Below are 57671 nucleotides of genomic sequence, written 5' to 3' on the forward strand. Positions count from 1 at the left end.
AATATTAAGGTTGTTTCCCACATTTTTAAAGTGGATTTTGTGGTATTACTGCAAGGCTTAAAATATCAATCAAATTTAAGTCTTTTAGGCTGCGAAAATATAACTGCCGTCTGCTACCCATTCAATGTTACTACCGTAAGGCACTAGGTTTAGATAAGTTTCTAGGATTTCATCTTTTGAATAATATAGTTCTATATGCGCAGCTTTAATAATTTGATGAATTTTACTAAAGATAGTAGAAGAGTTGATTACGTATATAAGGCGTGTTACTTACATTGTTATAGTAGATTCTCCTATTTTTTGACCGTTTTCTAAATAAGTAGAATAAAAAGCTTTGGCTAAAGAAATGTGATTAACACCGCAATGTTTGTAAAAATGCCTATCTTCATAACAGTACTGCTTCTATAAAATTTGCTAGTATTTCGCTTAGCGGAGTGAATTATTGCTCATCACACGTCTTTGAGTCATAGAGAGCAGGAGGAATAATAAAATATAATATTATAATGCCGGTGATTGGAATAAAAAGTAATTTGGTTTTGAGAGACAAATTATATACCTTATAGTTTTTATTTTATTCTAGCTGTTGCTAATGTCATTCCCGCGAAAGCGGGACTCCAGAAAATATAAAATATCATGCTTTCCTATTATTGACTGGATTTTTGTGATCAATGAAATGACATTGGACTATGTAATAATCGTTATAAAGGATTAAAAAAATAATGGAAAATTTAATAATATAATATAGCTTGCATGTATAAAAGTAATATCGATTACCTTAATTAAACATTAACAGATCAACTAATTGTTAATATAATTAAATATTATGATTGTTATAAATATTAAACTATTGTATAAAACGCACTTTGCTATCCTAACTTATAGCTTGTCAATAAAAATTGCGTGACATAATATTTTTCGTGTATTACCCTCTTTAATATTAAATATTAATATTTTAAGTTATAATTAATATTTCATTAACAGGGAATAGATATTATTGCAAGAAATTTATAAATTTTTCTAAATTAAGTTTAATTTGTGCTACAACTACTAATGTAAGTAGTATAGCTTTAGAAGCTCAGGCTGCTGACCGTCGTATAGAGAGAGGTACATCGTGTTACTGCTGCTAGTGTTTTACGTAGCATGTGGAAGTTGCCGTTAATACAGCAGTGATTGGAGCAATGTATAGCTCTATTTGTAATATTGTTCAAATGAAATAGTGATATTATATCACATAGAATGTTATCTAATGCTGCGGTTGTTGCAGGTGATAAAGATGCAAGAGTATTAGATAAAGATGTTTGGATTGCCAGTATTTACTGTACTAATAAGTAAGGAGCACAAAAAGGTTTTGCCGGTTATAAAGGTCATGCTTTAGGCGGTACTATAGGTTTTGATATTGGGTTTAATAACTACAAAGATTTAGTCGGTATTGCCTAAACTGGATTCAAAGTTTACATCTAGTAGGTAGCGGTTAAATACTAATATTGATAGCAATATCCAGAAAGAATTACTGAAAAACTCATGATCCAAGCTATGTTTGCTTACAATTAGAATATCGTGAAGATTAAAATCAACCGTTAGGTACTATTGCTAATAATTATAACTTAATTATAACTTAATTATAACTTTGAAACCTTATTAAATTATAATTATCTTATGAATGGTGGTATTATTCTTACTTCAAATCTCGGTGTAAGAGATACAGTAACTCTAAAGATAGTGCATACCAAGAAAGCAATATAGGTATTTAGCATTTAAGTATTGCTTCTAAAAAAGAGCATTTATGGAATAGTATTTTAGGAAGCAAAGTAACCTTGACTTCTTACAGAAAATAGCAGCATGGTTTAGTATGACGCCTGCACTTCAAGCATCTATGGAATTAACTATAAAAGTAAAAAACTTAATGCTAAAGTAAAATGGAAAGATAGAGAAGGTAATGAAACCATTGCATTACCAACGCAGTACAAAGTCAGTTATAATATCGGTGCTAACATTTTAATGTATTACTTGAATATAACTGCTAATTACAATCAAAGCCACAAAGGTCTTTTGTGAAGTTATAGATTATTATTCCATGCATGGCTTGGAAAACTTAGCTGTTACCCCGTGACTTGATCACATGGTCCAGTTTAAAATACTAAAATTATGTATTTTAAAGTTGTGTTTATGAATACCGTGGTCGAGCCACCGGTATACACAGTAAGCTTTTTCAGCTTCTAAAAGAATTACATAAGGGCCATACAATAATGCTTATTACTGGTCTCTTACTACTAAAACTGATATATCTGAATGGCGGACGATTTTAGAAGCATTAGGTCCAAGCATATAATCTTTTAATTGCAGTCTAACTGCAGAGATTATTATTAAATCCGCTTTAATTTCATTAGAGTGCTTAATTATTTCATCATAAACGGCACCGCTACCTATATAATAATCTGTTGCAATTTCATCGGGAATATACTGTTTGATAAGCTCTTTAATTTGGGCTTGATACTTTTCTTTTTTCTCTGTTCTCCAATTTTTAGGTAAATAATCTTCAAACAGTTTTGTACCGAATTCAGGAATTACATACATAAAATACAATTTTGCTTGAAACGAAGTAGCAAGCATTAAAGCCTTAGAAAGAATGCCTTTTATAGATTTTTTATCATTTAAATCTATAGGTATAAGTATATTTTTAAATCTGATATTTCCAGACATAAGATATTGTTAGTTTTTATTTCTTACTGCATCATGTTTTGGTAGAACAAAATTTTTAGTATCAGCAAAATAGTTAATGTCAAAGTTATTTAATAAGTAATTAGAAAGTTTAAAATTTGCTACGTTTCTATGAAAAGCTCCAATAAATTTATCTAAAATATCACGATTCGCATCATCTCTAGTGACTAGAATTGCCGATACTTTTATTGTAGTTTGATCATTGGCAATTGCTGGATATAAACCCTTGTGAAGTATAGTTTTATGAAAAGCTCTATTTTGTTTTACTAATTTTGCTATTTTATCATTTTCAATGGAAATGAAATCAACTTTACACTTATTAGCTATTAAATTTACTAAGGGGTTAGAGTGTCCAACCATCATGATTATAGCATCTATTTCCTTATTACAGAATTTATCAATAGAATCTTCATAATTAATTTGTAGCTCTTCAGGTGCTTTAGAAAATTTATATAAAGAACGTACAGCATCATAAGTAATATTACTACCGGAAAATGCTGGACCATTAGTTATTTTTTTTCCGTCAATATCAGCAAAAACTTTTATTTTATCCTCATCTTTTACAATAACCGTAAAAAATTCATCATGTAGATTAAGAACCTGACGTAAATTTTGCATTTTTTCTTGATCGTGATAATAACCTATACCCTCATATGCTTCTAATGCAATATTGGCCTGCACTAAGGCTAAATCAATTTTACCTTGTTGTAATAATTTTAAATTTTCTATACTGCCGTTTGTTGCAACAACTTCACATTTAATATGTTCATTATTTTTATTATCATTTGTAATAGTTTTGCATAAATCAAGTCCAATAGCATAATATCCTTTTAAAATAGAGCCGGTACCGATTTTAATGACTTTTGGAGCAGCATAAATATTACTATAAATAAGCAATATGCTAACAATAGTAGTATATAACCCTAATTTCAAACTATTCATAAACCTAATTCAGATTATTTGCGGTGTTTTGCTCTTCTTCATGTTCGCCAAGTTTTAGTTCCAATAAATTAATTGAACCGATATTTATACCTTTATCTGAAAACTCAATATTAAACTTAGCTTTATCCATATTGTTATATGCCCAATTCGTATCATTTTGATCTATATTTAAATCAGTGTCGGAAGCTTTATTAATTGCCTTAGCAATAATTGTTTTAATTATTTTTTTAGAAAAAATAATATTATTCGGTAATAATTTATCAACTATGGAATTATAATTTTCCAGCTCAAAATATAGTTTTCCTTCCGGTAATTTATTGGCAAAGAATTGTAAAGCACCGTTTACAGTAACTTTAGAATCATTATCACAAGTAAAAATCAATCTTTCTATATTAAAATTTTGTAAAATAGCTGAATTTTCTCTGTCTTCAGCAAATTTTAAAGAGATAGCAATATCTAAATTAGCATTTTTAAAATGCAAAATATCTTTTGTTGAATCATAATTCATATTTAAAGATAAGGATATATTTTCCTTACTTGCTAAATTTTGTTTTCTTATAAGAAATGCTAAATTATTAATTTTAAAAATTTCATAATTATCTTTAAATATTGATAATGCTTTATTATTTAACTGAATTGATTTGAATATCTCTTTTAAATTATCATCCTTTGATATTTTATATAAAGGTTTATTAAATTTTCCTATACTTTTTATGTCATCATCACTGCGTATATCATAGGTAAATGTTTTATCACCGTAATTAGCAACTTCTCTAATAAAAGGACCAAAATTAAGAGTGGCTCTTTTAGTACTAAAAGCTATATTTAGGACAATATTTTCGCTAGTAAATTCTTTAGAATTTACATGATCAATTAATTTTACTTTAGGATCCGTTACGGTAATTTTCCAATTAAAAGGATAACCTGAAAACTTAACCACATTATAATATATTTTAAGATTATCGGATTCAGAATTTTTAATTAAACTTACAACGTTATTTTTTATAGTATATGCAATTGCAAACCATATTATAGTAAAGGCTAAAAACACAAAAAGAAGTATTTTACGTATCACTGTTTTAATCCATTATAATTTTATATTACGAGTAGCAGAAGGAAGACGTACTTTTATGCCATCTAATTCTTCGGTTAAAATAATTTGACACCCTAACCTAGAAGTATCCGTAAGACCGAAGGCTAAGTCAAGCATATCTTCTTCTGCTTCCGTAGGTTTTTTAAATTTGTTGTAAAATTCTTCTTCTAAAATAACGTGACAAGTGGCACAAGCAAGTGATCCTTCACAAGCTCCCTCAAGGTCTATATCGTTACTATGGGCGATTTCTAAAATAGAAAGCCCTATGGGTGCTTCTACTGTTTTTTCTTCTCCATCATTTATAATAAATGTTACTTTTATTTTTCCTGACATTCTTCTTATTTTCCTTATCTAAATTTGCGATTATATATAATTATTTTATATATAACTGAGGCTATTGAATATGATTGATATTTTTACCTTTTAGCAAATCATTAATTATTATATTAAACTTTGTATCAATAGATTTTTGTATTTTGGATTTAAAATCTTTAATAGAATTATTAATTAAGATCGGATCTCTAGTACGTGCAGCTTCTTTTATGTTATCTAATAAAGAATTAATTATAGATATCTCACTTTCTGATAATAACGTTGTTAATTTTGCTATCGCACGTTCTATGTTAAAGATTAAAGACTCTGCATTAATTACTGCTTCTTGTAATAATCTTGTAGTATAATCTATTTTAGCATTTTTATAAGCTTTTTCTAGCATAATATCAATCTCCGTTTTATCAATACCGTGATTTGGTTTTACTTCTATAGTATGTGATGTATGACTGATTTTCTCATAAGCAGAAACGGATAATATACCGTCTGCGTCAATAGCAAAAGTAACTTCAACTCTAATATCACCTGCTTTCATTGGTGGTAATCCTTTTAACTCAAATCTTGCAAGGCTGCGACAATCTACTGCCATTTCACGTTCACCTTGCAATATATGAAATTGTATACCGGTTTGATTGTCGGCATAAGTTGTAAATTCTTTTACTACTGAAATAGGAATCGGAGTATTACGCATGATGATTTTTTCAACTATGCCGCCATATAATTCCATGCCCAGCGATAAAGGTACTACATCAATCAATAATGAATTTGTATGTGGTGTTATTAAATTTTCTGCTTGTAATGCAGCCCCCCATACAACTGCTTTGTCAGGATCGATATCTGAGAGAATATCTACTTTAAATGCTTTATATAATTCATTTTTTATTAAAGAAATGCGGGTTGCACCTCCTACTAAAATAACTCCATCTATATTTGGATTTCCTGCTTGTTCTAAACACTCTTTGGCTATATTGATAGTACGTTTTATTAAAGGTAAAATTAATAATTCTAATGTTTGCTTATTCAGTGATATGTTATCATTATTAAAATTATCTTCATATGTTAATGTTTCTTTTACTTTTTTTGTAAGTTGTAAAGTATCTATAGAATCAGGTAAATCAAATTTATTACAAAGATATTGTGTAATTACTACATCTATATCGTCACCACCAAGCATATTATCGCCATTTGTTGCTATAACTTGAAAAATACCTTCTTGTATATTAAGAATAGATACATCAAAAGTGCCACCGCCTAGGTCATATACTAAATAATAACCGTTTTGATTAGACTCCTCAGGCAGTTCTACTTCTAGAGGTAACTTGTGCGTCAATCCGCTGCTCGGATCCTCACGTACTGCTTTATACGTTGCGGTGCTGTGCTGCAGCATGTTTCCTACAAATTCCTCTCTATAAGGGAGCTTTCTAGTGAGTCTATTTTTATTTAAGCCGTAAGCATAGGCAGCAGCAGTAGGTTCGGCAATGAGTCTTAATACTTCAAGACCTGCTATTTTAGCAGCAAGTATTACTTCGCCTCTTGCTGCATCATTAAAATGTGCAGGTACCGTTATAACTGCTTTAGTTATATTAGTCTTTAATTGCTTCTCTGCTTGATTTTTTAGATAAATAAAAACTTCTGCTGCAATTTCAGGAATTCGCATCCTTTTATTGGCAAAATTTAGCTTAGGTTTATCACTATTTATATCTAGATAATCTTTAACTAACGAAAAAAGTATGGGCGTATTTAGAATTTCTTTTAATGTTTTCCCGAATAGTCTTTTAATAGAACGCAATCCGTTATTATTACCTATCGTAAAATTTCCGTCTGTAAATTCTATAGTAGTCGGAATTAATTCTTTATCATCGATAGTCTTAATAACTTTAACTTTTCTATTAGTTGAAACAGCTATTAATGAGTTAGTAGTACCAAAATCAATACCGACTGCTATTTGCCGTTCTTGTTTAAAATCAGCTTGCTCCGGTTCCTTAATTTCTATTATTTGCATGATTTTATTTTTTTTTGCAGCTTATTAAGCAATGTTCCAATATATTTAAGTTTGCTAGTTTTTATAGTCGCATCTGATAGATTTTGTTCTTCAAAAGCTTGTTTTAAAGAATCAATTTCGTGTTTTTCCATTAATTCATATTTAGCTTTTATTTTTTCTAGATCACTACATATAGTAGTATTTTCAATTATTTCCATTTCATCCCAAAATATGCTTAACTCTAGGCTAGAAAGTAGAGTGCGTGCCTTTTGGTCATTCAAGTTTATATTTTGCAAAAGCAGCATATATTCGGCACGTTTTAAGGCATCTTTAAGAGTAGAGTAAGCTTTATTTAATTCAGCCGCAATAATTAGATTTTGTTCCTTTTCTTGCAAAGTTTTTGCTTTATCAGGATGATATTTTACCTGCATAGCAAAATATTGCTTTTCTAGTATCTTAAGATCAATATTATAATCTTGCTGTAGCCCTAATAATTGAAAATAATTTTGCACTTTTACTTTTCTATAATTCTAAGTTATTTTAGGTTTTGTTGCATAGTTTTTAAAAAACGACCAATATCACTCCCGCATAGGCTGGAATCCAGAAAACCTATTATAAACAACTTGTTGTTTTAGGTTAATTTTGTTAATTAATGTGTAATTTTTATTAAGGTTATTTTTCTGGATTCCAACCTATGCGGGAGTGATATTAGTCCATGCAACGACGCCAATTTTCAAACTAAATAACTAAATGAGTATACACGAAAAATTTAAAAAATACAATTATGGAAATAGACTTATTACAGTATGAGAAGAAATATCAGGAGTATATTGTAGCCGGTATAGATGAAGCAGGTCGAGGACCGCTCGCAGGTCCGGTAGTAGCTAGTGCCGTTGTAATAGATAATACAAATATTATCACAGGTATTAAAGATTCTAAAAAGCTTTCTAAAAGGAAAAGAGAATTATTGTATGAGCAAATAACCAGTAATTATATTTGGTCAACCGCTATTATTTCCCATACCGAAATTGATGAGATTAATATATTAGAAGCAACTAAAAAAGCTTGTTCTATTGCTGCAGCAAATCTTACTATTAAACCGGAAATAGTTTTAGTTGATGGTAATATGCAGTTTAATGACAAGAGATTTGTTAGTATAATTAAGGGTGATAATTTATCGTTATCGATTGCAGCGGCTTCTATTGTTGCAAAAATTACTAGGGATCGTTTGATGTTAGATTTAAGCACTGAATTTCCACAATATTTATGGTACAAAAATTCCGGCTACGGTACTAAAGAACATATCCAAGCTATTAATACGCATGGCTTATCACCGTATCATAGGAAAAGCTTTAGGTATAGTTGTTTTATTTGAAAAATTGGTGTCGTTGTTTCTCACTTTTGATCCTCACCTAGGTCAAATTACACTGCGGTCAAAAGCTTCGTATTACCTTGCTCTTTTCCAAATTAAACTGTGTTTACTTCTGCTCTCTTGACATTAAATAAAAATATTAGCTCAATTCCAACGCTGCCTCTTCTAGATTTTTTAGCTGATCACGAAGTTTTGTGGCTTGTTCAAATTCAAGATTACTTGCAGCTTTAAGCATTGCTTTTTTTAATTTGTAAATATGAGCTTTTAGTTTAGCAGGGTTATCAAATAAAATATGAGCTTGTTTTTTATCAAGTTTACTATCGATTTTCTTAAGTGCTGTTAAAGCGTAAATAGTACGGTTGATAGTTTGTGGAATTATGCCGTGTTTTTCATTATATTCTTGTTGAATCTGTCGTCTACGCATCGTTTCACTAACAGCTTTATCAATAGATTTAGTTATTTTATCAGCATAAAGTATTACTCTGCCCTCGCTATTGCGTGCAGCTCTTCCAATCGTTTGTATTAACGATACTTCTGACCGTAAAAACCCTTCCTTGTCAGCATCAAGTATGGCTACTAAACCGCATTCAGGGATATCAAGTCCCTCACGAAGCAAATTAATACCTACTAAAATATTGATAGTACCTTGTCTTAAATCTCTTAATATTTCAAGACGTTCAAGTGTATGAACGTTAGAATGTAAATAAGAGCTTTTATATTTTAGTTCCTGTAAATAGGTAGTTAAATCTTCTGCCATTTTTTTTGTTAAGGTGGTGACTAAAACACGCAAACCTTTAGCAATAGTGGTTTGAATCTCGCTAATTAAATCCTCAACTTGGTTAGTAGCAGGCTTTATAATGCATTCAGGATCAAGCAGTCCCGTAGGTCTGATAATTAATTCTACTACAAGGCCGCCGGTTTCTTCTAACTCGAATGGTCCCGGAGTTGCAGATACAAAAATGGTTTGCGGTCTAAATTTTTCCCATTCTTCAAATTTTAAGGGTCTATTATCAAGAGCAGAAGGCAGACGAAACCCATGCTCTACCAATACTTTTTTTCTTGCTCGATCACCGTTGTACATCGCTCTAATTTGTGGTACGGATACATGGCTTTCATCAACAAATAATAACGCATCTTTCGGTAGATACTCAAACAAAGTCGGTGGTGGCTCACCGGCGTTACGTCCTGTAAGGAATCTCGAATAATTTTCAATGCCTTTACAGCTACCGGTTGTAGTTAACATTTCAAGATCATATTGAGTACGTTGATTTAGTCTTTGGGTTTCAAGTATTTTATTTTGTGACTTTAATAATTCTAAGCGTTTTTGTAACTCTACCTCAATCTCTGATATGGCTTTATTTACTGTTTCTTGCGGTATCACGAAATGTGAATTACCAAAGACCATAGCTTTATCGAGTTTAGCAAGTTTTGTGCCTGTTAGGGGATCAAATTCATGTATATATTCGAGTTCATTGCCAACAAACGATAAACGCCAAGCTTTATCGCTATAATGTGATGGAAAAATATCGATATTATCACCTTTAACCCGAAAACAGCCACGTTCAAACCCAATATCATTACGCTCATATTGCAGATTTACCAAATCACTTAGTAGTTTATCACGAGGGTAGCTTTTACCTGATTCTAAATTAACCGTCATTTGGTAATATAAATTAGGAGAGCCAAGCCCGTAAATACATGAAACGGAAGAAACTACTATAACGTCACGTCTTTCTAAGAGTGATCTTGTAGCGGAATGACGCATTAAATCAATCTGCTCGTTAATTGATGAGTCTTTTTCTATAAAAGTATCAGTGCGTGCTATATAAGCTTCGGGCTGATAATAATCATAATATGAGACAAAATACTCAATGGCATTTTTCGGGAACATCAATTTCATTTCTGAATAAATTTGAGCAGCTAAAGTTTTATTATGTGCCATAATAAGAGTAGGGCGATTCATTCTTGCAATAATATTCGCCATAGTAAAAGTCTTACCTGATCCCGTAATACCGAGCAACATTTGGGAACGTTTCTTGCTATTTAATCCTGCTATAATTTCATCTATTGCTTTTGGCTGATCTCCTGCCGGTTTATATTCTGAGATAATAGAAAAATTATTCATGCATTTTTACTTGCTTTAAAAACTATATTTTAAGATAATATATTAAAATCTAACAAAAAAATATAACATTGTGAATAAAACTATATTACATACGATCATTATTTATACTCTCGCTAGTTGTCCTTATTGTATCAAAGCTAAAGCGTTGCTTGATAAGAAAGAGGTAGTTTATGAGGAAATTGAAGTAAGTAATTTTACTCAGGAAGAGAAAGAAAAGTTAATTAAGAAAGCTGGTGGCAGCAGAACCGTCCCACAGATATTTATAAATAATATTCATATAGGTGGTAATGATGATTTACAGAAGCTTAATGAAGAAGGCAGGCTTGATAAGTTGTTAGAAGGACAGCCGAAGAAGACTCCACCTGCCGCCGCCAGTGTGTAGGAAGTAAAAGAGCTAGTGGGCGCTCTATATCATTTCCGCATAAGCATTGCTGTATAGATCGCAAAACGCGTTCGATGTCATAATGTGGTTTGACCACGGTATCCAAAAAATAAACTTACAATACTAATAATTTTAGTATTTTAAACTGAATCTAGCTCACAAGTCGTGGAGATGACAGGGGTGGACTCGATCTACACCACAATACCTTCCCGTGTGTAGGCGGGAATCCAGAAAAAATAAATAATAAAAAAGAAGTGGCCTCGTAGTTGGAAAATAAAATTAATAGAAAAACTCAATCCTGATTGGAAGATTTAGGTAAGTATTTTCTGGATGCTCGTCTACGCGTGCATGACAATCGGGTCACACCTGCTACATTCTGACTGAATGACAAAGCCATACAAATTCACACAAACCTCAATAGCAATGTTCAAAAACAACAATAATAAAAATTCATTCTATCTACTTCTTCCTTATTTATGGTCGAAGAATTTTGATATTAGGTTACGTATTGTTGTCTCTCTTATTTGTCTAGTCATAGCTAAAATAATCAATATTTTTGTTCCGATTGTTTATAAATATATAATAGACGGATTAAATAAAAACTTTGCTCTTTCGGTTATTATTGGGATTATTTTTTTATATGGTAGTGCTAAAATTCTTGTCCAAATTTTCAGTGAGCTGCGAAATATCATTTTTTCAAAAGTAGGGCATCAGGCGACTCGCTTAGTTGCTCTAAATGTTTTTAAACATAATGCATAATTTAAGTATACGTTTTCATGTTACCCGAAAAACAGGAGTCTTAAGTAGATCAATAGAGCGTGGCACTAAAGGTATTGAAGCGGTATTGCGGTATTCACTATTTAGTATTTTCCCGACAAGCGTAGAAATCGTACTTGTAAGTGGGATGTTATGGTATGTTTATGGTATATGGTTTGCCATGACTATTTTAATAACAATGATAGTTTATGGTGGTTATACTTTCCTAATTAGCATTTGGAGGATTTCCTTTGTAAGGGAAATGAATCAAAGCGACAACAATGCTAATAATAGGGTAATCGATAGTTTGTTGAATTTCGAAACCATTAAATATTTTGGTAATGAGGAATATGAGGCAGTGAAATTTCATGAGGCTTTACAAACTTATGAAAGATCATCCACTAAAACTACTAACAGTCTATCGATTTTAAATATCGGGCAGGATATTATTATATCCTTAGGGCTTGTTTCTTTAATGATACTTTCGGTAAATGCTATTAACCAAAATAAAATGACCGTCGGTGATTTAATAATGGTTAATACTTACCTATTTCAATTATCAATTCCACTTTCAATACTTGGGTTTGCTTATAGGGAAATTAAGAATGCTCTAGTTAGTATGGAAGATATGTTTAAGCTGCTTAATATACCGGCGGAAGTACAGGATGCGGTAAATGCTAAGGAGTTAATTATCTTAAAAGGTGAGGTTACTTTTGATAATGTTAGTTTCGCTTATAATCAGGAACGTCTGATTTTGCATAATATAAGCTTTACGATCGGACGTGGCAAAACCTTAGCAGTAGTTGGTAGTAGTGGGGCAGGTAAATCAACTATCTCACGCTTGCTTTTTAGATTTTACGATATTAGTAGCGGTAGTATTGCTATAGACGATCAAGATATAAGAGAAGTTACGCAACAATCGCTTCGTAAATGTATCGGAATTGTGCCGCAAGATATAGTATTGTTTAACGGTACGATATATTACAATATCGCATACGGTAATAATACAGTAAGTTTTGATGAAGTTATAGCAGCCTCAAAACATGCCCATATTCATGATTTTATTAGCATGCTGCCTGAAGGCTATGATACGCAGGTAGGCGAGAGAGGCTTAAAGCTTTCAGGCGGTGAGAAACAACGTATAGCGATAGCAAGAATAATCATAAAAATCCAGCAATATATGTTTTTGACGAAGCAACTAGCTCGCTTGATACTAAAACCGAAAAGCTAATTCAATTAAGCCTTAAAGAAGTCTTGACACACCATGCTACCCTGATCATTGCTCATAGATTATCGACTATTATTGATGCAGATGAAATTATTGTTTTAGATAGTGGCTATATAATAGAGCAAGGCAACCATAAAAGCTTGTTACAGCACAAAGGCTATTACGCAGAACTTTGGTATAAACAGCAGGAGGAAAATAATAGTTAATATATTTACCTTTATTAATTTTGTTATATAATGCTATTTTCAATAGTAATTAAAATAGAAAATAAATTATGATGCGACAAAATATTAGAAATAATGCTGATATAGAGACTACTACAGTAAACCAAAATTTGATTGCTGTTTCAGTAGTGGATACTATTATTTTTAGTTGATTCAGTAGTAATTCTTGCTATTTTTAGTCCAATCCTAAATGTGGGAATGATTATTGACTCTACAAGTACTGATTTACCAATAGCTAGAGTTAGTGGTATTAATTTACCTATGGCCGGTTTAGTTAGTTCAGAAACGACAAACACAAATTTAACAAATTACACCGATATTGGTGCTGTAATATTAGTTCATAAGATGCAGCTCTTAGCTTGGCATGTATGTTAGCTAATACTATGAGATCGAGAGCAGTTCCTAATTCTGCTTCTAATAATCAAAATAGAATAGATATTCTTATACGGGCTTTGTGGAAGCTACTATTATTAGAACTAAGAATTTTAATAAAGTAATAAGAATTAATGGTATAAACATTAGTAAAGAAGTGATTAGTAAAATAAGTCCAGGTCAAAAGTATTAGTTAAAGCTGATTCTCAAGGGAATATAACTGCTAAGTTTGAAATAGTATTATTAAAAGATTTTTTGCTTATTCATGCGTTCCTAAAACCATAGTGATTACGGTAATAAACAGACTAGAAGGATTCAGTATATTGATTGGTGATTCTAATCCTAGACTTATAGAGACTTGTTAGTTTAATCTAATATAAACAAATGTTGTTGCTTGGCTTGCCGATGCCATACCCACTAACTTAAGGCTCACTTGCGTGATGTATATCCGAGTCTTCATTGTGGAGCGGGCATTGTTACGTAGAGCGAAAAACGTGTTCAGCGTCATACCGTAGCTTGACCACGGTATCCAAAATAATAATTTACAGTACTAATAATTTTAGTATTTTAAACTGGATCTAGCTCACAAGCTGCGGGATGACAATCAGAAAATTGATGCACGCAACAACGCTGATCAAATTATGGGTTTGTTTATGGCATGCTTTTATTATTTTTTTGTTGAAAGTGGCTATTTTAGTATTGATCATTATAGCAAGTTCTAGGTAAGAAGTATCATAGTAAATAATTTATTTTGTATCGCTAGTTCATTAATAAAATACAAAGATTTAGGCATACATGAGAATTTATCAATATAAATTGGCAAATGCTGAATAGTTTCTAAATATTCTTGATAATCTTCTAGCTTAATTCTTTATTCTGTTTATAGCAGAGAATAAAACATGTATCTCAAGTTGATTTTCTTCAGACAAACATCGACGACATAACTATAGAGCAGTCAATAATAAATTCATTTACTTCCTTCATTTTCGTTTCAATAATATCCTGAAAACTGCCAAGAGGAAGACGTTTTTTTAAATTCTGTGGCCTAATAAAAGCTTCTTCTATTTTTATTGTGATAATATTTTTTAAACGTAATAGCGATTTCTTGAACTCAATTTATTATACAAATTTCTTCTCTTTTTAAACAATTTCAGACACATGGGTTTTAGCTTCAAAGATTCCAATAGTTCTTCATATTTTTACTAGATTAATATACTAGTTTATTTTAGTTAATGTATCAACCTATTCTTATTCTATGACTTCTCCTAGCTTATCTACTTTATTTTCAACTTCAGTACTACATAATACAGAGCTGTTTTACTGTTAATATCTTGTGCATTTACATCACATAAATATATTCTTACGTTGAAATATTATCTTCTTTAACTGCTGCATGTAAAGGCAGTAATTGCTTAAGCTTTTTTATTTTATTGCTTTATTTTCAAAAAATTTTCTTAAATCTTAATATAATAGGGCTATTTAAAATTAAATATGCATCTTATAAAAGAACTATTAATTAAAAAATTTATCAAAAGTTTGTTTAGCGATTTTATACCAAGAGTTTTCAGAAGTAGTAGCTTTATTACTAAAGCCACATATAATTAGATGGTCTTTAGCTCTCGTCATTGCAACGTAGAGTAGTCTTATATATTCCTGTAGATCTTTTAGTTTTTCAGCTTCTTTTAGTTCTTGCAAAAATTGTGGAGTATCAGCAGCATTCGCAGAAAAAAACATTTCCCCGTTATCATTCCAAATAAATTTATTGCTGCTTACCGGTAAAGAAGTAGAATCACATAATATAACAATAGGGGCTTCAAGCCCCTTAGAGCCGTGTACAGTCATTACTCTTATTTTATCCGAATGTTCCATATTACGTTTAATATAGATATTGTTATTTTCAAACCAAGCGACGAATCCTTGCAAAGAATTATCAATATCATTCGCATAATTACTACTTAATGTTAATAACTCATTTATCATGTCATCACTATCATCGCCGTTATGAACATTTAAGAGTTCACGCAAATTTAGACTATTAACTACTATAGTAAAAAAATTCTCGGCAGTTGAGGTTTTATAAATCTCAATGAAGGAATTTAATTTTTCGTATATATCAAGGTATAATGATAGAGTATCCCACAGGCTTTGATCTTTTTTATTTATAAGAAGTTCATATAATTGCTGCTCATTTATTCCAATAATCGGTGATTTTAGTAAGCAGGCAAGGTTTAAATCATCATCAGGTAATAACACAAATTTAGCCACGGACATTAAATCCATTATCGATAAATGATCTTTAAGATTAATTCTATCACTTATCTCAATCTTAAGCTTAGCTTTGCTAAGTTCTTTTATCAAATTATTACTAAATTCATCTCGCTTTCGTACTAGTATCATAAAATCTTTTTCAGATATACGCGATGAATTTGAAAAATTGGCTGAATCGTTTTTGTAATCACTATGACTAGGACACTGAACGTTTAGTATACACTCTGCTCCTTGGTTTACAAACTCCTTGCTATTTTCCAAGTTGATCTTCGTATAACCACTCTTCATTGCACAGATAGAGGGTAAGATTTCTTTGCTTTCTATTTTTTCTTTTATGAAATTTACAATTTGCTCTATAAGTAAATCGGCTGCAGATTTAGAATTTTTATAATCTTCAGGCAATGCCCAAAAAAGTTCTTCTTGTTTTTTGCTTGTCACTAAGGGCCAAACTGTTACTGTACCTTGATGTGTACGAAATGATGATATTAAAGGATTATCTGGAAAGAATAAATTAGGGTAATCAGATTTTATATTTTGCAAAACATAGTGAGTAAATTGTAAAATCTCTGTACATGATCTATATGAATATTCAAGGGTGATATTTTTGAATTTCTTATTAGCCTTTGTAAGGTTTGCTTTTAGTTGCTCATTTACTAAGCTGAAATTACGAAGATCGGCACCTTGAAAACTGAAGATGGATTGTTTATCGTCGCCTACTATAAAAATGCTATTATTTGGCTTATCCATGGCATTAAATTCTGTTATTAAAGTAGTAATAATATTCCACTGCGTGGGGGTTGTGTCTTGTGCTTCATCAACCAAAATATGATTTATTTTACTCTCCAGCTTATGCAGCAACCATTCGTGCGTAGCTTTATTATTTAGTAATTTTTCGGTGTAGTAAATTAAATCATCATAATCGAGTAAATTATTTTCTTCTTTATATGAATCGTATTTTTTTAAAATAATATAAGCAAGTTTAGTAAGTAAATTCGTGTGATATTCTAGTTCCTCTATGCGACGTAGCTCATCTAAGTGATAAATTTCAGAGGTAATTTTTTCTAGCTCTAATAATAATTTAGGATATTTTCTTATTAATTCTTTCGATAAAAGACTTTTACGTTTTTTCCCGTCTTTGGTAAAAAAAAATTCTTTTGGTTCTATTTCCAAATCATATTTTACAAATAAGTTTTTTACCTTATCGTAAATATTATTTAATTCTCCTAATGCTAATCTTTTATTTTGTATTTCTCCTGGAATAGTTTTATGAGTAAATAACTTTTTGAATTTAATTTTTTGCTCTATGATTTCGCTAAAAATATCTTGCAGAGTGATTTCATGAAAACGGTTAAGTAAAATTTTCATTAAGTCATTATGCTCATCGCTTAAGTAAATTTCATTTCTAATATTTAGGAAGATATCTTGTAGTTTAGTTTCTTCAAGAATCTTAAATTCCGGTGTGATACCTGCTTCTAAAGGACAAGTTTTAAGGATTTTTTGACAAAAAGCATGGATAGTATAGATATTTAAAGGCTCATTGCTATTTAGTATTTTATCGTATAAAGTTTTTGCGTTTTCTAGTTCTGGTTGCAACGGCTTATTGCCTAGCATTAAAAACAGTTCTTCTTCTAGTTTTTCTGCATTGCAAAGAGAAAGATATTTAAGTTTACTATTAATCCTTGCTTGCATTTCTACAGCAGCAGCATTAGTAAAAGTAAGGCATAAAATATTTGCAGGTTCTACGCCTTTGATCAATAAGCGTAAGAACCGATCGGTTAGGACCTTGGTTTTACCAGTACCTGCTGATGCCGATACCCAAACGGAATACTTGGGATCAGATGCTTCTTGTTGTAAGTCACTCATTATTTTTTTGCCATATTGTATGGATCCAATGTCATTCCTGCGTGGATCAATTTTTCCTCTGTCACCCCCCCCCACGTGACTTAATCACGGGGTCCAGCTTAAAATACTACTATTATTAGTATTCTAAATTATTTTTTGGATACCATATGCAAGCCATAGGGTGACACCAAAAAGCGTTTTTCAAAAGTTATGTATTTTATAATGACGCTTATAAATTACATAGATTACGATTAAGGAAATAGCAAGTCCAAACCAAGTTAGGGCGTATTCTAAATGGTCGTTTCTAATAGCTTTTACATGATTTATTGAAAGAGGTAATAAAATATCTAAATTGCTAATGTTTTTTCCTTCCTCGATAATATAAAAATTCTCTAGATTTAACCCTAAAGCTTTGGATGCAGCTTTTAAATCTAACGTTAGCCACACATTATTTTTTATATCGTTGGCAGGTAAGTAACTACGGGTTTTTTCGGAAGGCATAGTAACACCAATTATTTCATGTTTTTGATTATTGGCTGCTTGTGTAATAATATTTTTATTGCGATTACTAAACCAGCCTCGTGCTACTAAAATAATTTGTTCTTCTAGAGTTTTAAAGGGAGTAACTAAATAATAGCCGTCTTTTTCACTCGACATTGATCGCCTACCATATAAATATATGTCTTTATTAAGCAAAAATTGACCAGTAATTTTTACCTTACGATAAATAAAATTGCTACCAAGTTCTTCTAAATTAATTGCAGGTGAAGTGAGATTAGCTTGCATTGAGGCTAAAAATAATTTCTTTTCTTTTAAGCGACTAATCTGCCAAAATCCTAAAGAGATAAGTGTTATAAAGGTTATAAGTACAAAGAAATTTGTTAAATTAATTTTGTTAGTCATGGTTGTCCAATGTCACTCCCACGTTGATCAGTTTTTTTTGTTGTCATACCGTGGCTTGACCAAGGTATCTAGAAATACAATTTAAAATGCTAATTTTTTTAACTGGATACTGTGGTCAAACCACGGTATAATACTGAGTGCATTTTTTTTTTTGATTCACACAACAATGCCACCGTAGAAATGATATTAGTATCACAATTTAAGCCGGTGTTAAAATCTTATTTATAAAATCTTTATGTTTCTGTAGTTCTTCTTTTGTAGGTTTAATAACTATAGTAGTTTGTTGTGTTTTGTTATTTACTTGATGCGTTGCTAAATTATTTATTCTGATAGATCTATCAACTATCTTAAAAGTCGATTGTCTACCACCTGTTAGTGCTACATACACTTCTGCAAGTAATGCCGCATCTTTCAAAGCACTGTGAACTTGTCTACCAGAATTATCAACTTTAAATCTTTTACATAATGCATCAAGATTATATTTTGCTCCAGGAAACATGCTTCTAGCCATCACAAGAGTATCAATAGTATTTGCTAGTTCCAAGAGTTTAATTTCTGTTCTCTTTAATAATGATAATTCATGATTTAGAAATTTAATATCGAAAGGAGCATTATGAATAATAAGTTTACTATCTGAGATAAACTCTAAAAAATCATCGGCTATTGTATGAAATAAAGGTTTATCTTTCAAAAATTCATCGGAAAGGCCGTGAATTCTATAAGCCTCAAACGGCATGTCTCGCTCAGGATTAATATAAAAATGAAAATTCCTGCCTGTTAATACCTTATTTACCATCTCAATAGCACCAATCTCAACGATTCGGTGACCTTGTTGTGGGTCAAGTCCTGTAGTTTCGGTATCTAAAATTATTTCTCTTAAACTTGACATTCTAACTTTTTTATTAAATTACTTATTTGTTTTTCCAAGTCTAACATATCAACGCCGCTATTTATAGAAAAATCTGCTTTTGCTATTTTGCTCTCTTGTGGTAGTTGAATTTCTTTGATTTTATTATAAATTGCTATATCAAACGAAGATCTAGTCATCGCTCTTTGCATTCTTACTTCTTCAGAGCAATATATTGTTACGACAAAATCAAAATATTGATCAAATTTAGCTTCATAAAGTAGAGGTATTTCAGCAAAACCAAATTTGGAAGTAGCGTTTTCTTTTTTAAATAAAATTAGTTTATCTATTAGTAATGGGTAAATAAAATTTTGTAATTTCTCTCTAGATAGGTCATTATTATAGATTAAATTACTGATTTTTCTGATATTGAAATACTCAAGTTCAGGTAGTAATTTCAAGATTTGAGTTTGCACTCTCAAATCTTGATATAATTTTTTTATACATCGATCAGCACAAAAAGTTTTATATCCCTTCTCTGCTAGATAATCCAAAATAAACGTTTTTCCTGATGCATAGTTACCGGTAATACCTATTGCTAACATTTTGCTATAAAAATTTTATGTTCATTAGCGAGTTTTACAGTTAATTCTTGTTCAACTACAATCATTTCACCTGCTTTGATTGCTATACCGCAATAATTATACTTAGCAAGGTTTTGTATAGTGCCCGGCCCGATCGTCGGGATATCTAGCCTTGTATCCTGACCTAATTTGGGTATTTTTACTAACACTCCTTCATGATGATTTTTACGTAAATCTGCACATCTCGCTATTAAATTATCCGTCCCTTCGGCAGCTTCTATACCAAGTATATAGCCACTTTCAATTATAACCGATTGTGCAATGTCGAATGGACTTAAATGATTTAATATTTTTATTCCAAGCTCAATATCATTTTTATCTGAACTCTTAGGGTGAGTATCGGTTATAATATTGGAGTCACATTGTTGATTTTTATATATTTTGTTACTTGAAATTACTTTAAAACCGTAACTTTCAAAAAAATCTGCTACTGTTTTTAGCAAACTATCATCTCCTCGAATTTTTTGCCCAAGTATTTTGAAAAGTAATAAACCGCCTATTTTATCTACGGCTAAATTTTTAAAATTCGGTCTATTAACACCGCCTATAAAAATAATATTTTGTACTTCATTCTCCTTAAAATATTTTATAGCTTCCCCAACCATACCAATTTTAAAAACTTTGTATTCAAAATTTTTAATTTGGTTTATATCGGTTTCGCCTTGAATGGCTGTTATATAACATTTACCGCCTTGCGTAGTATAATTCTTGGCTATTAAGTAAGGTAATGAGCCTCTGCCTGCGATAATTCCAAGATTTGGTAGCATAATAAGTTTTTAATTTAGAAGTCTCAACATTTATTATAAGTGCATATTATAAGTGCATTTTAAATATAAATCTAGAATTCTTATTTAACCTTTACATTTTGATCAAATTAAGGTATAATACTAGGTGCTAATATAGCTATAGTAATAAACGTAATTTAGAATAGAGGTTGCGGACTCGGGGGCAGTACCCGACGCCTCCACCAATATTTAAGTGTTATATATGGTTTTTATGTTACTCCTGCGAAAGCAGGAATCCAGTCAACATGTAGACAATTGTTGATGTTTGTTTTATCACTATGTACCTATAGTAAGGTTACTTTTTCTGGATTCCCGCTTTCACACGGGAATGTAAAACGAGCGACCATAATAACAATTTTGGGGGCGAAATAGGATCGACGTGCTTAATAAAAAAATTGCTTTTACTCGGGATGATTCCACCGATGACTTTTGTCATATGGATCAAAACAAAGAAGCGCAAACGATAATGATCGTTATGTAGGTGCTCCAGCTTTAGCTGCAGCTTAAACCTACGCGGCTTGGGTTGAGGGTTTGCCGGGCAACAGAAAAACCCTCACGTATACTTGTTTAATTTGAAAAATGGGCAATAAAGTCTTTTGGGTAATCTCTTCACTCACGTACTAGTATGTACTCTGCGATTATCAGCCTCAAGACTGATTCCTCTTTTCCAAATTAAAATTTGTCTACCTATTTTTAGTTTAGGGTGTATTATTGTACTTTTCTCATATGAATACCGAATATAAAAAATTTGTAAATGAATATATGCTAGAATTTGTGAAAAAAATTCTAACAAAAATTCAGCATGAAAATTTATATTGGGATCAGTTAATATATATATCATATAGAACTGATAATCCTGCAGTAATTTTACCCTTAAAAGTTAAGCAAGCATATCCAAAACAAATAACAATAGTATTGCAATATCAGTTTGAAAATTTAATAGTAAATGATACTGGCTTTTCTTTAACTGTAAGTTTTTACGGTGTTAAAGAAATAATTTACGTACCTTTTGATGCACTTATCAGTTTTATTGATTCCAATAATAATTACAGCTTAACTTTTAATCAGTTGTTAAATGTACAAGAATATCATCAACATGAAAAGGAAATAAGGAATAATAAAAGTTGTAAGACTTCATTATCTCCAAATCCAAATGTTATAATGTTAGATAAGTTTCGTAATTCTTCTAAACCTAAACCTCATTAAAATATTGAACGAGAATATATCGAAAGTAGTTATATATACTGATGGTGCATGTGCAGGTAATCCTGGTCCCGGAGGATGGGGAGCTTTACTTCAATTTAATGATACCAGCAAAGAAATATTAGGGTATGAATTAGATACGACAAATAATCGTATGGAAATTACAGCAGCACTTGAAGCATTGAGGATTTTGAAAAAATCTTGTAATGTTGAGATTTATACTGATAGTAAATATTTACAACAAGGAATTACCACTTGGATTCATAATTGGGTAAAAAATAATTGGTGTAAAAGCAATAATGAAGCAGTTAAAAATGCTGATTTATGGCAAAAATTATACGCAGAATTGAGTAAACATACTATTATTTGGAAATGGGTAAAAGGTCATGCAAATAATAGCGGTAATATTGCTGCCGATAAGCTTGCAGCGCAAGGAAGACAAACTGCTATAGAAATTTTAAAATGTCGTGTATAGATAAGTTTTTTATTACTTTTTTTCACAAAAAAGTAGGAGAAGATGAGTTTTTGAATCAATATTATGAAAGCCGTAATATTGATTATTTAGGACGTCCAAGGAGATTTGTTATTTATAACAATGTAAATGAACCTACAAAAATTGCGCCAAGTTGGCATGTTTGGTTACATCATCTAGTAAATGAGATACCAAAAAATATTCAGCTTTTTCCATGGCAAGATAATACACATCTTGCCAAATTCACTTATAGAGAGGAATTTAAAGGAGACACGGAATGCAGCACCGCAGCGTACATAAACATACGTGAGGATGCGAGTACTGGATCGACGTATAAATTACCGCTAGAAGTAGAGTGTGCAAAGATGTCTAATAAAATAGCTAAAAAGCCGCCTAAAACATCATATCTTAAATATAATAGATGGCAACCGTAAATTAATAAAATATACAAAATAATGAAACAGAATGTTATTGAAACAATTATCGGCTTTGTAGTATTAATTATTGTCTTGCTATTTTTGATTTTTGCCTACAAAACAGGTTATTCTATCACTAGCTCAAAAGGTTATCAGGTAACTGCTAATTTTCAGAGTGCAGAGGGTATAGCAGTCGGAAGTGATGTAATGATTTCAGGTATAAAAATTGGTAGTATAAAGAAAATTACTTTAGACCCAAATAGCTTTTACGCAATAGTATATCTAAATATTAATGATGATGTTAAAATACCTAAAGATTCTAAAGCTCAAGTAGTAACCAGTGGGTTATTTGGAAGTAAGTATATTTCAATCGTACCCGGTAATGATGATGAAAATTTAGCGGCTAATGAAGAAATAAGATATACTCAATCAGCAATAAATATTGAATTATTAATTAATAAAATCGTTTCTTCATTTGGCAGTAAATGGTAAGAAACAAAAAATCATTAAATTCAGCCTAATCTATTTTAGATGCGGTTTTTTATTTTAAAATTTCTAATGTATGAATGATTCAAAAGTAGCATTAGGTGTGAAAAAAATCTTATTGTAAACTATTTGTCTATTTTTTAACATTCTAATGTTTAGTTTTAATAGTTACTACTAATTATTATTATTGTTCAGATATTACGGAATTTTATTTTCTTATGTAAAGTGAAATAATATCTATTATATCTTCTATGGTTATTGAAGCTATTAGATATATAATAGATATTATACTTTAGATTCTTTAAGATGAAAAAGTAGAAAGTTATTAGAGAGCATCAGTATAGTACCACGTTGACTTTACTTACTTAGTTTCAACTAAGACCTTAATAAGATATTTACCTACGATAATTCACTATGTTCCACCATACTTATATTAAAAGAAAGTTCTTAAAAATGTTACATATCCACTTAAAGTAATAATTTATTTCTTGGTTTAGGTAACTCTAAACCAAGCTTTAAATCAATTCTATCTTACTTAAAAATACAGTTTTAATATTAAGCTCATATGATGCCAAATTTTGCAAGATTCGCTTTTATACGTTTTCGTTCTTCACGTCTATCACACAATGGGGCTGAGTTTGCTATAATTTATTGCCATATTATCAATAAAATAGTTTAAAGAATCTCTAAATAATTTGCTTAATTTTTCATCATTTTCAAGTTCTTCATAATATGATAACGATTTTGCAGTTCTTAACTTAAAATATAATTTAATCATTTCAAGAGTAGAATAATCTATCACAGTTATTATATTTATTAATTGACATATTTTTACTATATTTAATTATAGCTATCGACAGTAGTGTAATATTTTTCTCTTCAATCTAACAATGAACAGTTGATATTACTTAATTTTCAATTAGTTTATTTATTTATCACATATTTATTGTGCAGCTAATAGAGCATGAGTAAATTTTTTGATCAAGTTGATAGCTTATAAGTACTTGGTTAAAACTTTAGATATATCAATTATTACAAAGGAACTTAAATATTTATACATGAAGCATAGTAATAAATATTTGTATAAATCAACTTTCAACCTAACTAAATTAATTTTTTAAATTATTTATTTATATTCATTTTCGTAGGTATATTATCTTGGTATAAAAGTTAATTTTATGTTTGGTGATGAAAGAGCCAGAGAAAGTGATGAGCTATAATTTAAAAATTTTTTAAAAAGTACACTAAATTTAAAAAATTTGCAATGAGCTTGCAGAATTAATTATTGTCTATACACATACTTATTCTGAAGACGGCGTTATCATATGATAAATTAATCTTTGCTAAGATAAGTGTTGTAAGGGTTACTTGGAGAGAGACACAGGATATAATAAGCCGAGATATGAGTCGTGGTATAGATCTATTTAAGAAAATATATGCAGTTTCAATCTATGTTGGTTTAACGTCGAGTGCCGGTGAAGAAGGTTGTTTCAATGTGAGATTTGTAACTCTAGAAGAAGCAGGAAAGCTAAAACATAGAAAATGATCAAATAAAATTAAGCGTTCATGATAAAGAACAAACTAATGATAATGCATTACTTAGCAGGTGCATTTCCTCCTAGTACCTTATTTATGAAATCCTATTAAATATAATTCAGATAACATTATGAATTGGTACTTATTAATAGGTAGAATTTGAAGAAATTAGCACAAGCCCTCTTAAAATAATAGGTAAATCAGATTAAGTTTTAAGTTTATCATAAAGATTTTGAATTATTGAAACAATCAATAAAAATTTCTGGACGTTTGTACGCTATTCTTAGTAAAGATATTGTGGGGGCGATGAAATATCCTCATCCCTTATCCCTGACATTCCAATCCTTATGAAGTGTATTAAATTGCACGGCGTTTTCTTATTTATCGTGTAAAGCGAAATTTCATATTGACTTTTAAAACAGTATAAATTTCTTTACTTTAATTTTTTATAAAGAAATTATACCGGGTTATGAAGAAAAACAGGGAAATTTAACTCAAAAACAAAATGAAGCTGTAGGGTTTGTATCTATCGGTACATTCCTTGGATATTTTGATTTTATGCTATATATACATATGGTAGTAATTCTTAATGAATTATTTTTTCTACCTCTAATCCCCAAAGTCCATCTTTTAAGACAATTGAGACCTTTTAGTGCTGTGATTTTTGGGGTGGATAGGCGAAAAATATAGGTCAAAGCAACTATAAGTAATTACTACAGCAATTATGGCATTTGAAGCTAGAAATAATAAATGGTCATTATTATTAATAATGTTATTCTTTTTATAATAAGGATCAATTATAGCATAACAACAAACTTCTTCTACTAATGCTTTAGCACTGTCAATGCCTAAATATAAAGCAAGAGTAAGAAATATATGAATGTTTCTATTGCTTTTTTTCTTTTTTTGCTTCGTTCTTAGAATATAAGGTTAAAATATTATGAAGCCGATCAAACAATTTAATCAATATTATTTTCTTGATCTTTTGAATAAAATGCAATGTTTATAACTTCTCTAATAGTTTATTCTTCACCATTGATAGAGAGCATTCTAACCATTTGACCAATTCATGGATTAAATATTTGTACAATAATTGCTTCAGTAAGTTCTGTATTCTCAATAGTATTGTGAAGTAGAACAGTATTTAGCATGTGAGAAGTAAAAAACTTAGGGACTTCGTCTTGTTACAAACTCCTCAAGCATAATCGTGACTCTGATTGGATGTGAATCGTAAAAGGATCGCCCGATTGACGCATTTGTAAGCCATGATATTTACAAGCGTAATAAATGCGTTTTTTTACTTCTTCTATATCCACAGTACTTATACTTTATACTTTAGTGTTGAAATATTCGAGTTTATCAAGCAATTTTTTAGCATAAACTTAAAGTTTAAACTTTTCTTTCCAAGGACTTATATTTTCCATAAAAGTTATTTTATTTATATTACAAATAGTTAATTAAAAGCAAAAGTTAAAAAATTTAACAAATAATTTTTATTTTAAATATATATATTAGTAACTTTTGACTGCATTGTATTTAAACAACTTCATGCTGTTTTGTTATTTATTGTCACTTCTTGTTCTTGCTGTAATTTATACTCTGCTGCTTTTTCTTCCATTATAGTTAAACAAGAAATAACAAGAAGTTAAAAAACTAGTAAGAATAATAGCAAATGTATTAATATTAACTTAAGATCTTCCCTTGCATTTTGAGCTTTTAAAAGCTTTTCCTCCTCTTCATCTACTATTAACGCAGAGGTTAAAATTTCTTTTTCTTTATTTTTCATGTTTTAACTCTTAAGAATTATTTTATGAATAAAGTTTAATTCTCATTTAAGAGAAGTAATACAAATAAGTCAATGACTATAATTGTTGATTGTAATAATTAAATTTATTTCATCTAAAAACATAATGATGTAAAGTTAAAAAGATCATTATTAAGATTTGCATTACCATTAACAACATTATGAATCAAGAAACAATAAAACTAATAATGTAGTTAAAGCTATTTACGATGCTTATAACGTTGAAATCACAGAAGAACAAGCCATGACAAGCAGTGAAGAATTTTATCACATTTTGCCAAAAGCTTATAGAAATAAAAACTAGATTAGAAAAGGAAAAAATAATAAAACAGTATCAATTGACTTTTTTGCGAAGTTATATATAAAATCGTACCTGCAATAGCAGCAGTGCTGTTTCAGGGCTTCAAAACCTCTTGTTACCATGGTGGTATCTACACCATTAAACAAGACCATCATCAACTTTTTTATGGTTGGGGTGATGGTAAGCATGTCCAGAGTTTAGAGTATTACTTTAAACTTAAAACCTATTGTGAACTGTTGGTAACGGTTTGTTTGAACTCTCTAACCACCAAGGGTTTATGCTCTTCGTTGGTTAAAACTTAACTCAATTAAGTAACTGATAATATGACCGCTCAATTGTCTCTTTTTAGAAAACATAAACAAGAAGAATCAAAGAAAAGCTTTAAAAAGAACATAAAGTAAAAAATAGCAGAACCTTTGACCAAAGAAACCATACAAAGAATAGATGAACGCTTAGCAGTATTAGAAAAAATGTATAAAGATTCTAAGAAATAAATGTTAATTTTTTACTAGAGTAATAAAACCACAATATCAATAGGTAGGCTAATCTTATAATCGCCTAAAGATCGAGAAAGTTTTACCAACAACTTTTTCAAGCCTGTTAGAAAATCCAAGGTCTAATCTCACAAGTAATAAATATGAAAGATGGTTTATATTAAATCGGTTTTTCATTTAGGAAATGTAGCTATTCAAACTATAATATAAATACTGGTGGGGAGCTTCGAACATTATGTGAACTGTTTGTCAGGAGTTCAGGTTAGCTTTGATTCAGACAGTGTTTTAATTCTTGTTATGCTTTAATTTAACACTAATGGTATGGCTTATTACCATATGGACATTTAATATAAAGCAAACTATTATTTGATTATAGGTTAAAAATACATTCATTCCTCTTTTGAATGGGATGAAGAAAAAATAAAATTAATAACTAGAATCATAATGTAAGTTTTGATGAATCCTAGAAAACTTTTCTTAATATAAAAAGAATAATTTTAGAAAAAATAGACCATAGTATTACTGAGCAAAGATATTTTTGTTTAGGAAAAGTTGACGATAATATTTTAGTCCGTTTTATGTTTCAAGATAACCATATAAGAATTTTTGCAGCGGGATACCTGCAAAAAGGTAAGAGGATTTATGAGCAAGAAAACAAAACATACTAACGGAGCAATAGGTACAGTAATAAAAGATTTTTTACCACATCCTAAAGAGTTATTATTAAAAGATGATTCAGTAAAAGTAACTATTTGGTTAAGCAAAGAAAGTATAGAATTTTTTAAAGGTTAGGCAGCTACTACCAACTTTTCTTATCAAAAAATGGTTAGGATTTTACTAGGTAAGTATACTAAGCATTATAAAGACAATAAAAGAGAATTTTACTGAGCTGGCGGAGAGAGAGGGATTCGAACCCTCGATACGGTATGAACCGTATAACGGTTTAGCAAACCGTCGCCTTCAGCCACTCGGCCATCTCTCCGGTTATGGCTTAACTTTATATCATCTAAATTATAAAATTTCTAGAATTATTTTAGGATTTTTATTACTGATTTAAATATTATTTATAATCATAGTTTAGTAGTTTTGAAGAAACTTTAGCCATAGGGAGCATAGTATTATAATACCAATGAATAGGTAATTCTTGCCAAGGTTCTAAATAATCAATAAAATATTCTATCACTTTAGGTTCTGTTGTATTTTCACAAATATTAACAAGTTGTGTGGTTATATGACAAATAGAATCCATATCGTCTTTATATTTATCTATCATATATTTTAAAATTTCAATTCGTTTTTCTAAATCGAGCGAGAGAATTTAAGATTAATAATTTTACTATTTAAAGTTTTGTCGCATTATATATTAAAAAGCCGAGTTATATTATAAGAATCAGTATTACTTGCATATTTATCCATCACATAGTTTATGGTTTTAGTTTGCTTTTCTAAATTATAAGAGAGAGCCTGAAAGCAATGATTGTGCAAAATCATCATTATCACTACAGATGCTAAATAATATTTCTGAAGATTCTGTGCTAAGATTATTAAATAATTTTTGATATTTCACTAAAAACCTATTCCAGATTATCGCTTTAATATTTATAAAACCCTTATAGTTTTTTGGTTGACATTTTCGATCTATATTCTTGTGACAGCACCAAAAAGTTGATTTTATCTAAATTTTGATGAAAATTTTTAGATCTTCAAAATGTGTAGCTATAAAAAGGATTGTAAACTGAGTAATAAAAGAATCTACCAAATAAAATTGGTGATATTTGATAAATCTGTTACTAGCGTGCTCTCTAGTTTTCTAATATCATTTACTATGTCACCTATATATTAAAATTCTTCTTCCGTATGATTTTAATATTTTAATCTTTCAAGGTAATAAACTTTACCTTTTACTATTTTATCTGTTATTGTATAGTTTTTAATTATAGGTTCTTCATAATTAGCAATAATATAAATTTCCGGATTAGATATATCTTTTAAATTATTTCTCAGCATATTTTTTACTATTTTTACCGTATTTTAATTTAGATAATCAAGTTCTAATATATGAGAATATTGGTAAGTAACAAACTCATACATTTTATAAAAGGAAGAATATAGCAAGGATATTCACCTTTTTAAATATCGCCTCCGATCAGAAGCAATCTTCTTATTTCTTATAACACTCTTCATTTTATCTATTATTAGTATTTTCTAAAGCAACCTTCCAGCTCTTTTATTCTTTCATTTAGATAGCTTTTTCAATTAAAATTCTAATTGCTTAAAAAACTAAAACTAATTTTCATATAATAATATTGAGTTAATTTAAAAGCTTGGTAAATCAGAAGTTATTAGAGAGCGTTATTTGTGAACATTGTCTAAAAAATGCTGTAGTTCTGATATATTACTTAATTTAAATGGATAATCGCTTTTGCGTAGCATATTTGTTAACACATTTCCTGCTCCTATTTCTACTATATGAGTGATTTCTAGCGTATTAAATAGTTCTAGAGTTTCACGCCATCTAACTCGTCCGCATATCTGAAGAATTAAATTTTGTTTAATTTCTAGGGGATTAGTAGTAGGTTTTGCGGTATAATTCTGAATTACCGGTATTATTGGTTTGTTAATTACTGTTTTATCAAGTGCCAGTTGCATTTTATGCTCTGCAAGTTTCATTAAGCTACAGTGAAATGGAGCACTCACTTTCAGCTTGATAGCTTTATAACCTAAATCTTTAATTATGCTGATAGCATAATCGATAGCATCTACTTTGCCGCTAATCACTATTTGCCCTTCAATGTTATCGTTGGCTATTTGGCATAAATTTATTTTGTTGATATCTTCTAATATTTGTTCAAGCTTTTGAAGCGGAATATTGATACAAGCTGCCATGCTTCCCTCACCTTCGGGACATGCTTCTTGCATAGATGTACTACGTACATGAAGTAGTTTTGCAGTATCTATAAGGCTAATACTTTCAGCAGCACAAAGAGCACTATATTCACCTAGAGAGTGACCAGCAGCATAATCGCAAAGACTATCCAAACTTTTACCGGTTTCAGCTTTGATAGTATTTATTATTGCCATAGATACTGCCATTAATGCTGGTTGTGCGTTGGTAGTTAGTGTTAGTTCCTCAGGAGTGCTATTAAAGATTATGTCGGTAAGCTTGCGGTTGAGTGCTTCATCGATGGTTTGAAATGTTTCTTTAGCTGGTTTAAAATTATTGTAAAAATCTCTTCCCATGCCACTCAACTGTGATCCTTGGCCAGGGAAAATAAAGGCTGTTTTCATATTTTAGTCTTATTGATTGAGCTTATTAACAAATATTATGAAATTTTGAAATAGTCAAATTATTTTAAACATTTATGATTACTTTTTTCAATTGTTACGCTAGGAATATTAGCTACTATTAATTTAATCTACATTAATTATTTCAACTTAAATAATATTATTATATTATAACAAATAAATACGTAGAATAGAATATGAAATTAGGAGACTATTGTACAGAATTAGAAGACATTGCTTGTGGTCCATATCTTACTGCATTTAAGAAATTGTTTAGTAAGCTGTTATACAGTGGCAGGAACAAAGAAAAAGAGATATATTTGGATATTTATAAGGAAGTTATAGATCAGATACAAGCTAGTATTAAAATTATTGAATTAAATAAGTTGCACAGTAAAAGCTAAAATGAAATAACCACTCCTTTTTCAAATGCAGTGGAGAAAGGTGTTAATAAATTAAAATCCGAATTTCTTCTGAAATATAAGTAAATTGATTAATTAAGATTAAAATTGAAAAACATGTAGTAATTTTCCCTAATAATGTTATTGAAACCCATAAATTAGAATTAATGCAATTAAACTGAGAATCAAAAATTTGAATTACAAAATGAGAGTATAAGCTTTAGTGAGTTTAGCAATAAAATTTAAAACGTAAAGGATAAAAATTTTGTAAAAATTAAGGCTAATATTTGTGAAATCAATACATTGCCTGAGGAACTTAAAAAGGCTATTTATATACCCTAAGAATATAAAAAATCTATAAGTTAGCTTTTAACCATAATATTCAATTAGAAAAATTTGTAGAATTTATCTCTAATGTGCTGAAAAATATAGTGAATTTAAGGATTACTTTTGTAGTGAAGAAAGAAACAGCTTATAAGATTTACTTTAAAGTTATTAATAAAAGTCAATTAGTTGAAAAAATTTTGAAACTCATATAAAGATAATTATGACAAAATAGAATAAAATAGTTTATGAATTACAAGCTTGTTTAGGTTTATATGAATATAATTGCAGCATTCCTAAGTTTGATTTATTAGGGTACGATTATTATCCTAATTATGGTTATGATAATATCTTGAATATCAATTATTTAAATTTTAGATATAGGAGTTAAATTGAAATAAAAAATATTTAAGTTGAAATTATAAATAAATATTACTACTATTATGTAATTTAAACTAAATTCTGTGAAATTAATGATGTTGTAAATATCTTATATCCTTTCTTAATTAAGTATTAGTTATTTTTAATAGGACTCATTATTTCTAAAATATGAAAATATGAAAAAAACTTAAAAATTCCAGCACTGAGAATTAGTTTTTTAAAAATCTTATTTTAAATTAGATGATATAAGGATGGTTTCGCAGGAAGAGAGCTAGCAGGTGATCAAGAGTTAAGTAGTTTTTTATAGAGACAACTTAAAATACATCCTTTTTTATTTCATCTAAAAAGGATATAACAGCTTTGTATGAAGTGCTACATAATAATAAGTCTTAGGATCAAGAAGCAAATAGATTATTATATTATTTACTACCTGATCGTATAAAGAGCAAGATGCCAAAAAGAACAAAAATAGATTTAGTGAATTTTCTTTCATAGAACCTAATATATAATATAGAAGTTTGTCCACTCTTACAATTATCAATACAAGCAATCCTTGAAAGAAATTTATTATGTCTCTATAATTCATTTAATTAAATTTAAGGCTAAGTAATTGTGACTGATAAATATTCTTCTAATTTAGTACCGGTAAATATTGAAGATGAGATGAAAGTATCTTATCTTGATTATGCTATGAGCGTTATAGTAAGTAGAGCTATACCAGATGTTCGAGACGGCTTAAAGCCGGTACATCGCAGAATTATCTATTCCATGTATGAAGCCGGTAATCATGCCAGCAAACCTTATAGAAAATCTGCTAGAATAGTCGGTGACGTGATGGGTAAATACCATCCACACGGGGATAGTGCTATTTACGACTCATTAGTACGTATGGCACAAGATTTTTCTTTGCGTTTACCGCTTGTAGATGGGCAGGGTAATTTCGGCTCAATGGACGGTGATGCAGCGGCGGCAATGAGGTATACTGAATCTCGAATGGCAAAGGTTTCGCATAAACTTGTGGAAGATATCGATAAAGAAACCGTTAGCTTTAATCCTAATTATGATGGTTCTGAAGAAGAGCCGTCAGTACTTCCTGCAATGTTTCCAAATTTATTGGTTAACGGTAGTGGTGGTATTGCCGTCGGTATGGCAACTAATATCCCTCCTCATAATCTTGGTGAAGTGATTGATGCTTGTTGTTTATACATAGATAATAACGATATAGAGATTTTAGATTTACTCGAAGTCGTTAAAGGACCGGATTTTCCTACGGGTTCAATGATTTTAGGTATTAGCGGTATTAGATCCGCATATCTTACCGGTAGAGGTAGTATCATTATGCGAGGTCGGGCCGAGATTGAGAATATAGGTAATAGCCGTCAAGCAATTATTATTACCGAAATACCTTATATGGTAAATAAAGCAAGGCTTGTTGAGAAGATCGCTGAAATGGTTAAGGAAAAACGTATAGAGGGTATAAGTGATTTACGTGATGAATCGAATAAAAACGGCGTAAGGATTTTTATTGAATTAAAAAAAGATGTAGAAGCTGAAGTAGTCTTAAATCAAATATATGCTTGTACGCAGCTTCAAACCAGTTTTGGTGTTATTATGCTTGCTCTTAAAGACGGGCTACCGAAAGTTATGAATTTGAAAGAAGTAATTGCTGCTTTCGTTAGTTTTAGGGAAGTAGTAATTACTAACCGTACTGTATATTTGTTAAATAAAGCAAGAGATAAGGCACATATTTTATTAGGGCTAACTATTGCCGTTAGCAATATTGATGAAATAATACGTATTATTAAAGCTTCAAATGATCCAAATACTGCTAAACAAGAAGTAATGGCACGCAAATGGAATGCATTAAATATTCTACCTCTTGTAAAGCTGGTTGACGATAAAGCAATGCTAAACGAGCATGGTAAATGTAGCTTTACCGAAGTGCAAGCTAAGGCAGTCTTGGAAATGAGACTACAACGCCTAACTGCTATGGAGAAAAACAAGCTTGAAGAAGATTTAAAGACCCTTGCTACGGAAATTAGCGAATACCTTAATATACTTGGTTCGCGTGAGCGTTTACTTAAAATTTTAAAAGAAGAGCTAATTAAAGTTAAAGAAGAATTTGCAACTCCTAGACTTACTTCAATTGAATTTGGTGAATTTGATAAAGATATAGAAGATTTAATTCAGCGTGAAGAAATGGTGGTAACCGTAACGCTTGGAGGGTATATCAAGCGTGTACCCCTAAGTAGCTATCGTTCGCAAAAACGTGGAGGTAAAGGAAGATCGGGGCTTTCAATGCGTGATGAAGATATGACCACGCAAGTTTTTGTCGGTAGCACTCATACCCCAATGTTATTTTTCTCAAATATTGGTAAGGTTTATAGTTTAAAACTGTATAAACTGCCTTTAAGTAATCCACAAGGTAAGGGTAGACCGATGGTTAATATATTACCGCTGAAAGAAAATGAGCATATTACAAATATTATGCCGCTACCTGAAAATCAAGATGAGTGGGATAATTTAAACATTATGTTCGCAACTGCCAAGGGTAATATCAGAAGAAGCGATTTATTAGATTTCAAAAAGATTCAGTCAAACGGTAAAATTGCTATTAGGCTTGATGAGGACGATAAATTAATTGACGTAAAACCATGTAAAGAAGACGAGCATATTTTACTTGCCACCAAAGCCGGTAAAGCTTTAAGATTTCCTGTTGAATCGCTACGTGTTATTAAAAGCCGTACTTCCGACGGTGTACGAGGTATGAAGCTCGCTGGAGATGATTCCGTAATTTCTATGACTGTGCTTAAAGGTATTAGCAGTACAAAAGAGGATAGAGATGCTTATTTATCTGTGTCGTGGGAGCAAAGGCTTGAGATTGCTAAGGGAAAGTCATTTAATCCTGAAGAACTTGGCGTAAGCTTAACTCTAGATTCTATTTTAGAAATGGCAAATTCCGAAGAATTCATTTTAACTGTAACTGAGAACGGTTTTGGTAAAAGAAGTTCGGCATATGGCTATAGGATTACCGATCGAGGCGGTAGTGGTATAATCAACATGGATATTAACGACAAAACTGGTTTAGTTGTTGGTGTTATGCCGGTTAAAATGGATGATGAGTTAATGCTGATTACCAATAACGGCAAGTTAATTCGCTGTAAACTTGAGTCAGTGCGTATTACGGGACGTAATACTAGTGGTGTAATCCTGTTTAAACTAGATGATGGTGAAAAAGTTGTGTCTGTCTCTTTAATTGCTGACACTTCTGCAAGTGAAGAAGATAATGAGTTATAGGCAGAGAATTTAGATCAGCCTGAGAGGTATAGTTGTTCCGTGGCTCGATTCACCCCTGTTATCCTGTGAGCTTGTAGGTTTTATTGTATGAATATACAAGTCGTCGTTATACGCTGTTATCCTGTGAGCTTGTAGGTTTTATTGTATGAATATACAAGTCGTCGTTATACGCGACTGGCAAGAGTGTTGATAATCAAGAAAAATAATAAAAAAATGCTAAAATTAGCATTTTTTTACTGGATTGCTTAGTCAATTACTTTATAATTTTTCTCGTAATGACAAGAAAACTAATCCATGTAACAATGTTATAATTTTTGTGTAGAAGTTATATATTGAGGGATAAATTATGATATGGTTATTAATTGTGATTAGTTTAACCCTTACGGTTCTTGTTATAGGGGTAGTGTTGATGGCTGTCGGAGGAAAGTTTGATAAGAAATTTAGCTCAAAGCTAATGACTTTAAGAGTTTTTTTTCAGGCAGTCGCTATATTTTTATTGATTATAATATATTTTTTATAACATTAATTTATAAATGCCTAAAAATACAGCTTCAACATTGCTGTTCTTGATAACAAATTTTGCAAGATTCTCTTATACTCATGTATTAATATAAGTTCCGTTAAGCTCACTTTTAAATTTAATGTCAATACCATAATGCTTTTTACTGTAACTTAAAAAGCTACTTAATCAATTTCTCTCATTGCGTCTCGTATTTCTTTCCATTTATCTAAAATTTCTTCTAACGTAACTTATTTCACTTTTTGCTCTGCATCTTCAAAGTCTTTTAAATCTTCTAATCAGTTTCTCTAGCTTCGATAATGAAATTTTTTTCATTATACTGATCGCTAGAATATTCTTTAAGTTGTGCAGTAATTTCTTCAATATCACCCAAATGCATTATTATGCCTCCTTAATTTTATGCGAGCTTTTTTATTAACTCAATAAATTATTATTATTAAGTGAGCTTATTATGCAACTATTAGATACTTTTAAGCTTGGTTTCCTTTCTTTACATTTAGGCGGTTTTATAGTACATTAAATAAAATTACTAAACTTAAAATTATGTCAATATTACCGATAGTAACGGCACCGGATGAAAGGTTAAAACAGAAATCTCATAGGGTTTTAGAAGTTACCGATCAAACACGAAAATTTATGGATGATATGCTTAAAACTATGTATCATGAAGATGCTGCAGGGCTTGCTGCAGTACAAGTAGGCATATTAAAACGTATTTTAGTAATTGATATAAAAGATCATGATCCGGTAGAAAGACCAAAAGATTTTTACCCGCTTTTTATAGTAAATCCTGATATAATAGACAAATCAGAAGAGCTAGTTACGGCTAATGAGGGATGTATTTCAGTACCGCGGCAACGTGTTGAAGTAGCACGACCAGAATCTATAAAGATTAAGTATTTAGACTATCATAATAAGCAACAAGAGCTTGAGGCAAATGATTGGCTTGCAAGAGTTATTCAGCATGAGTATGATCATTTAGAGGGTAAACTTATGATTGATTATTTAAGTAGTCTAAAACGAGATGTGGTACTTCGTAAGCTCAAGAAACTCAAAAATAATATAGTATGAAAGTAATCTTTATGGGAACACCTGAATTTGCAGTACCAACTCTTAAAAAACTTATAGCTCATCATGAAGTGACGGCTGTTTTTACGCAGCAACCTAAAGCTAAGGGCAGAGGTCTTAGCTTAGCTCAATCCCCGATCCATCAACTAGCATGTGAGCATCAGATTCCTGTTTATACTCCTTCTACTCTTCGTAATGATAAAACAATAAATCTTATTAATAAGGTTAATGCTGATATTATAGTTGTTATTGCATATGGTTTTATTGTGCCGAAAGCGATATTAGATGCTAAAAAATATGGTTGTCTTAATATCCATCCATCTGATTTGCCTCGTCACAGAGGAGCTGCTCCTCTACAGCGGACTATTATTGAGGGAGATAAAACAAGTAGTGTATGTATTATGCGTATGGATACAGGGCTTGATACAGGCGATATATTGATGAAAGAAGATTTTGATTTAGAAGAAAGAACAACATTGAAAGAATTACATAATAAATGTGCTAATTTAGGAGCGGAATTATTAATAAACACACTTGTAAATATCGATAATATAGTACCGATAAAACAGTCAAGTGACGGCATTACGTATGCTCATAAACTAACCAAGCAAGAAGGAAAAATTAATTGGCAGGATTCCGCTTATTCTATTGATTGTAAAATAAGGGGTATGAATCCTTGGCCTGGAGTATATTTTAGTTATGATGATAAAATAATTAAAATTCTTGAAGCAGAATATTTAAATGTGGATCATCACTTTACTCCCGGTACCGTTATTAGTGATAAGCTGGAAATAGCTTGTGGAAGTGGTATATTACAAGTAAAAAAACTTCAACAAGAGAGTAAAAAAGCTTTGAATATAGAAGAATTTTTACTTGGTACACGTATTTTAAAAGCTACAGTATTAAAATAAGAGTATTATTATGAGTAAAGATAAAAAAGAAGTTACATTTAATTATAATTTACGTTAAGAAGTTTACCTCAAAATTTGAAGAGAACAGTAATATTTGTTCTGTAAAAAGGAAAGTAATTAATATAGTAGAGGATAAAGATTATACTAAGCTTCTTATAGAAAATTCTTTGTAAAAACTCCACATAGCAAAACATCTCAATATGAGAATAGTGGCTTTATTACAAAGCCGGCGAACATATTAACTGATCCAAAGCAAATAAAAGAAATTTCAAAATTATATGCTCATATTAAATTTGCTGCTTTACAGAAAAATATTTTAGGTAAATTTGATAAGAATGGTAAATATATCCAATGGTTTTGAAATTGATGAAAATATATTATTTAGAAAAGATAATAAATTATTGTTTATAACAACTCAAAACAGTTTGATAACGAGAGGAGATGAAATAAAAGCAGAAATCATATTTTACAAAAAGGCAGGTTCTTTTTTGAAGCTTTAGATGGTAAGGTAGATAAATTAGGTGCTGCAAGTCTAAACAAAAACCCGAAAGTTTGCTCTAAGAAGAGACTAAAGTAACTTAGTAGGTACCTCATAAAAAATAAAATAATAAAATTAAAATTATTTGAAATTAGTGTTTGACAAGCTTTAAAAAAATAGATATAAAATCATCACACAAAGTTTGAAACGTAAAACTTTGTAGCTGTTTAAAAAGTTGATAAAGCTAAAAACTAAATACACCGCGATAATAAAAATTTATGTCGTGAGTAGATACTGAAAATAATTGTGAAATTAATTCTGTATGCATCGTGTAATCTCAAGTTAAACGCGTAAGTAAATATAATAAGAGCATTTGGTGGATGCCTTGGCACTAGAAGGCGATGAAGGACGTAATACGCTGCGATAAGCTTCGGGGAGTTGCGAATGAACTGTGATCCGAAGATTTCCGAATGGGGGAACCCACCTAATTTATTAGGTATTGTATAGTGAATATATAGCTATATGAGGCAAACCCAGCGAACTGAAATATCTAAGTAGCTGGAGGAAAGGACATCAACCGAGACTCCGTTAGTAGTGACGAGCGAACGCGGACCAGGCCAGTGGCTTCAAAAAAATAACTAAAACAACATGGAAAGGTTGACCATAGAGGGTGATAGTCCCGTATAGGTAAAAAGTTTGAAGTCCTTGAGTAGGGCGGGACACGTGTAATCCTGTTTGAACATAGGGGGACCACCCTCTAAGCCTAAGTACTCTCTAGTGACCGATAGTGAACAAGTACCGTGAGGGAAAGGTGAAAAGTACCCCGACAAGGGGAGTGAAATAGTATCTGAAACCAAATGCTTACAAGCAGTCGGGGCAAGCATATTTATATGTCTTGTGACGGCGTACCTTTTGTATAATGGGTCAGCGACTTAGTTTATTTAGCAAGCTTAAGCCGTTAGGTGTAGGCGTAGCGAAAGCGAGTCTGAATAGGGCGATTTAGTTAAATGAATTAGACCCGAAACCGGGTGATCTAGCCATTGCCAGGTTGAAAGCGGAGTAAAATCCGCTGAAGGACCGAACCCACTACTGTTGAAAAAGTAGGGGATGAGCTGTGGTTAGGGGTGAAAGGCCAATCAAACTCGGATATAGCTGGTTCTCCGCGAAATCTATTTAGGTAGAGCGTTATAGCGGTTACCGTCGAAGGTAGAGCACTGAATGAGCTAGGGGGTCCCACAGACTTACCAAACTCAATCAAACTCCGAATGTCGACGAGTATAGCATAGCAGACAGACTATGGGTGCTAAGGTCCATAGTCGAGAGGGAAAAAGCCCTGACCGCCATCTAAGGTCCCTAAATCATGACTAAGTGTTAAAGGATGTGAGAAGACCAAAACAACTAGGATGTTGGCTTAGAAGCAGCCATCATTTAAAGAAAGCGTAATAGCTCACTAGTCTAAATAAGTTTTCTTGCGCCAACAATGTAACGGGGCTCAAGTCATGTACCGAAGATGCGGATTTATGCATTTAGCATAAATGGTAGCGGAGCGTTCCGTAAGCCTGCGAAGGTGAACCGTAAGGTTTGCTGGAGGTATCGGAAGTGAGAATGCTGACATAAGTAGCGATAAAGAATGTGCGAAACATTCTCGCCGAAAGTCCAAGGGTTCTTGCGTAAAGTTAATCTGCGCAAGGTTAGTCGGCCCCTAAGGTGAGGCTGAAAGGCGTAGTCGATGGGAATCAGGTTAATATTCCTGAACCTGAAGGATTGTGACGAAAATAGTAAATTGTACAGTCTTATTGGATTGATTGTGTAGTGAATATTGTCCAGGAAATAACACCTTCATTATAGACCGTACCCGAAACCGACACAGGTGGACAGGTAGAGTATACCAAGGCGCTTGAGAGAACGATGCTGAAGGAACTAGGCAAATTACATCTGTAACTTCGGAAGAAAGATGACCTGTATATGGGTAACCATTTATAGGTGGCACAAGCTAGGGGGTAGCGACTGTTTATTAAAAACACAGGGCTCTGCAAAGTCAATAGACGACGTATAGGGTCTGACGCCTGCCCAGTGCTGGAAGATTAAAAGGAGGGGTGCAAGCTCTGAATTGAAGTCCCAGTGAACGGCGGCCGTAACTATGACGGTCCTAAGGTAGCGAAATTCCTTGTCGGGTAAGTTCCGACCCGCACGAATGGCGTAACGATTTCCCCACTGTCTCCAGTATCGACTCAGCGAAATTGAATTCTCCGTGAAGATGCGGAGTTCCCGCGGTTAGACGGAAAGACCCCGTGAACCTTTACTATAGCTTTGCACTGGTGTCAGGAATCAGATGTGCAGGATAGGTGGGAGACTACGAAGCGAAGGCGTCAGCCTTTGTGGAGTCGCCCTTGAGATACCACCCTTTTGGTTCTTGACATCTAACCGAGATCCTTGAATCAGGATCCGAGACAATGCATGGTTGGTAGTTTGACTGGGGCGGTCGCCTCCCAAAGAGTAACGGAGGCGCGCGATGGTTAGCTCAGGTTGGTCGGAAATCAACTTTTAGAGTGCAATGGCATAAGCTAGCCTGACTGCGAGTCTGACAAGACGAGCAGAGACGAAAGTCGGTCATAGTGATCCGGTGGTTCCGAGTGGAAGGGCCATCGCTCAACGAATAAAAGGTACTCCGGGGATAACAGGCTGATGATTTCCAAGCGTCCATAGCGACGAAATCGTTTGGCACCTCGATGTCGGCTCATCACATCCTGGGGCTGGAGAAGGTCCCAAGGGTTCGGCTGTTCGCCGATTAAAGTGGTACGTGAGCTGGGTTTAGAACGTCGTGAGACAGTTCGGTCCCTATCTGCCGTGGGTGTAGGAAGTTTGAGAGGATCTACCTTTAGTACGAGAGGACCGAGGTGGACGTACCCCTGGTGGACCAGTTGTCGTGCCAACGGCACAGCTGGGTAGCTAAGTACGGAAGGGATAACCGCTGAATGCATCTAAGCAGGAAACCCACCTCAAAACTAGACTTCCCTATTAGAGCCGTGGAAGACCACCACGTTAATAGGTCGGGTGTGGAAGCACAGTAATGTGTGTAGCTAACCGATACTAATAGCTCGATTGATTTACTTTGCTGTGAGATTACATATGTATATAGTATTAATGCTGCAAGAATGTAGTATCAACTCACAAAGTTATCAGGTTTTATATATATAGCTTTATCAATGAATAAAGATGTTGTTGTATGACTTAATTTGTTATAGGCTTTGACCACAATATCTAGTAAAAATTACTTTGCTGAGTATCGTAGTAAAAGTTAGGGTATATAGTGTTAAGACTTTTTTAGAGTTGTACAACAATATTTTCTATCTTTTGAAAAGTTTGTATTGCTAGCTTGGTGGTTATAGCATGAGTGAAACACACGATCCCATCCCGAACTCGAACGTGAAACCTCATAGCGCTAATGGTACTATGTCATAAGGCATGGGAGAGTAAGTCGCTGCCAAGCTTGCAATGCAAACTTTTAATTATCTTTCTTGTTATGAGATACTTTTATACTCATAATTTTTATCTTTGTCTATTTTAGTAATGCTTACGCATTAAAGAATAAACATCAATTTACTTCCATAGAATCATTAAAATGTAACATAGAAATTAAAAAGCTGTATAAAGAAAAAAGACGGAGCAATTTATTTTAGTGTTACCAAATGGGATAGTAATTAATGAAGGTATGGGGTTTTAACGTAAGAAGGTTATATTCTACACAATGACACTAAGCTTAGGTGATCAACATCGTATCTATAATTAATAATTTAAGATATTCATAGTAAATTAAGTCATTAGAAATACGATAAAATATGTATTTCTCATAAATACGCTTCTACCAGAAAAATAGTTAATCAAGAAGACTGAATAAAAAAATTGAGAAAATCAGTTTTAAGGTAATATATCTAGAGTTATCGTCTCCATATAAACATGCTCAGCTTTTTAATAAAGCAAAAATAAGTAGTAGAGATCGATCACGGCATAACTCCTCTTAGAAGTTTTTACAACAAAATGACAAATTATATGTTGTGTGATTATTCCTTTTTATGTAAATCAAACGACCGCAGAATATTTAGAATATGATATAAAAATCAATATTGATGAATTTATTAAGTTTCTTAATGGGAAGTTAATTCCTTAAATTATTATTTAATAAATAAGCTGCACTATTCATTTCATTTAATCTTGATATAGTGCGTTTGAATTCTTCACTTCGATTAGAACCTTGATATATTTTATTAGGGTCATCTTCTAAGCTCATAAATAAGAGTATTTTATAGAAATAGGCGTTATCGATAAAATTGATAAATCTAACGACCGTATTTGTATCGTTAGCATCGATAGTATGAACGTTTTGGACTATAATAACGTTGAAATTTTGACAAATATTGACATAATCGATATAGCTAAGGTCTCTTGTAAATAATTCATTATAATCAGTGACTAATATTCTTTTATGCACTTTTTGAAATGATATTTTTCTACCTAAAACCTCAATATTTTGAGGAGTGAAATTAGTAGAGTTCTTTGCACACTCTCCTTCTAGAGGTAATTTGTACGTCAATTCAGAGCTCGTATCCTCATGTACTGGTATGGCTGTGGTGCTGTACTCCGTGTCTCCTATAAATTCCTCTCTATAAGTGAGTTTGGAAAGAACTCTATTATCGCTAATGTCTGTAATAATTTTTTCAAGTTTTTTTTGATTTTCTAGAGTTAAAGGATAAATAATTCTCTCTCCTTTAACTCCTAAAGCTTTATCAAATCGATAATCATGGTGATTATCTAGATATTTAACATAAAATGTATTATTGATTATCTTTATACAAGGTAAGAAAGATTCTCGTTGTAACCCATTTTTGTAAAGATTATTGGGACTCGTGTTAGATGTTATAAAAATAAAAATGTTTTGCTTTATTAGTTTATCAAATAATCTACCGATTATCATCGCATCGGTAATATCCTTAATTTCAAATTCATCTATACAAAGTACTCTAGTGTTTTTAGCATAATCTTTAGCAATTTTTAGAATAATATCTTTTTGATTTTCTGTTTGTAATTTATGCATTATTTTATGAATTTCCTGCATAAAGTTCTGATAATGTATTATTATTTTAGATGCGGTTAATTCTTCAAAAAAAGAATTCATTAGCATAGTTTTGCCACTGCCCACCGGACCGTATAAATAAATTCCACTTTTTAGATTATTTTTGCTAAATATTTGAAGTAGTGTTCGAGGTTTATTAAGCTCTAAGGCAATCTCAGTTAACTCTTTTGATAAAGCAATTTGTTTTACGTCTAATGGTATTGTCACTCGATTATCTAATTCTTTGCTTTCAAAAGTAGTATTGCATAGTACTTAGTTTGTTATAGGTTTTTTCTAATCGGTAAATATAGTTTAATTTTTTCAAAAACTCCCTTTACGTCTTCATATTTTTGTAAACATAGTAAATATTATTACAGTCATCTAGTATTTTAAGTCATATGTAATTTGATAGTTGCTTGTCCTAGTGTGTTGAACGAATCTTCTCAAAATATTTTTTCCATTAGTTCAAGCCCTTTTTATAAAGCATTTTTTAAAAATTAATAATATTTTGTTTAAGTTTATCATTATCGTTTAATATATTACATCGTACACAATCTATTTTTAAAAGAATATCTACCTTATATATTTAAAACTTGTTGCCAATCGCTTTTATTTGCACTAGGGCAGAGGAAGATGGCAGATATTAATATCTGCATGTTCATTATTATCACCTCTTGCATTGGACGGTTAGTAAAAAAGCTAAACCTTCTCTATAAAAGGTAATTTAGTAAGATTCTATGATACTATTCATATTTTTCTATACAAAAGTGTTGCATCGCCGTAGCTGAAAAAACGCATTTTTTCCTTTATAGCATATTTATATAATTTATGCATCTCTTTAAATCCTGCAAAAGCACATATAAGCATAAATAAAGTAGATTTCGGAAAATGGAAATTAGTAAGTAGAATATCTGCTGTTTGAAATTTAAAGCCTGGGGTTATGAATATATCAGTTTCAAAATCACAGGCTTTTACAGTGCCGTTATTGCAAGAACTCTCAAGGGTTCTAAGTGTTGTAGTGCCGACTGCAATAATGCGTTGCTTTTCTTGTTTTGCTTTATTGATCAGTCGAGCAGTGTCAGGAGTAATAGAGCAATATTCGGTATGCATTTTATGCTCATGAATATTTTCGGTTTTTACCGGTAAAAAAGTTCCAGCTCCTACATGTAGTGTTAAAAAAGTGGTTTGTATATTTTTTGCTTTAAGTTTATTAAGTATATCGTTAGTAAAATGTAGTCCAGCCGTTGGTGCTGCAACTGAACCTTCTATACTACTATAAATGTTTTGGTAACGTTCATTATTGCTTTTTTGTGCTTCATGGTGTCTAATATAAAGCGGTAGCGGCATCTCACCGTATTTATCTAGGAACTCAAATACAGAAATATCATCAAGCTCGAATTTTACTTTAATCTCACCTATTGCAAGTTTTTCAACAATGATTACCTTATGATTATCAAAATGAAACTCATCGCCTATATTAAGTCTTCGTGCAGGTTTTGCAAAAGCCGACCAACAATTATTAGATAATCTTTGATTTAAATTTATTGTAATATTAGACCTCTTTTCCAACTCTACTTCTAGGGGTAATTTGTATGTTGATCCGGTACTCGAATCCTCACGTACGTTTGTGTACACTGCGGTTCTACATTCCATGTCTCCTTCAAATTTATCCCTATAAGCGAGTTTAGACAGAGGTCTATTTTTCTCTAAATTTAGCTTTGCCTTGATGACTTTGCTATTATTAAAGACTAATAAATCACCTTCTTTTAAGTAATCTATTATGTTGTAGAATTTAGTTTTAATAGGTGGCGTAGCAGCAATTAATAAATCCGAATGGTCACGTTTACTAGATGGATATTGTGCAATAAGTTCACTTGGCAAATCAAAGTCAAAATCAGATAGTTTCATTTTAGTAGCTAAAAAAATTATTATAACAGCATATTACAATCTTGTTTTTTTGTGTATAGTAAAAATATTATTTATTGCATAATAAAAGGAAATATTTATGAAAATACAAACAGAAAAAATAACGATATCCAATGATATGATTAGGGTTTTATGAACTATTAAGTCGTAAAGATATAGAAAAAAGAATGGGGCTGTATAATATAGATTATTATGTCAATATCTGAAGAAGATAAAAGTAAAATAAAGTAAATATATTATTAATAATAATTCTTTTTTATAGTGCTGAAACGAAGCAGTTAGGGAAAAAATAGATCTTTATGTAAAAAATTACGAACAAAAGTTAAAAGACGTTACACAATACTATATTCACCTTAAAAGCTCTATGTGCTTTTTAACTCGAAAATATTATTAATAGTAAAACGGCTCATACTGACTTAGTTAAAGGTTGAGGCTATTATTACCGCACTTGTTGCATGACTCCTATGTTATTCCTGCGCAGAAGCGGGAATCCAATACAACCTCTAAAAATACTTGTTTTTTTGTAGGTTTATTTTATCATATATGTAATATTATTAGACTAATTATTTTTGATTCGTACTTCCTCGGGAATGATATTGAACATAGGCAACACTGCCTTACACTATCAATCCTTTTACTTGAGAGTTCCATAATTTTTGATAGAGTTTACTATTTTTTAGTAATTCTGCGTGGCTACCGTCATCGATTATGCTTCCTTTTTCAAAAACTAAAATTCTATCCATATTTAGTAAAGTAGATAATCTGTGGGCAATAACTATCACAGTTTTATTTTGCATTAAATATTCCATTGATTCTTGAATTAGGCTTTCCGTTTCACTATCTAAACTACTTGTTGCTTCATCGAGAATTAAAATAGGAGCATTTTTTAAGATAGCTCTTGCTATAATAATTCTTTGACGCTGACCGCCGGATAAATTATTCCCACGCTCTCCACACATAGTATCGTAACCGTCCGGTAAATTATTGATAACATCATGTATATGTGCAGATTTTGCTGCTTCTATAACCTCCTCAATAGTAGCTTCTTTTGTCCCGTATCTGATATTTTCCAAAATAGTACGATGAAAAAGTACTGGTTCTTGGGGTATAAGGCTAATAGCTTTTCTAAGAGAATCTTGAGTTACATTTTTAATATTTTGATTATCTATTAAAATCATTCCTTCTGTTATATCATGTAACCTAGTGAGCAAACTAATAAAAGTCGTTTTTCCCGAACCGGAAAATCCGACTAGTCCTACTTTTTGTTTACTTGGTATTAATACCGATTTATTATAAAATAGATTATTATTATGATGATAATTAAACGTAACGTTTCTGAATTCAATCACACCTTCTTTGATATCTAAAGGAGTAGCATTTTCAATATCCGTTATAATATGTGGTGCCATTAAAGATAAACCTTGGTTAAATGCCCCGATCTGTTCAAACACATCGCCTATTTCTTGGGTTAAATCCCAAATATCGTCTGCTACATTTATACATAATGTTAGCACTAATACGCAATCACCTATAGTTATAGATAATTCACTGCGAAGTACCGACAAATAATAAATCATTATAAAAATCATTATTGAACAAGAAGTCCCAAGAGCATAGCGTAATTTGAACATAAAGAATTGCATAGTTTGCTCATCGGCTATGGCATTTTCTACTCTTGTTTCTAGGTGTTGACGTTCAAATTTATGGGCTGTAAACATTCTAACCGCATTAATGTTGCTAATTGCATCTACGATACTACCGGCAACAAAAGATTGACTTCTAGCATAATTTAACGAGTATTTATTGATTCTATCCGAGAAAAGAACACTAAGTCCTAAAAAAACTGTAATCCATAAAATAAATATCGTAGTAAAAACGTAATGTACCGAATATAAAGCAATTAATGCAAAGACAATAATTGCTAGTTTACGAAGAATTTTTTCACCAAATATCGAAATGATCATCTCAAACGATCTTGCGGTTTCGGTAATGCGATTGCTAATATGTCCTGCTAGATTATCCTGAAAGAATTTATGGCTATGATATTGTGTATAATTATAAAGTTCATTTAGTATTGTCCCTTTTATTACGGGCATAGTCTTTAGATACAAATAATCATATGAACGATATGCTATATTAATACTCTCCCACCAAAGAGCATAAAATACTGCCCAGTAAATCATGGAAGATAAAAAGTTATGAGTATTCTTATCTCTAAAAGATTCAATTAAATCAATGATTTTCTGAAGTAATATACTATCAATTGCTGGAATCATACCGAGTAAAATACAGATTACAGTTAATAAAGTAATTTTAACTTTATCGAATTTTAAAAAATAAATACCTAAGCTAAATGTTGATTTGGATAAAGTAGGGTATTTTATCACGATAATGAACCTCAATTTCACAATAATATATTAATGCGTGTTATTTTAGAGCTTATATTTAATTTAATTATTTTGCAAAAATATACCTAAAAATATTAAATGTATGGAAAAATAATAAACAAGCCTTGCTTCTTACCCTAAATAATGCTACAAAATTCAGACAATAACTTCAAAATCATTGGAAATGCAAGAACAAGAATTATCTAGTAATTTTTTAGAAGAACAAGAAAAGTCTAAGGAAGACCCGTCTCCGTTCTTTGACGTAAAATATATTTGTCAAGCAAGTTTATTAATTACGGATTCTATCCAAAAAGGCTATGATGTAACACAATTGCCCAATGGTGATGTTAATGTTACAGAAGTAAGAATAGTAAATGTTCATTATAATTGGAACTCCGAAAAAGGAAAATTTGTTAAAACTAATCAGATAGAATTTAATAATAGCAAAAGCGTCTAATTAAATCAAATACTGTATTGATGTTATTGTATTTTATTCCTGCGGAAGCGGGAATCAAGAGGAAAACATGAAAAGTTTGTTTTTCATATGTTTATTTCGTCAAACATATAATTTTTACCATATTAAAGCTATTTTTTTGGATTCCCACCTCCGTGGGAAGGATATATTATAATGGAATTTGATCAAGTATTATTATCGAGGATTCAATTTGCTTTTACCATAAGCTTTCATGTAATATTCCCTGCCTTTACTATAGGGCTTGCAAGCTTTTTAGTGGTAATTGAAGGGTTGTGGTTAAACACAAAAAAGCAAGTTTATAAAGAAATATACAAATTTTGGATGAAGATTTTTGCTGTTACTTTCGGTATGGGGGTGGTTTCAGGTGTTGTAATGTCTTATCAATTCGGTACTAATTGGTCGAATTTTTCAGATAAGGTTGGAAATGTCCTCGGACCACTTCTCGGTTTTGAAGTATTTACTGCCTTTTTCCTCGAATCTTCTTTTTTAGGTATAATGTTATTTGGCTTTAATAAAGTCAGTAAAAAAGTGCATTTTATTTCTACGTTAATAGTTGCTATTGGTACTGTAATCTCAGCTTTTTGGATACTTGCAGCCAGTAGCTGGATGCATACGCCTGCGGGTTTTGAACTGCAAGGCAAATGGTTCTTTTATCCTTTAAATTGGTTAGAAATTATCTTTAATCCTTCTTTCCCATATCGATTTTTCCATATGATTACGGCGGCTTATTTAACTACTTCTTTTGTAATCGGTGGTGTAGGTAGTTTTTATTTACTAAATAATCGTTATAAAGAGCATGCTAAAATTATGCTTTTTATGGCGGTGTTAATGGCATTAATCGTTGCACCTATTCAAATATTTATCGGTGATCTACACGGTTTAAATACTCTTAAATATCAGCCGGTTAAGGTTGCAGCTATAGAAGGTATTTGGAATACGGAAAAAGGGGCAGCTTTAAATCTTATAGGTTTTCCTGACGAGGAAGAAGAAAAAACAAAATATGCTATAGAAATACCTTATGCTAGTAGTTTGATCTTAACGCATAGCTTAGAGGGTGAAGTGAAAGGGTTAAAAGAATGGACACAAGAAGAGCGTCCGCCGGTTGCAGTGGTATTTTTTAGCTTCCGTATTATGGTAGGCATTGGTTTCTTAATGGTGTTTACAGGTGTAGCTGGCTTATATCTTTATTTGAAGAAAAGATTATATACTACGCATTGGTTTCAATATTGGTATATATTAATGTCGCCTTCAGGTTTTATTGCAGTACTTGCTGGCTGGTTTGTAACTGAGGTAGGTAGACAACCTTATATAGTGTATAATATTTTAAAAACTATGGATACAGTATCACCGGTACTTGGCAAATATGTATTTATTTCTCTAATTGCTTTTATAGTAGTATATGCGCTCATTTTTGGAGCTGGTATATATTACATAATGCATTTGATAAAGAAAGGTATAGAGGCGATAGATAATAAAGAAATGTATGGAGAGATCAGTTTGAACAACCCATTGTTATAAAATAGTTTTTATATTAAAGGTATTTTGTGTTATTATAACTATATTTATTGAATAATCAAAAATACATTTTTTAAATATGTACTTGGAATATAAAGTTACTATATCTGAAAATGGCAGAATAAATATTCCTGCAAAAATGTGAGACCAATTATATCTTTCTTCAGGAGAGCAATTAATGTTAATAGTTGAGATGAAAATAAAATTTAAGCATTTTAAATATCGGTAAAATCTGAAAATAAAAGTAACATATCATTAGTTGAGTCTTTAATTGAGTCGAGAAAAAAGGAATTTAAAAATGAATAAATGCATTTTAGATGTATTGGCTTTACTTGCGTTATTGAACTCAGAAAATGGAGGTGAGGAAGTTGAAGAATTATTACCATTATCTATCATATGTCTACAGTAAATATAGCGGCAGTGATAGTAGAGTTAAATAAAAAGGTAAATATATCACCGTCTAAAAGTAAAGAAATGATTTCATCTTAAATTATATCATTTGATTTTGGTCAAGCTATAGAAATAAGACACTTTTTTAAAAAAAAGTAGAGCAATTTGGTTTGCCTCTTGGTGACAGAGTTTGTATTGGTCTCAGATTAATCACCGGTTATCCTATATACAGCAGATAAAGCTTGGGCTTTAATTGTTATTAAATTGTAATATTATTTTAATGTGTTAAAAAACTAATGTTAAATTTTGCATCTTATATAGATTTACCGCTTGTTTGGGGTGGGCTTATAGCTACCGCTATTTGTTTATATGTTTTATTAGACGGTTTTGATTTAGGGATAGGGATCTTATTCCCGTTTGCACCTACCGATGATTGCCGTCATAAAATGATCAATTCTATTGCTCCTTTTTGGGATGGTAATGAAACTTGGTTAGTACTTGGTGGCGGTGGTTTATTTGCAGTTTTCCCACTTGCATATTCACTGTTAATGCCGGCTTTATATATTCCTATTACATTCATGTTACTTGGTCTAATATTTCGCGGTGTAGCTTTTGAATTCCGTTTTAAGGCTCATATAGGTCATCGTTATATTTGGGATTACGCTTTTCATTTTGGTTCTATGCTTGCTGTTTTTTGTCAAGGTTTAATGCTTGGTACGTTTGTCCAAGGAATAGAAGTAGAAGGACGAGAATTTGCAGGGGGGAGCTTTGATTTTCTGACTCCCTTTTCAGTGATGACAGGGATAGCATTAATGTTTGGTTATGCACTCTTGGGTGCTACTTGGCTTATTCTGAAGACAGAAAAGAAAACACAAGATTGGGCTTATAAATCTGCTTTATATATTTTATTTTACGTTGCACTTTTTATGGGGCTTGTAAGCTTATGGGTCCCTTTCTTAAATAACCACATCAATCATCGTTGGTTTAGTGTACCGAATATTTACTATTTATCGATTGTACCTATTGTAACTGCTTTAATATTTATTAAATTAATTAAAGCAATCAAACAGAAAAAAGAAGTAAAGCCGTTTATTTATACGACCTTATTATTTTTATTAGGATATTTAGGACTTGCTATAAGTATATGGCCATATATCGTTCCTTATAAAGTTACTCTTGAAACTGCAGCAGCAGCACCGGAGTCACAGTCTTTACTGCTGATAGGAGCAGGGATATTCCTGCCTATTATACTTAGCTATACTTTCTATTGTTATTATATATTCCGTGGTAAATCATCTCATCATCCGATATATTAAAAAATTTAAAAAAATAACCTCTTGTCTAAAAGGGTGGCAATGGTTTATTATTTTATGGCTTAGCGGGTTATTATCCACATTACTTTTAACATATATAGTTAAATTAGTGTTTAAGATGATAGTATAGGTTTGATTTTTTGTTGTCACTCCGTGGCTTGACTACGGGGTCTAGTTAAAAATACTAAGATTATTAGTATTTTTAGTTGTTGTTATGGATTCCGTGGTTAAGCTACGGAATGACACTGAATACATTTTTTGATCCATATAACAAGGCTTAATTTTCTTGTAATGACTTGTGTAAGTATATGACAAAAATCTCAGCATTTATTATTACTAAAAATGAAGCGGCAAGGATCGCAAGAGCTATAAATAGCGTAAAAAATATTGTTGATGAAGTGGTAGTAGTAGATAGTGAAAGTAGTGATGGTACGGTTAGTATAGCTGAAGAATTAGGGGCAACAGTGGTGATAAAACCGTGGCTTGGTTATGTAGGGCAGAAATCTTTTGCTGAAAGTCTTTGTATACATGATTGGATTCTTAATATTGATGCTGATGAGGAGCTGTCTAAAGATTTACAAGATGAAATAGAGTATATTTTTGTGTCCGGAAATCAAGATCATTATTTAGCCTATAAAATAAAGCTTTTAATAATGCATCGTGATGACCGAAAGCCACGGATGTTTGCTCCATTTAATAAATGTATCCGGTTATATAATAAAAAGTTTGCCAGTTTTGCAAATAACGTAAATAGTACTACTCATGATTCAGTAGTATTTAATAAAGATGTTGATTTTACAAATAAAGTTTATTTGTTAAACGAACCTGCTTATCATTATTCAGGTATTTCAATTGAGCAGTTGGTAACTAAAGCAAATTTTTATTCTAGTGAGCAGGCAAAAGATTTAATGGTGCAAGATAAAAAAGTTTCAAATATCCGAATAGCAACTGAAATGTTATGGTGGTTTTTAAAAGCATTTTTTATCAGACGATATTTTGTATTTGGTTTTGACGGGTTTGTAGATTCAATGATTTTTGCATTTGCAAGATTTTTGCGTCTTGCAAAATTAAGAGACAAAACAAAAAATAATTATGAAAGAAAATTTTCACGTTAGTACATTAAAAAACGGTTTGACAATTTTAACATATAATATGCCTTATGTTAATTCGGTAGCGATAAATTTAATTGTTAAAGTCGGAAGCCGTTATGAAAATCCTGAAGAAGAGGGAATTTCTCATTTTCTTGAGCATATGGCTTTTAAAGGTACTAAAACAAGAACAGCAAAACAAATAGCCGAAGAATTTGACGAGATAGGTGGTCATTTTAACGCTTATACAGGTCATGAAAAAACAGTATATTATGCACGAGTATTATCTGAAAATTGTAATAAAGCACTTAATATACTGGCCGATATAATACAAAATTCTATTTTTTCTGAAGAAGATATAGTTAAGGAATATCAGGTGATATTACAGGAAATAGCCCATAGCCAAGATAACCCTGATGATTTAATATATGAGAAGTTTTATAGTAGCGTTTATAAGGATCAGCCGCTCGGTAAATCGATTCTTGGAACGAGCAAAACACTGGCTAGTTTTACTAAAGAACATTTTTTAAGTTTTATAGATAAACATTATAATGCTAGAAATTTGTATTTATCGGTGGCTGGGAATGTTGATCATAATAAAATAGTGTGTACTGCAGAGCAATTATTTTCTTCTTTGAAGCAAGGCATAAAAAGTAGTTTTTTACCTGCAAAATATATAGGAGGTAATAGCTTTATCAAAAAGGATTTGGCACAAACTACTTTAATATTGGGTTTTGAAGGAACGCCATATATTAATTTAGAAAGACTTTACCGAACACAGTTATTTGCTATAATATTCGGCGGTGGTATGTCTTCACGTTTATTCCAGCATATTCGTGAAAGGCTAGGGCTTGCATATGCAGTCGGTAGTTATAATAGTACATATATTGATAGCGGAGTATTTACTATTTATGCAAGTACCGCACATGATAAATTGGAATTATTATGCAAAGAGCTGAAAAATGAAATAACCAAGATGACTGAAAAAGTTAATGAAGAAGAGATGATTAGAGCTAAAACGCAGCTACGAAGTAATTTGTTGATGGCACAAGAAAAAGTAGCTTATAAATCAGAAGAAATAGGGAAACATTATGCAGCTTTCGGTAAATATATTTCACCTGAAGAGATTATGGAAATTATTACGAACATAAAAGCTGATGATATTATTAATACGGCAAATAAAATATTTAGTGGTACTACTACATCGGCAATTATTGGTCCCAGTATTCTTTATTATGAATTTTAAGATAAATAAATGAAAAAAAAATTATATGAAGGTTCGAGTAAAATCTTATATTCTGCCGAAGAAGATTTTTTACTTATAATGGCTTTTTCTGATAAGGCTATTTTAGAAACTGGCAAGACTGTTGATATATCAGGTAAAGGGGTACTGAATAATAATATTTCCTCTTTTCTAATGGATAAACTGGAAATGATCGGCATTGCAAATCATTTTATTGAAAAAATAAATATGAGGGAGCAATTAATTCAATATGTCGAGGTTTTTCCGATACAAGTAATAATATCATCGGTAGCATGCGGTAGATTTGTAAAAGAATTTGGGCTGGATGAAGGATATGTATTTGATAAGCCAATTATGGATTTTAAGGTCCGAAGTCGTGAATTTAAATATCCGATAGTTAATGAGTATCAAATATTAAATTTTGGTTGGTTAACTAGGGATGAAATTACAGCGGTAAAAGAGCAAGCTTTGCATATATATGATTTTCTAAGCGGCTTATTTATTGGTGTTGGAATTCGGCTTGTTGAGTGTAAATTAGAATTTGGGCGTGTGTTTAATGGTGAAGAATCTATCATTATGTTAACTGATGAAATTAGTCCAGATAATTGTAGATTATGGCACATTAACAGTAATGAGAAATTAGGATTTGAATTGCTTGAAAACGAACCTAGTAAAGTTTTTGAATCATATCAGCTAATAGCCGAGCGTTTAAAAGAAAAATAAATATATTTTTTAAGCGGCATGTGCTATTTTGAACTTGAAGAACGCTTTGATGTCATGCTATGACTTGATCACAGCATTCAGAAAAAAGTAAAATAAAGCCTGGATCCCGTGGTCAAACCACAGGGTGACATCGTAAGGCTTATCCACGCGCGGCATTTTAGGTTTTAATAATTTTTTACAGTAGAAAAGATGAAAATACGATTTATTATAATAAGCTTTTTAGTACTAATCTTAGTAGGGTGGGGATATGCTGCCTATAAATTTGCATCTCAAAGTAAAGAGAATATTATCTCTATTCTTGATAAATATGAAGAATATATAACTTATGATTCAATAAAAGTTAATAAATATAGCTTTAGTGTTACTTTAAATAAAGTAATGTTAAAACCTATAGATTTTTATTACGATGAGATAGTTATTAGACACGTACCGTTTTTGAATATTACAAAAATTGATTCTTACGGAAATAATGTAAAAATTACTACTGCTAAGGATGGAGAAAATATTTTTTATTCTCCTGATCATCATACAACAATTTGGTTTAGAAAATCTTTATTTAATAGATTACCTGATTATTGGAAATTAAGTATGAGTGATAGAAAATCAACTCTATATAGTGCTAGGGATGCAGAAAAATTAGCAGAAAGCATTAGTAATTCTGTAATTACTAATACTAAAACATCGGATAATCTTAATTTATTAACTTTAGATGGAAAAACTGTTGTTTCATTTATTTCTGAAAACTATAGTAAAAATTTATCTGATAAAGTTTTTAAATTTTTAAGAGATAAAATAGGAGAGGAAGCTCCTTTTGACTCATTTGAATATGATGTAGGATACTTGGATGTATTAGATGTGCCAACTACTTATAAAGGTCAACTAAAGCTTAAATATAGCAATGAGCTAGTAGCTCTTGGAAAACTATTAATTCAAAACTTTTCTCTAGATCAAAAGCAAGATGAGAATGTACATGCTATTTTTATGCAAATATTAGGCGAATTAGTAAAAGGTAAGCCGTTTTTATTTGCGTGTGATATTGAGAGAAAAGGAAAAGTAAAAAGTAATTTATATAAATTAAATGTAGAAAAAAATAAAATTTTTGATTTTGCTTTAAATATTAAATCTACTATAGAACCTTCGGAGATATATCAAAAGACGGCAGTTGAAGCTTTAGGACGTTACTTTAGCAATGGTTTAAATAAAAGAGCTGAGTTAGATAAAGTTTTTAAACTAAGTAGCCCTATTACTCAAGAAGATGGAGAGAAAATAATGGCGGTTTTTGCAAAAATAAATAATGTCAAATTTAATCTAAAAGGTGAATTTGATCCCGAAGAAAAAAAATTATCTGGTAAAACTAATCTTGTAATGGATGATTTTAATTTTGCTATTGATATTGATATGCCTAATTTAGATAATCCTCTGAATCTAGAAAGCGTAATAAAATTATCGGATCCAAATGCGTTTATAAATAATTTTGTACATTATACTAATAATGCTATTATACCGGTGCTTAATAAAATAGAAGATTCTAAGGAATTTGCTTTAAATTTAGGAAAACAATCTTCAGTAATAGAGCAATACGGCTTTAGGGTAATAGAAGCTTTTAGTAAAAATTCTGAATTACAAGACGGTGAATCTCTAATAGTTGATATAAAAGGTAAAGATGATGGGTTAACTATTAACGATAAAACTATAGATCAGATTTTTAGTGATGCAAGAGTATTAGAGTTTATAAATGCTATGGCTCAAATAGATCAAGAAAGAAAACAAGTTGTCGGTAAATAATTTAAAGTGTTGTCTGGTTCAAGAAATCAAAGTTGTCATCCGTGACTTGATCAAGGGGTCCAGCCTAAAATACTAAAATAATTATTAGCATTTTAAATTGTATTGCTGGATACCGTGGTCAAACTACGGTATGACAGACAAGCAGACTTTTCAAGAGCCATATCGGTAACATCCAATAAAGTGGAAAGCTAGAAAAAGTTTAGAATACAAAATGATAAATATTTCCTTATCCGATGGTAGTGTAAGACAATTTGAAAAAGGCATGACCATCTATGAAGTAGCAAATGCAATTTCAATGTCACTTGCAAAACAAGCAATAGTTGCTGAAATAAACGGCGAGCTTAAAGACTTAAGTACTGTAATTGAAAATAATTGCAAGCTTCGTATTTTAACTGCAAAAGATCCTGAATGTCTTGAGATAATAAGGCACGATGCAGCTCATTTAACTGCTGAGGCTGTAAAAGAGCTGTTTCCTGAAACTCAAGTAACGATCGGTCCTGCAATTGAAAACGGTTATTATTACGATTTTGCTCGTGATAAGCCTTTTACTGTCGATGATTTAGCTGTTATAGAAGCTAAAATGCAAGAACTTGCCAAGAAAAATGAGAAAGTAACAAGAGAATTATGGAATAGGGATAAAGCTATAGAATTTTTTAGGTCAATAGGAGAGCATTATAAAGCCGAAATTATTGCTTCAATACCAACGGATGAGCCGATTACTTTATACAGGCAAGGTAATTTTATTGATTTATGCCGAGGACCGCATGCTCCATCTACAGGGTTTGTTAAGTATTTTAAGCTGATGAAAGTTGCTGGCAGCTATTGGCGAGGTGATAGTCGTAATCAAGTATTACAGCGTATATATGGTACTGCTTGGGCTACAAAAGAGCAGCTAGATCATTACCTTTTTATGCTTGAAGAAGCTGAGAAACGTGACCATAGAAAGCTTGGGCGTGAGCTTGATTTATTTCACTTTCAAGAAGAAGCTCAAGGTATGGTATTTTGGCATGATAAAGGCTGGAGTATATATAATATAGTTGAGCAATATATCAGAAAAAAAATTCGTAAGAATGGTTATACTGAGGTTAAGACTCCTGTTTTAGTTGATAAGCGCCTTTGGGAAGCTTCAGGACATTGGGAGAAATTCCGTGACAATATGTTTGCCTTAGAGGCTGATAACAAGATATTAGCGTTAAAACCGATGAATTGTCCTTGCCATGTGCAGATTTTCAAACAAGGTATTAAGAGCTATCGTGATTTACCGCTTCGTATGTCAGAGTTTGGATTGTGTCACCGTAATGAGGCATCTGGTGCATTGCACGGTTTAATGAGAGTACGGAGCTTAGTACAAGATGATGCTCATATATTTTGTGCAGAGGAACAAATTACTGATGAGACAGTTAGTTTTTGTAAATTACTGACGGAAGTTTATAAGGATTTCGGCTTTACCGATATAAAGGTAAAGTTTTCTGATCGCCCTGAAATTCGTGCAGGCAGTGATGAAGTTTGGGATAAGGCCGAGAATGC

At 31.3% G+C, this 57671-nt stretch carries 38 protein-coding genes, 1 tRNA gene, 2 rRNA genes, 1 other RNA gene and 9 pseudogenes (2 of these 51 running past the window's edge); 28 read left to right on the plus strand and 23 right to left on the minus strand.

The features are described 5' to 3' along the window. From A1E_RS07220 to hscB, 7 genes and pseudogenes are all read right to left on the minus strand, one after another. Nucleotides 1-547, minus strand: a pseudogene (locus A1E_RS07220) (transglycosylase domain-containing protein) (its annotated part extends 100 nt beyond the left edge of the window); the annotation flags it as partial. A 1706-nt stretch (nt 548-2253) separates the two neighbouring features. Then, nucleotides 2254-2700 carry a universal stress protein gene (locus A1E_RS00960; RefSeq protein ID WP_012148353.1) on the minus strand — a complete coding sequence of 149 codons (447 nt, stop codon included), beginning with the start codon at nt 2698-2700 and terminating at the stop codon, nt 2254-2256. Between the two features lie 9 nt (nt 2701-2709). Beyond that, nucleotides 2710-3660 carry a TAXI family TRAP transporter solute-binding subunit gene (locus tag A1E_RS00965; RefSeq protein WP_012148354.1) on the minus strand — a complete coding sequence of 317 codons (951 nt, stop codon included), beginning with the start codon at nt 3658-3660 and terminating at the stop codon, nt 2710-2712. A gap of 4 nt (nt 3661-3664) precedes the next feature. Beyond that, nucleotides 3665-4735 carry an RP198 family tick cell line-upregulated protein gene (locus tag A1E_RS00970; RefSeq protein WP_012148355.1) on the minus strand — a complete coding sequence of 357 codons (1071 nt, stop codon included), beginning with the start codon at nt 4733-4735 and terminating at the stop codon, nt 3665-3667. Nucleotides 4736-4747: 12 nt separating this feature from the next. Beyond that, on the minus strand, nt 4748-5086 hold the full coding sequence (locus A1E_RS00975; RefSeq protein WP_012148356.1) for a ferredoxin family 2Fe-2S iron-sulfur cluster binding protein: 339 nt from the start codon (nt 5084-5086) through the stop codon (nt 4748-4750). A gap of 61 nt (nt 5087-5147) precedes the next feature. Continuing rightward, nucleotides 5148-7085: a Fe-S protein assembly chaperone HscA gene (gene hscA / locus A1E_RS00980; protein ID WP_012148357.1), complete on the minus strand. Its 1938-nt coding sequence runs from the start codon at nt 7083-7085 to the stop codon at nt 5148-5150. After that, complete coding sequence (gene hscB / locus A1E_RS00985; protein ID WP_012148358.1) at nt 7076-7576, minus strand: Fe-S protein assembly co-chaperone HscB; 501 nt, start codon at nt 7574-7576, stop codon at nt 7076-7078. The genes hscA and hscB overlap by 10 nt, the downstream gene beginning before the upstream one ends. 272 nt (nt 7577-7848) lie before the next feature. On the opposite strand from hscB, the gene A1E_RS00990 reads away from it, so the two are divergent. Beyond that, nucleotides 7849-8439, plus strand: a complete 591-nt coding sequence (locus tag A1E_RS00990) for a ribonuclease HII (protein WP_012148359.1) — start codon at nt 7849-7851, stop codon at nt 8437-8439. Nucleotides 8440-8575: 136 nt separating this feature from the next. On the opposite strand, the gene uvrB is transcribed toward A1E_RS00990, so the two are convergent. Next, complete coding sequence (gene uvrB / locus A1E_RS00995) at nt 8576-10561, minus strand: excinuclease ABC subunit UvrB (RefSeq protein WP_012148360.1); 1986 nt, start codon at nt 10559-10561, stop codon at nt 8576-8578. Nucleotides 10562-10631: 70 nt separating this feature from the next. Here uvrB and grxC point away from each other — a divergent pair, with 70 nt between their 5' ends. From grxC to A1E_RS06050, 3 genes and pseudogenes are all read left to right on the plus strand, one after another. Next, complete coding sequence (gene grxC / locus A1E_RS01000) at nt 10632-10943, plus strand: glutaredoxin 3 (RefSeq protein ID WP_012148361.1); 312 nt, start codon at nt 10632-10634, stop codon at nt 10941-10943. A 423-nt stretch (nt 10944-11366) separates the two neighbouring features. Continuing rightward, nucleotides 11367-13133, plus strand: a pseudogene (locus A1E_RS01005) (ABCB family ABC transporter ATP-binding protein/permease). A gap of 216 nt (nt 13134-13349) precedes the next feature. Next, entirely contained in the window at nt 13350-13526 is a 177-nt protein-coding gene (locus tag A1E_RS06050; protein ID WP_012148363.1) for a hypothetical protein, read from the plus strand. Nucleotides 13527-15035: 1509 nt separating this feature from the next. Here the strand turns inward: A1E_RS06050 and A1E_RS07375 are convergent. The 6 genes and pseudogenes from A1E_RS07375 to A1E_RS01030 form a co-directional block, all read right to left on the minus strand. Next, nucleotides 15036-15953: pseudogene (locus A1E_RS07375) on the minus strand (3'-5' exonuclease); the annotation flags it as partial. A gap of 138 nt (nt 15954-16091) precedes the next feature. Beyond that, nucleotides 16092-17654: pseudogene (locus tag A1E_RS07380) on the minus strand (UvrD-helicase domain-containing protein); the annotation flags it as partial. A gap of 180 nt (nt 17655-17834) precedes the next feature. Next, entirely contained in the window at nt 17835-18536 is a 702-nt protein-coding gene (locus A1E_RS01015; protein ID WP_012148366.1) for an SURF1 family protein, read from the minus strand. Between the two features lie 199 nt (nt 18537-18735). Further along, nucleotides 18736-19425 (minus strand): DNA polymerase III subunit epsilon, encoded by a 690-nt coding sequence (dnaQ, locus tag A1E_RS01020; RefSeq protein ID WP_012148367.1) that lies wholly within the window; start codon nt 19423-19425, stop codon nt 18736-18738. Next, nucleotides 19413-19988, minus strand: a complete 576-nt coding sequence (coaE, locus tag A1E_RS01025; RefSeq protein ID WP_012148368.1) for a dephospho-CoA kinase — start codon at nt 19986-19988, stop codon at nt 19413-19415. Before coaE ends, dnaQ begins: the two co-directional genes overlap by 13 nt. Then, nucleotides 19982-20794, minus strand: coding sequence for an LpxI family protein (locus tag A1E_RS01030; protein WP_012148369.1), 813 nt, complete (start codon nt 20792-20794; stop codon nt 19982-19984). The genes coaE and A1E_RS01030 overlap by 7 nt, the downstream gene beginning before the upstream one ends. Nucleotides 20795-20880: 86 nt before the next feature. Here A1E_RS01030 and ssrA point away from each other — a divergent pair. The 5 genes from ssrA to mlaD all read left to right on the plus strand — a co-directional run bounded on the left by ssrA (nt 20881) and on the right by mlaD (nt 23395). Beyond that, nucleotides 20881-21370: a transfer-messenger RNA gene (gene ssrA / locus A1E_RS05275) on the plus strand. A gap of 168 nt (nt 21371-21538) precedes the next feature. Then, complete coding sequence (locus tag A1E_RS01035) at nt 21539-22018, plus strand: SspB family protein (protein WP_012148370.1); 480 nt, start codon at nt 21539-21541, stop codon at nt 22016-22018. A gap of 4 nt (nt 22019-22022) precedes the next feature. Next, on the plus strand, nt 22023-22490 hold the full coding sequence (gene rnhA, locus A1E_RS01040) for a ribonuclease HI (RefSeq protein WP_012148371.1): 468 nt from the start codon (nt 22023-22025) through the stop codon (nt 22488-22490). After that, the gene (locus A1E_RS01045; RefSeq protein ID WP_012148372.1) at nt 22478-22921 is read left to right on the plus strand and encodes an NADH-ubiquinone oxidoreductase subunit NDUFA12 family protein; all 444 of its coding nucleotides are present in this window, start codon (nt 22478-22480) and stop codon (nt 22919-22921) included. The genes rnhA and A1E_RS01045 overlap by 13 nt, the downstream gene beginning before the upstream one ends. 21 nt (nt 22922-22942) lie before the next feature. Further along, nucleotides 22943-23395, plus strand: a complete 453-nt coding sequence (gene mlaD / locus A1E_RS01050) for an outer membrane lipid asymmetry maintenance protein MlaD (RefSeq protein WP_012148373.1) — start codon at nt 22943-22945, stop codon at nt 23393-23395. 613 nt (nt 23396-24008) lie between these two features. On the opposite strand, the gene A1E_RS06735 is transcribed toward mlaD, so the two are convergent. Continuing rightward, nucleotides 24009-24191 (minus strand): hypothetical protein, encoded by a 183-nt coding sequence (locus tag A1E_RS06735; RefSeq protein WP_012148374.1) that lies wholly within the window; start codon nt 24189-24191, stop codon nt 24009-24011. Nucleotides 24192-24791: 600 nt separating this feature from the next. Between A1E_RS06735 and A1E_RS06055 the strand changes: the two genes are divergently transcribed. Then, nucleotides 24792-24935, plus strand: a complete 144-nt coding sequence (locus tag A1E_RS06055) for a hypothetical protein (protein ID WP_155799159.1) — start codon at nt 24792-24794, stop codon at nt 24933-24935. A gap of 1536 nt (nt 24936-26471) precedes the next feature. Here A1E_RS06055 and A1E_RS06420 read toward each other — a convergent pair. Next, nucleotides 26472-26711 (minus strand): annotated as a pseudogene (locus A1E_RS06420) (hypothetical protein). Nucleotides 26712-28166: 1455 nt separating this feature from the next. Here A1E_RS06420 and A1E_RS07385 point away from each other — a divergent pair. Further along, on the plus strand, nt 28167-28316 hold the full coding sequence (locus A1E_RS07385) for a hypothetical protein (protein ID WP_012148377.1): 150 nt from the start codon (nt 28167-28169) through the stop codon (nt 28314-28316). A gap of 98 nt (nt 28317-28414) precedes the next feature. Here the strand turns inward: A1E_RS07385 and A1E_RS01065 are convergent. The 4 genes from A1E_RS01065 to fabD all read right to left on the minus strand — a co-directional run bounded on the left by A1E_RS01065 (nt 28415) and on the right by fabD (nt 30812). Beyond that, a tRNA-Ser gene (locus A1E_RS01065) sits at nt 28415-28506 on the minus strand. A 78-nt stretch (nt 28507-28584) separates the two neighbouring features. After that, nucleotides 28585-28797: a hypothetical protein gene (locus tag A1E_RS01070; protein ID WP_012148378.1), complete on the minus strand. Its 213-nt coding sequence runs from the start codon at nt 28795-28797 to the stop codon at nt 28585-28587. A 590-nt stretch (nt 28798-29387) separates the two neighbouring features. Beyond that, on the minus strand, nt 29388-29531 hold the full coding sequence (locus A1E_RS06430) for a hypothetical protein (RefSeq protein ID WP_012148379.1): 144 nt from the start codon (nt 29529-29531) through the stop codon (nt 29388-29390). A 345-nt stretch (nt 29532-29876) separates the two neighbouring features. Continuing rightward, on the minus strand, nt 29877-30812 hold the full coding sequence (fabD, locus tag A1E_RS01080; protein WP_041405223.1) for an ACP S-malonyltransferase: 936 nt from the start codon (nt 30810-30812) through the stop codon (nt 29877-29879). Between the two features lie 1715 nt (nt 30813-32527). On the opposite strand from fabD, the gene gyrA reads away from it, so the two are divergent. The 7 genes and pseudogenes from gyrA (at nt 32528) to rrf (ending at nt 41679) form a co-directional block, all read left to right on the plus strand. Continuing rightward, nucleotides 32528-35212 (plus strand): DNA topoisomerase (ATP-hydrolyzing) subunit A, encoded by a 2685-nt coding sequence (gyrA, locus tag A1E_RS01090; protein WP_012148382.1) that lies wholly within the window; start codon nt 32528-32530, stop codon nt 35210-35212. A 346-nt stretch (nt 35213-35558) separates the two neighbouring features. Then, nucleotides 35559-35745 (plus strand): annotated as a pseudogene (locus A1E_RS05305) (HIG1 domain-containing protein). Between the two features lie 530 nt (nt 35746-36275). Then, entirely contained in the window at nt 36276-36803 is a 528-nt protein-coding gene (def, locus tag A1E_RS01095) for a peptide deformylase (protein WP_012148385.1), read from the plus strand. Next, on the plus strand, nt 36800-37711 hold the full coding sequence (gene fmt, locus A1E_RS01100; protein WP_012148386.1) for a methionyl-tRNA formyltransferase: 912 nt from the start codon (nt 36800-36802) through the stop codon (nt 37709-37711). The genes def and fmt overlap by 4 nt, the downstream gene beginning before the upstream one ends. Before the next feature lie 217 nt (nt 37712-37928). Further along, nucleotides 37929-38288, plus strand: a pseudogene (locus tag A1E_RS01105) (hypothetical protein). 253 nt (nt 38289-38541) lie between these two features. After that, a 23S ribosomal RNA gene (locus tag A1E_RS01110) occupies nt 38542-41304 on the plus strand. 260 nt (nt 41305-41564) lie between these two features. Next, nucleotides 41565-41679 (plus strand): 5S ribosomal RNA (gene rrf / locus A1E_RS01115). A gap of 666 nt (nt 41680-42345) precedes the next feature. Here the strand turns inward: rrf and zapE are convergent. The 3 genes from zapE to A1E_RS01130 all read right to left on the minus strand — a co-directional run bounded on the left by zapE (nt 42346) and on the right by A1E_RS01130 (nt 47612). Then, on the minus strand, nt 42346-43527 hold the full coding sequence (gene zapE / locus A1E_RS01120; RefSeq protein ID WP_012148388.1) for a cell division protein ZapE: 1182 nt from the start codon (nt 43525-43527) through the stop codon (nt 42346-42348). Nucleotides 43528-44046: 519 nt separating this feature from the next. Then, a complete protein-coding gene (gene queA, locus A1E_RS01125; protein ID WP_012148389.1) occupies nt 44047-45207 on the minus strand; it encodes a tRNA preQ1(34) S-adenosylmethionine ribosyltransferase-isomerase QueA in 1161 nt (386 codons plus the stop codon). Nucleotides 45208-45842: 635 nt separating this feature from the next. Further along, nucleotides 45843-47612: an ABC transporter ATP-binding protein gene (locus A1E_RS01130; protein ID WP_012148390.1), complete on the minus strand. Its 1770-nt coding sequence runs from the start codon at nt 47610-47612 to the stop codon at nt 45843-45845. Nucleotides 47613-47796: 184 nt separating this feature from the next. On the opposite strand from A1E_RS01130, the gene A1E_RS01135 reads away from it, so the two are divergent. The 10 genes and pseudogenes from A1E_RS01135 to thrS form a co-directional block, all read left to right on the plus strand. Continuing rightward, nucleotides 47797-48069 carry a DUF2671 domain-containing protein gene (locus A1E_RS01135; protein ID WP_012148391.1) on the plus strand — a complete coding sequence of 91 codons (273 nt, stop codon included), beginning with the start codon at nt 47797-47799 and terminating at the stop codon, nt 48067-48069. A gap of 171 nt (nt 48070-48240) precedes the next feature. Next, complete coding sequence (locus A1E_RS01140) at nt 48241-49605, plus strand: cytochrome ubiquinol oxidase subunit I (protein WP_012148392.1); 1365 nt, start codon at nt 48241-48243, stop codon at nt 49603-49605. Nucleotides 49606-49681: 76 nt separating this feature from the next. Next, a pseudogene (locus A1E_RS07230) lies at nt 49682-49908 on the plus strand (AbrB/MazE/SpoVT family DNA-binding domain-containing protein). Then, nucleotides 49901-50281 (plus strand): annotated as a pseudogene (locus tag A1E_RS07390) (PIN domain-containing protein). Before A1E_RS07230 ends, A1E_RS07390 begins: the two co-directional pseudogenes overlap by 8 nt. A 7-nt stretch (nt 50282-50288) precedes the next feature. Next, nucleotides 50289-51308: a cytochrome d ubiquinol oxidase subunit II gene (gene cydB, locus A1E_RS01145; RefSeq protein ID WP_012148393.1), complete on the plus strand. Its 1020-nt coding sequence runs from the start codon at nt 50289-50291 to the stop codon at nt 51306-51308. Nucleotides 51309-51601: 293 nt separating this feature from the next. Then, the gene (locus A1E_RS01150; protein ID WP_041405224.1) at nt 51602-52420 is read left to right on the plus strand and encodes a glycosyltransferase family 2 protein; all 819 of its coding nucleotides are present in this window, start codon (nt 51602-51604) and stop codon (nt 52418-52420) included. Beyond that, the gene (locus A1E_RS01155; protein WP_012148395.1) at nt 52398-53639 is read left to right on the plus strand and encodes a M16 family metallopeptidase; all 1242 of its coding nucleotides are present in this window, start codon (nt 52398-52400) and stop codon (nt 53637-53639) included. The genes A1E_RS01150 and A1E_RS01155 overlap by 23 nt, the downstream gene beginning before the upstream one ends. Nucleotides 53640-53648: 9 nt before the next feature. After that, nucleotides 53649-54359 carry a phosphoribosylaminoimidazolesuccinocarboxamide synthase gene (locus tag A1E_RS01160; RefSeq protein WP_001911859.1) on the plus strand — a complete coding sequence of 237 codons (711 nt, stop codon included), beginning with the start codon at nt 53649-53651 and terminating at the stop codon, nt 54357-54359. Between the two features lie 189 nt (nt 54360-54548). Then, complete coding sequence (locus A1E_RS01165; protein ID WP_012148396.1) at nt 54549-56144, plus strand: hypothetical protein; 1596 nt, start codon at nt 54549-54551, stop codon at nt 56142-56144. Nucleotides 56145-56355: 211 nt separating this feature from the next. Further along, a protein-coding gene (thrS, locus tag A1E_RS01170; RefSeq protein WP_012148397.1) for a threonine--tRNA ligase crosses the window boundary here: on the plus strand, nt 56356-57671 show its 5' portion. Its footprint extends 592 nt past the window's final position; 1316 of the gene's 1908 nt are visible here — the first part of the coding sequence; its start codon is at nt 56356-56358; its stop codon lies beyond the right edge, outside the window.

Origin of the sequence: Rickettsia canadensis str. McKiel (assembly GCF_000014345.1) — a bacterium.
Classification (GTDB): Bacteria; Pseudomonadota; Alphaproteobacteria; order Rickettsiales; family Rickettsiaceae; genus Rickettsia; species Rickettsia canadensis.

Coding starts and splice junctions, on each gene's coding strand:
- A1E_RS00960 (WP_012148353.1), bottom strand. CDS start 2,700: ATGTCTGGAAATATCAGATTTAAAAATATACTTATACCTATAGATTTA.
- A1E_RS00965 (WP_012148354.1), bottom strand. CDS start 3,660: ATGAATAGTTTGAAATTAGGGTTATATACTACTATTGTTAGCATATTG.
- A1E_RS00975 (WP_012148356.1), bottom strand. CDS start 5,086: ATGTCAGGAAAAATAAAAGTAACATTTATTATAAATGATGGAGAAGAA.
- hscA (WP_012148357.1), bottom strand. CDS start 7,085: ATGCAAATAATAGAAATTAAGGAACCGGAGCAAGCTGATTTTAAACAA.
- A1E_RS00990 (WP_012148359.1), top strand. CDS start 7,849: ATGGAAATAGACTTATTACAGTATGAGAAGAAATATCAGGAGTATATT.
- uvrB (WP_012148360.1), bottom strand. CDS start 10,561: ATGAATAATTTTTCTATTATCTCAGAATATAAACCGGCAGGAGATCAG.
- A1E_RS06050 (WP_012148363.1), top strand. CDS start 13,350: ATGATTATTGACTCTACAAGTACTGATTTACCAATAGCTAGAGTTAGT.
- A1E_RS01015 (WP_012148366.1), bottom strand. CDS start 18,536: ATGACTAACAAAATTAATTTAACAAATTTCTTTGTACTTATAACCTTT.
- dnaQ (WP_012148367.1), bottom strand. CDS start 19,425: ATGTCAAGTTTAAGAGAAATAATTTTAGATACCGAAACTACAGGACTT.
- coaE (WP_012148368.1), bottom strand. CDS start 19,988: ATGTTAGCAATAGGTATTACCGGTAACTATGCATCAGGAAAAACGTTT.
- A1E_RS01030 (WP_012148369.1), bottom strand. CDS start 20,794: ATGCTACCAAATCTTGGAATTATCGCAGGCAGAGGCTCATTACCTTAC.
- A1E_RS01035 (WP_012148370.1), top strand. CDS start 21,539: ATGAATACCGAATATAAAAAATTTGTAAATGAATATATGCTAGAATTT.
- A1E_RS01045 (WP_012148372.1), top strand. CDS start 22,478: ATGTCGTGTATAGATAAGTTTTTTATTACTTTTTTTCACAAAAAAGTA.
- mlaD (WP_012148373.1), top strand. CDS start 22,943: ATGAAACAGAATGTTATTGAAACAATTATCGGCTTTGTAGTATTAATT.
- A1E_RS06055 (WP_155799159.1), top strand. CDS start 24,792: ATGAGTCGTGGTATAGATCTATTTAAGAAAATATATGCAGTTTCAATC.
- A1E_RS07385 (WP_012148377.1), top strand. CDS start 28,167: ATGAGCAAGAAAACAAAACATACTAACGGAGCAATAGGTACAGTAATA.
- A1E_RS01070 (WP_012148378.1), bottom strand. CDS start 28,797: ATGATAGATAAATATAAAGACGATATGGATTCTATTTGTCATATAACC.
- A1E_RS06430 (WP_012148379.1), bottom strand. CDS start 29,531: ATGCTGAGAAATAATTTAAAAGATATATCTAATCCGGAAATTTATATT.
- fabD (WP_041405223.1), bottom strand. CDS start 30,812: ATGAAAACAGCCTTTATTTTCCCTGGCCAAGGATCACAGTTGAGTGGC.
- def (WP_012148385.1), top strand. CDS start 36,276: ATGTCAATATTACCGATAGTAACGGCACCGGATGAAAGGTTAAAACAG.
- fmt (WP_012148386.1), top strand. CDS start 36,800: ATGAAAGTAATCTTTATGGGAACACCTGAATTTGCAGTACCAACTCTT.
- queA (WP_012148389.1), bottom strand. CDS start 45,207: ATGAAACTATCTGATTTTGACTTTGATTTGCCAAGTGAACTTATTGCA.
- A1E_RS01135 (WP_012148391.1), top strand. CDS start 47,797: ATGCAAGAACAAGAATTATCTAGTAATTTTTTAGAAGAACAAGAAAAG.
- A1E_RS01140 (WP_012148392.1), top strand. CDS start 48,241: ATGGAATTTGATCAAGTATTATTATCGAGGATTCAATTTGCTTTTACC.
- cydB (WP_012148393.1), top strand. CDS start 50,289: ATGTTAAATTTTGCATCTTATATAGATTTACCGCTTGTTTGGGGTGGG.
- A1E_RS01155 (WP_012148395.1), top strand. CDS start 52,398: ATGAAAGAAAATTTTCACGTTAGTACATTAAAAAACGGTTTGACAATT.
- A1E_RS01160 (WP_001911859.1), top strand. CDS start 53,649: ATGAAAAAAAAATTATATGAAGGTTCGAGTAAAATCTTATATTCTGCC.
- A1E_RS01165 (WP_012148396.1), top strand. CDS start 54,549: ATGAAAATACGATTTATTATAATAAGCTTTTTAGTACTAATCTTAGTA.